A 57,671-nucleotide genomic window follows, 5' to 3' on the forward strand; every position below is an offset into this window, starting at 1 on the left:
CGTGCACCGCTCCGCCGAGGAAGCTCGCGAACTGCACCGGGACCGGGTCGTCGAGCCCGAGCTCCTCACGCGCCGCGGTCACCGCCTCGGCGCTCGCGTTGACACCCACGTAGGTCCGCACGGGATCGGAGTCGGCGACCTTGCCCAGGGTGAACACCAGCAGCGTGAGGAAGAACAGCACCACCACGAGCGAGCCGAGTCGCTTGGCGACGAACACCAGCATGGTCACACACCCGTCCGCCGGAGGACCACGCGCAGGGCGTCGCCGGCATAGTTGAACACGAACGCGACGAGGCCGATCGTGACGCTGGGGAGCACCGCGACCCACCAGGCGTTGAGGAAGTACTTCATGCCGTCCGACGCCATGCGCCCCAGCTCGGGGGCCGGCGCGGGCGTGCCGAGGCCGATGAACGAGAGCGCGGCGAGCGTCATGACGACGGCGCCGATGTCGAGGCTCGCGGTCACCACCACGGTCGGCATGACCGCCGGCACCACGTGGCGCCACAGGAGCCGCCAGCCGCGCACCCCCGACACCCGCGCGGCCTGCACGTGCGGGAGCGCCACCACGCGGCGCACCTCGCCGCGCACCAGGCGGGCGTAGAGCGGCCACCACACGACGATGATGCCGATCATGGCGGACCCGAGCGACTGCCCGATCGCGGCGGCGATCGCCATCGCGATGATCATCGCGGGGAACGCGAGGAACAGGTCGGTGAACCGCATGAGCGCCGAGTCGAGCCACCCGCCTCGGAAGCCTGCGACCACCCCGATGAACGTGCCGATCGCGGCGGACACGGCCGTGACGAGGACTGCCGCCAGCAGGCTGCGCTGCATGCCCGCGACCAGCCGGGTCGCCATGTCCATGCCGAGCACGTCGGTGCCGAGCACGTGGCCCGAGGACAGCGGCGGCAGGAGCTGGGAGCCCGAGGGGATGATCGGGCTGTACGGCATCAGCGTGGGCCCGATGATCGCGACGAGGACGATGGCCGCCATCGCGATGAGCGAGGTCCTCTCCCCCGGCCCGAGCGCGGACCATGCGCTGTCGCGGCGCGCTGTCGGCGCCGCCTCGACACGCTCGAGCGTGCGCCTACGCGAGAACGGCATCGACGAGCCTCCGTCCGTAATCGGTGGTGATGTCCTGGGCGAGCCGCTCGGCGGGCACGGTCTCGACGATCTCGCCACCGGTCATGACCAGCACCCGGTCGGCGATCAGCCGTGCCGCAGCGAGATCGTGCGTGACGAACATGATGGAGATGCCCAGCGAATGACGCAGCAGGTTGATGAGGTTGAGGACCGAGCACGCGACCGAGACGTCGAGCGCGCTCGTCGGCTCGTCGCAGAGGAGCACGGACGGAGGCACCACGACGGCGCGCGCGATCGCCACCCGCTGCTGCTGACCGCCCGACAGCTGGGTCGGGCGCGCGTCGAGCACCGAGTCGTCGAGCCCGACCAGCTCGAGCGTGCTCCGCGCCATGTCACGCATCTGCGCGCGCGACAGTCCGCGTCCGGTCCTCGTGTGCTCGATGCGTTCGCGCAGGAGCTCGTCGACGGTGCGCCAGGGGGTCAGGGAGGCGCCAGCGTCCTGGAACACCACCTGGGTACCCTCGCCCGCCACACCCTGCGCGTCGACCGTGCCCGTGTCCGCCGTCTCGATCCCTCCGGCGATGCGCAGCAGGGTCGACTTGCCGGAGCCCGACTCCCCCACGAGCGCGACCGCCTCGCGGTAGCCGATCTCGAACGAGACGTCCTTGAGCACGTGGTTGTCGACGCGGCGCCCACGCACGCGGGTCGAGTAGGTCTTGTTCACCTCGTTGACCGCGAGCGAGGCGCGCGTGACATGCTCGACGAGGTGCACGTCCTCGCGCCCGCTCGCGGCGCCGACCGATGCGGTGGGTCCGGTGAAGTCCTGCCACGTCAGGTCGCCCGCGGACCACGCCGCCGCGACGTCGAGCGCCGGGCGCTCGAGACCGCGCAGCACGTCCTCCATGGAGGCGACGACGGCGCCCTCCGGTGCGCCCACCGGCCGCGTGCGGTCGGTGTCGAGCGTGATCCGCGAGGCCATGAGGCGCCGCGTGTACGCGTCGCTCGGTCGCGCGATGACGTCCTCGGCCGGCCCGGACTCGACCACCGTGCCGTCCTTCATCACGGCGATGTCGTCGCACATGTGCCGCGCGACCCCGAGGTCGTGCGTCACGAACAGCACGGCGCACCCGGCGTCCTCGATGGACTCGCGCAGGACCCCGAGCACCTCCGCCTGCACCGAGACGTCGAGCGCCGTGGTGGGCTCGTCCGCGATCAGCAGGCGCGGTCCGGGCGCGAGCGCGAGCGCGATCATCACGCGCTGGCGCATGCCGCCCGACAGCTGGTGGGGATACTTCTTGAGTACCTCGCCCGCGCGTCGGATCTGCACGCGCTCGAGCGCGGCCACCGACGCCTCGGCGGATCCCGTGTACCGGTTGAGCATCCGTCCGATCGTCATGGTCGGGTCGAGCGAGCGCATGGGGTCCTGGAACACCGAGGTCACCTCGCGGCCCCGGACCTCGGACCACGCGGGGTCGGTGAGCGGAGCGAGCTCGCGACCGGCGATCGCGATGCGCCCCGTCGCCTCCGCGGTGCCGTCCGCGGGGATGATCCCCTGGACCGCGGCCCCGATCGTCGACTTCCCGGATCCCGACTCGCCGACGAGGCCGAGGCATCGTCCCGCGTCGATCGTCAGGCTGACGTCCGACACCGCGGCCACCACGCGTCCGCGGCCGCGGTACGTGACGGTGAGATCGGAGACCGTGAGCACGGTCGTATCGGCCATGGGGCCACTCCTTCACCAGGGGGGCGGGCCTCGTGGCGGCGGCAGGGGGGATGGCCGCCGCCACGAGGATCCCGCGGGGGGATGGGTCCTACTGACCCGGGGACAGCTGCGTGAAGTCGAAGGTGATGCCCAGCAGCGGGTAGCTCGCCGAGTCCGCACCCGTGATCGAGGCCTGGAACGCGGCCGAGACCTTGAGGTCGGCGACGGTGTAGTAGTCGCCGGAGCCCGCCACCAGGGAGGTCACGTCACCGTAGAGCTCGTGGTCGCCGGTCTCGACCGCCTGGTCCAGCGCGGCGTCGAGCCCGTCGATCTCCGGGTAGAACAGGTTGAGCCCGCCCTCGGAGGAGTACAGGAGACGTGCCCAGGTGTCCGGGTGGGCGGCGTCGGGGAAGATGCTCATGAGCGTGATGTCGGGAGCCTTCTCCGGGTCGAACACCGAGGACCAGTAGGCGCTCGACTCGAGACCGACCGACTCGGCCTTGATGCCCACCGTGTTGAGCTGGGCCGCGAGGTTGTCGGCGATGTCCTGACCACCCGGCACGTAGGACGGGTAGCTGATGGTGATCGACTGCCCCGCGAGGCCGCCCTCGGCGAGCGCCGCGAGGGCGTCGGCGTCGTACGTGATGCCGGTCTGGTTGAGCGAGGAGTCGACCATGGTCGACGGGAAGACCCCCGTCGACGTGGTGCCGAGGTCGCCGTAGACCGACTGGACGATGCCGTCCCAGTCGACGCCGCTGAGCAGCGCCTGGCGCGTCTCGGCATCGGCGAGGATCTCGTGGCCCGGGTTGAGGTACACGACGGGCGCCATCATCGACGGGTAGGTGTACGCGTGGAGGGCGTCGTTCGCGCTCAGGGCGTCGAACAGCGGCTTGTTCGCGGAGCCGATGTAGCCGTCGAGCTCGCCGCTCTCGAGCTGCAGCTGGATCGTGTTGGTCGAGTCGAGGATGTGGAACTCGATCGACTCGTAGCCGCCGGTGTCGCCCCAGTAGGACTCGTTCGCAGCGAGCTGGTAGCTCACACCCTCATCGAACTTCGCGTACTGGAACGGGCCGGTCCCAGCCGAGTTCGCGGCGAACCACTCCGCATCGTCCCCATGCGCCGTCAGCGCCTCGGGCGAGATCATCTTGAGACCGAAGGGCGAGGCGAGGTAGTCGAGGAACGCATCGTTCGGCGCGTCGAGGGTGAAGACCACCTCGGTGTCCGACGGCGTCTCGATCGAGGCGATCCCCCCGACCATGTAGCCCGGACCGGAGGCACCTTCCGCCACCATGCGGTCGACCGACGGCTGGACGGCGGCCGAGGTGAACGGGGTGCCGTCCGCGAAGGTCACGCCGTCGCGCAGCGTGAAGGTGTACGTGAGGCCGTCCTCGGACACGGTCCAGTCGGTCGCGAGCGACGGCACGATCTCCGCCTCCTCGGTGCCGGTGGCGTACTTGAGGAGGCCCTCGTAGGCGGCGAGGACCAGGTTCATCTCGGAGCCCGAGTAGGCGGAGCTCGGGTCGGGTGCGGAGATGTCCGAGGACAGGCCCATGTCGAGCGCGGTGTCGAGGTCGGCGGCGTCCGAGGAGCCGGCGGACTGCCCGGGAAGGGTCTCCTCGGCGCTCGAGCACGCGGTCAGGCCGAGCGCGAGAGCGGCGGCTCCGGCGAGGGCGAAGGTGGTGCGGCGGTTCACTGCTGGCTCCTTCGAAGAGAGTTCGGGGGGCCGTTCCGTGGAACGGTACCGCGAACCTATCGGTCAATAGTTACACGGGATCGCGGGCCGTGTTACGACTGCGTTTCGCCCGTCTGGGAACGCAGCCAGGCGAGCCAGTCGCCCGAGGCCGTGATGTCGATCGCGCCGTCGGTCGCGTGCGGCTCGCACAGGAATCCGTTGACGACGCGTCCGTCCTCGAGGGCGACGCTGCCGATGGCCATCGGAGAGGGGATCTCGTCCACGAAGGCACCGAATCCCGCGGCGGGGAGCCGCCACACCTCGCCGAGGATCGCACCGCCCGTCGAGGCGGTCCTGATGAGCCCTGGCTTGGGGGGAACCGTGCCCAAAGCGTACATCTGGTACTCGCTCACGGTGCGCGCACGCCCGAGCAGCCGGGCTCCTCGGTCCGAGAGCTGGTGGTGAAGAGGCTGCCCCTCGCGGTGCGCGCCGATCACGAACACGTCGAGCTCGTCCGGCTCGGCGCCGTCCCCACCGCGCGCGGCGACGTCCGTGCGCGACGGGCCCGCCTCGACCGCGGCGGAGATCCGGCGCGCGAGCGTGAGGAGGCGCGCGTCGCTGAACGCGTGGCCCGTGAGCATCGCGCCGAACGCGTCCGCGCCTGCGCGGCCGGCGGGCAACGCGACGGCGGCCATGTCGAGGAGGTTCGCGAAGTTGGTGAACCTGCCCATGCGCGAGTTCGCGCCGACCGGATCCGCCGCCACCTCGGCGAGGGTGGGATGCCACGTGGTGGTGGGCGTGAGCACCGCGGCGGCATCGGACAGCAGCTCGGACGCCGCGGCGCGGTACGCCTCGAGCGTGCGCTGGTCGGCGAAGAGCTCCGACGCCGAGCGTCCGCCGCCCGCGAGGATGATGCCCGCGACCGTGGGGTCGAGCGCCTCGCCGATCGCGTCGCGGTGCGCCTCGATGTGGGCGCCCACCGCCGAGTACCGCTCCGCCACGAAGGAGGACTCGTAGAGCATGCGCGCGGCGTCGAGCAGCGGGGCGATCGACCTCTCGACGACCTCGATGCCGGCCGCCGCGGCCGCCGCGACGACCCGGTCGAACGCATCGGACCATCCCGGAGCCAGGGCGCCCAGGTCCGCCTCCGTCGGCACGATGACGCGCATGCGCGCACGGGAGGCGAGCGCCGTGCCGACGCGTGCGCGGCGCGACAGCGGGTCCTCCCGATCGGGACCTTCCATGAGCGCGACCGCGGCGGCGGCGAGGTCCGGGTCGGCGGAGAACACCGTCACGCAGTCGAGCGAGGCGCATGCCGGCACCACGCCGGTGGTGGGCACCAGGCCGCGCGTGGGCTTGAGGCCCCACAGCCCGTGCAGCGCGGCGGGCACCCGGCCGGAGCCGGCGGTGTCGGTGCCGAGCGCGAGGTCCACGAGGCCGAGCGCGACCGCGACGGCGGAGCCCGAGCTCGATCCGCCGCTGATGCGCGTCGCGTCCGTGGCGTGGCGCACCGCACCGTGGGGCGAACGGGTCCCGACGAGCCCCGTCGCGAACTGGTCGAGGTTGGTCTTCCCGACCACGATCGCACCGGCCGCGCGCAGCCGCGCGACCGCGGGCGCATCTGCGGCCGGCGCGTAGGCGTAGGTCGGCGCGGCCGCGGTGGTCGGGCATCCTGCGACGTCGATGTTGTCCTTGACCGCCACCAGCCGGCCGGCGAGCGGGAGACGGGCGCCGGCCGCGACGGCCGCGTCGACCTCCGCCGCGGCGGCCCTGAGCTCCGCCGCGGGGACCAGGTGGATCCACGCCTCGGGCCGCTCCGTCGTCGCGATCGCCGCCGAGAAGCGCGCCACCGCATCGGCCGCGCTCACGCCGCCACCGCCGGGTCCGTCACGATCACGCGCAACGGGGTCGGGTTGAAGTCGTTGCACGGGTTGTTGACCTGAGGGCAGTTGGAGATGACGACGAGGACGTCACGCTCGGCGCGCAGCGCGACCCGCTTGCCCGGAGCCGACATGCCGTCCACGATGCCGAGGGTCCCGTCCGCCTCGACGGGCACGTTCATGAACCAGTTGATGTTCGACACGAGGTCGCGCGGGCCCAGGCCGTGCTTCGCGCCCTCGAGCAGGAAGTTCTCGCGGCACGCGTGGTGGAACAGCGTGTGGTGCCCGTAGCGGAGCGTGTTCGACTCCTTGGAGCAGGCCCCGCCGATGGTGTCCTGGCGCTCGACCTCATTCCCCACGACGGTCATGAGCGCGGCTCCCTCCTGGTCGCGCAGGACCGAGCCGTCCACCAGGTAGGCGTTGCGCTGCGCGGCGAGCGTCGCCTGCGCGCTGTAGCGGACGTCGTGGTCGGACGCGTCGTAGATGAGGCAGTCGCCCGACTGGTTGCCGCCGACGTCGACGAGCGTGAGCACGTGACCGGCGCGGATCGGCGCGGACCAGCCGGCTCGCGGAGCGATCTCCTGATCGAGGACGATCGCGCCCTGAACGTACGGCTCGGAACGGTCGAAGTACTCGGCCTCGTACGTGGCCCACGTGACGGTCATCGGATCCCCCTGGCGAGAAGGTGCTGCTGGGTGTTGAGGTAGGCGCGCGTGCGCTCGGGCGTGGCGGTCCACCACGGGTCGGAGGCGGACGATGCGGCGGCGGCCCAGGCATGGACGCGCACGGGGCCCGTCCGGTAGCCCTCGGCGGGGTCCAGCGGGTGCGCGGCGTTCGCCACGAGCACGGTGAGGGGCATCTCCGCGACCAGGTCGACGGTCGCGCCCGCGCCGCCGTCGCCGGTCCACTCGAGGGCGCCGTCCGGCGCGACCCTCACACCCTTGAAGAAGGACACGCTCGGCGGCACGTCACGCGGCGTCAGGCCCTCCTTGGCCGCGGCGAGGAGCAGCAGCTCGCGGCCCGCCGCGGTGGCGGTGTGCGCGGCGCCCGCGCCGTAGCGCTCGATGTTCCCGGCGATCGTGGTGACGCCGCAGAACGCGTCGTGGTGGCCGCCCGCAGCGTCGGCGACCACGGTCGCGAGCACGCGCCCGTCGCCCGACAGCAGCGGGTGGCCGGCACCCAGGTACGCCTGCCACGGGATCTTCTGGGTGTCCGCGACGTTGAGCCGCTCCCCCGGGTTGAGGGCGCTGAGCACCACCACGTGGGCGCACGCGTCTCCGGTGACGTCCTCGAGACGGATCCGCGTGCCCCGCGCCACCGTCATGTGCGTGTAGCCCGGTCCGGCGACGGTCTCCGCCCACACGAGCGTGGACGGATCGACGTCGGCGGGCGTGTACGGCGACGAGGCCGGCGGCAGGTACGGCATGGCCTCGACGGCGGTGTCGGCGCGGCTCCGCGCGTCGTCGCGCGCCTGGGTGAGCGTCGCGGTGCTCGAGCGGCGCCCCGCTCCACGGTCATCGGTCACGGCTCCACCTTTCGGTCGATAGGTACAGGGCTAGTGTAGGGACCCTTTGTTTCCGCTCGATTTCGTGTGCGAGGCACCCCTGTCGCGCGTGTCCGCAGGCGCTACTGTGGGGGCGATCCGCCATGACGAACACCGACACCGCCTCGACCCCCACCGACGCCCCGCGTCGCTCGCGCCCGCACGGCAAGGAGCCCGTGGGACGCGAGCGCATCCTCGACGCGGCGGCCCGGCTCTTCGTCGAGCAGGGGTACGCGGCGACCACCACGCGTCAGATCTCGGCCGCGGTCGACATCAAGCAGCCGTCGCTGTACTACCACTTCCCCAACAAGGCGGCGATGCTCAAGGAGCTGCTGATCGAGACGGCCCGTCCGTCGATCGACAAGGCCCGCGAGCTGCTCGCCGACACCTCCACGGACCCGCTCGAGCAGCTGCTGGCGCTCGTCCGCTTCGACGTGCACCTGCTCGCGTCCGGGCCGTCGAACATCGGCGCGCTCTACCTGCTGCCCGAGACCAACGAGCCGATGTTCGGCACGTTCCAGGCGCTGCGCCAGGAGCTGGTCGGCGCGTACGGCGCGCTGCTGCGGCGGTCGATCGCCGCGGGCCAGGCCGACGTCGATGACCCGGCGGCGACGGCCGCGCTGCTGTTCTCGCTGGTCGAGGGCGTGATCCTCCGGCGCGCCGACGATCCGCGGCTGGACGCCGAGACCGTCGCGGACGGCATCGAGCAGGCGACGCTGCGCATCCTCGCGGCACGCCGCTGACCCACCCGGCCGCGCGCAGGCGTCACTCGACCCGCACGCGCTCCCCGCGCATCGCTGCGGCCCACGCCCAGAACTCGGGATCGTGGCCCGGCCACACCTCGATGCCGGACGCGTCGAGGTCTGCGAGCCGGTCGATCGCCCGCTGAGCGCGGGCATCGCCGTCCTCCTCGGGCGTCCACCCGCACGGCGTCCGGGTGGTGACGTTCGCCCGCAGGTCGGCCGCGTCGCACGCGAGCACCACGGAGCGGCTCGGAAGGTCGACACGGAACGATTGATGGCCGGGCGTGTGGCCGCCGGTGTCGAGCGCGGTGAGACCGGGTGCGAGCGGCGTGTCGCCGTCGAGGACGCGCACCGAGGCCTCCGCGTCGAGCAGGTCCGACGCGATGACGAACTCGGGGCGTGACGCGCCGTCGCGCACCCACTCCCACTCGCGGCGCTGCACCAGCACGGGCACGTGGGGCGGCAGGCTCGGCGCGAGTCCTGTGTGGTCCACGTGCGCGTGGCTGATCGCGCAGCCGGCCATCGTGTCCCACCCGAGGCCCGCGCGCCCGAGGGCGTCCCGAAGCGGGTCGCCGGGCGGGACGATCGGCGTGTAGCCCTCATAGTTGTAGTGCGCGGCACGCGCGGCCTCGTCGCGCACGTGCGCGAGGTTGAAGCCGGCGTCGAGCAGCACCCAGCCGTCGGCGTACTCGACCGCCGCGGCCGTCACCGGCTCGAGGAGGTAGCGATCGCGCCGGCCGCCGCGAATCGACACGGCCTCGCTGATGGGCTCGTAGCCGACCACGAAGCCGTGCAACGCGAGGGGGCGCCCCGAGACCGCCAGCAAGCCGTCGAGCTCCGCGACCACGTCAGGCCTCCGTCCGAAGCGACACGATCGCGTCGCCCGGTGCAACCGTGGCGCCCGCGGGTGCGAGCACCGCCTCGACGGTCCCGGCTTGCGCCGCGAGGACCTTGGTCTCCATCTTCATCGCCTCCACGACAGCGACGGTATGGCCGGCCTCGACCCGCTGCCCCTCCGACACGAGCACCTTCCACACGTTGGCCGCGAACGGCGCCTCGACGCCCACGCAGCCCTCCGCGAGCGTCGGCGGCGGCGCGGGAACGGCGGGCTCGACGTCCCGGTCGAACTCCCCCGCCGCAGTCCAGCGGTCGCGCTCCTCCGCGAACGCCCGGCGCTGCGCGGTCCGGAAGCGGGAGATCGACTCGGCGTTCGCGTCGAGGAACCGCGCGTGGTCTGCGAGCGAGAGCTCGCCCTCGGTGATCTCGGGGCGCCAGAGGCCCGCGGCGAAGTCGGCGCGAAGGCGGAGCAGCTCGTCCGCGTCGACGGGGTACCACGTGATGCGGTCGAAGAACTCGAGCAGCCACGGGCGCGAGCCGTCGCTCGCGCGGTCGGCGCCCGCGAAGGACGCCCACCTGTCCCACACCTGCGTGGTGCGGCCCACGAACTGGTAGCCGCCGGGCCCCTCCATGCCGTAGATGCACAGATAGGCACCGCCGATGCCGACGGAGTTCTCCGCGGTCCACGTGCGGGCGGGGTTGTACTTGGTGGTGACCAGCCGGTGACGCGGGTCGAGCGGCGTGGCGACGGGGGCGCCCAGGTACACGTCGCCCAGGCCCAGCACCAGGTACTCGGCCTCGAAGAGCGTGCGGTAGACATCGTCGACGCTGTCCAGGCCGTTGACCCGCCTGATGAACTCGATGTTCCACGGGTTCCATGGGGCGTCGTCGCGGACGCCCGCCTCGTAGCGGGCGATCGCCTCGCGCGTCGCCGGGTCGTCCCACGACATCGGCAGGCGCACGTGACGGCTCGGGACCACCAGATCCTCGGCGTCCGCGACGTCCGCCGCGAGCGCGAGGAGCCGCTCGAGCGCCCCGATGTTGGCATGCGCGGGGTCCTCGAACGTGACCTGGAGCGACCGGATGCCGGGGGTGAGGTCCCGCAGGCCCGGCAGCGCCGCGTCGCGCACGCGCTGCTGCAGCACGTGGACGCGCGCGCGGAGCGTGAGGTCGAGCTCCTGAGGACCGAGCTCGATCAGCAGGCTGTCGTCGCTCTGGCGGCGCACCACCACGCCGTCGCGGTCGGCGAGCACGCCCCGCGGGCAGCCCGGCTGTTCGGGGATCGCGGGCTCGAGCCGCACGAACCGCACCTGATCGCCGGCCGCGAGCTGGCCGAGCTTCCACCGCTCCCCCTTCGCGACGGTGACGGGCGTGACGAACCCGCCGAGGCTGGGCCCGTCGGGGCCGAGCAGCACCGGGGTGTCACCGGTGAAGTCCATGCCGCCCACCGAGTAGGGCGTGTCATGGATGTTCGACGGATGCAGACCCGCCTCGCCACCGTCGGCGCGCGCCCAGGAGGGCTTGGGGCCCACCAGCCGCACGCCGGTGCGATCGGAGTTGAAGTGCACCGTGTAGGCGGCGGACAGGATGGTGTCGACGTCCCCTGGTGTGAAGAAGTCCGGGGCGCTGTGCGGCCCGTCGAGCACCCCGATCTCCCACGAGGCGCCTATGGCGGGACGCTCGAGCTCCGCGTCGACCGGGAGCGCCCCCCCGACGGACCCGGGCCCGAGCGGAAGCTCGTCGCCGGCGTGCAGCGCGCGTCCGGCGTGGCCGCCGAACCGTCCCAGCGTGAACGTCGCCCGCGATCCCAGGTACTCGGGGACGTCGAAGCCGCCGCTCACCAGGACGTAGGCGCGTAGGCCCGCCTCGACGCGGCCCACCGTCAGCACGGAGCCCGCGGGGACGTCGATCGCCTCCCACTGCGGCACGGCGCGGCCGTCGACCGTGACCGGCACCGGCGCGCCCGTGACGCACACGCGCACGTCGCCGGCCATGCACAACGACGGCCCCGTCACGGTGCACTCGAGGCCGGCGGCGCCGGGGGCGTTGCCCACGATGCGGTTGCCGAGCGTGAAGCTGCGGTCATCCATGGGTCCCGACGGCGGCACCCCGATGTGCCACAGCCCCGTCCGGCCGGGCCCCGCCTGCACGGTGGTGAGGAAGCCCGCGTCCTCGACGCGGATGCCGGCCGCGGGGGCCGTGATCTCGCCGCCCAGGCTCGCGGTGGTGTGCGCGCCGTCCGCCACGACCGGGTCGCCCGCGATCCGGCGCAGCAGCGCGAGGTTGGTGTGCACGCCGTCGATGCGGGTCGCCGCCAGCGCGTCCGCCTGACGTGCCCACGCCTCGGCGCGGTCCGTGCCCGCGGTGATGACCTTGGCCAGCATGGGGTCGAAGCGCATGCCCACCTCGGTGCCGGAGCGTACCCAGGTGTCGACGCGCGCGCCCCCGGGCAGCTCGATGCGGGTCACCGTGCCGGGGCTCGGGCGGAAGTCCGCGACGGGATCCTCAGCGTAGACGCGGCTCTCGACCGCGGCGCCTGAGACCGGCACCTGGCCCGTCGCGGCGTACGGAGCGAGGAAGCTCGCGTCCCCGGAGGCGAGGCGGATCATCCACTCCACCAGGTCCACGCCGGTGACGGCCTCGGTCACGGGGTGCTCGACCTGAAGCCGCGTGTTGATCTCGAGGAAGGACGCCTCGCCCGTCTCCGCGTCCAGCACGAACTCGACGGTGCCGGCGCTGCGGTAGCCCACGCTCGCCCCGAGCTCGCGCGCCGTCGCGTGGAGCCGCTCGCGGACGTCGGGCGCGAGACCGAACGCGGGGGCCTCCTCGACCACCTTCTGGTTGCGGCGCTGCAGCGTGCAGTCGCGGTCGCCCAGCGTCACCACGGCGCCGTCGCCGTCGCCGAAGATCTGGACCTCGACGTGCCGCGCCCGCTCGATGTACCGCTCCGCGAACACCCCTCCGCCGACCACGGCGGCGATGCGGGCGACGCCCTCGTACGCGTCGGCGACCTCATCGAGGGTCCGCACGACGGCCATGCCCTTGCCGCCGCCGCCCGCGGCGGCCTTCACGATCACCGGCAGACCGATCTCCGCGACCCGCGCCGTCGCGTCCTGCGCGTCGCGCAGCTCCGGCGTCGCCGCGGAGGTCGGCACGCTCGCGGCGATCGCCCGCTCGCGGGCCGCCTGCTTGTCGCCGAACAGCGCGATCTGCTCCGGGCGAGGCCCGATGAAGACCAGCCCCGCGGCCTCCACCGCGGCCGCGAAGCCGGGGTTCTCGGAGAGGTAGCCGTAGCCGGGGTGAATGCCCCAGACGCCGTGCGCGATGGCGACGTCGATGAGCTGCTCCGCATCGAGGTAGGGGTCCAGGTCCCCGCGCCGCTCGAGCCGCGCCACTCGGTCGGCCTGCTCGATGTGGAGGCTGCCGCGGTCGTCGTCGGTGTACACGCCGAGAGTCGTGCCACCCCACGCCGTGACCGAACGGAAGATGCGGCACGCGATCTCGGCGCGGTTCGCCACCATGACCGATCGCGGGGTCGTCTGTGTCGTCATGCGGGGACTCTATCGGACGATAGGTAAACGCCGTGTTACAGCTCGAGGCGCGCGATGTTTCACCGCCCGCGGGACCCCCGCCCGGGCGCGGCGGGACGATGCGGCAGCCGGCGCATCGTCCCGCAGGACGCGGGCGTCGACGGGAGCCCGGGAACGGCACAGGGCCCCGACACCGGTGGGTGTCGGGGCCCTGGGGAGGGACTCGCAGGGGGTTGCCCTGGAGCCGGATCGGGTCAGGCCTTCTTGGCCGCCTTCTTGGCGGGGGCCTTGGTGGCGGGGACGGCCTCGGCCTTGCGGTTGGCCTTCACGTCGTCCCAGGTGATGCCGTAGTACGCGGCCTCCATCATCACCTTCATGTCCTCGAGGATCGGAAGGCGCGGGTTGGCAGGCGCGCACTGGTCGGCGTACGCGTTCATCGCGAGCGTGTCGAGCGAGGCCATGAAGTCGGCCTCGTCGACGCCCACCTGGCTGAACGAGCGCTCGATGCCCACCTTGTCGCGCAGCGCCTCCACCGCGGCGGCGTAGGACTCCACGCCCTCCTCGGGGGTCGAGGCCGGGAGGCCCAGGTGCTTCGCGATGGTCTGGTAGCGCTCGGGAGCCACGTAGGACTCGGCCTTCGGCCACGAGGCCGGCTTGGTCGGGACCTTGCCGTTGTAGCGGATGACGTGGGGCAGGTAGATCGCGTTGGTGCGGCCGTGGGCGACGTGGAACGTCGAGCCGGTCACGTGCGACATGGCGTGCACCAGGCCCAGGAAGGCGTTGGCGAAGGCCATGCCGGCGATGGTCGCCGCGTTGTGCATCTTCTCGCGGGCCTTGACGGCGCCACCGCCCACCGTGACGGACTCCTCGATGTACTCGAAGACCATCGTGATGGCCTGCAGCGCGAGGCCGTCGGTGTAGTCGTTCGCGTAGACGGAGACGAACGCCTCGGTCGCGTGGGTCAGGGCGTCGAAGCCCGAGTCCGCGGCGACGCGCGAGGGGAGGTTCGCGGTGAGGACCGGGTCCACGATCGCGACGGTCGGCGTGAGCGCGTAGTCCGCGAGCGGGTACTTGCGGCCGTTCTCCGGGTCGGAGATCACCGCGAACGGCGTCACCTCGGAGCCGGTGCCCGACGTGGTCGGGATGCAGACCAGCTTCGCGATCTCGCCCAGCTTCGGGAACTGGAAGGCGCGCTTGCGGACGTCGAAGAACTTCTCCTTGAGGTCCGCGAAGTCGACCTCGGGGTGCTCGTACAGCAGCCACATGACCTTCGCGGCGTCCATCGGCGAGCCGCCGCCGACGGCGATGATGGTGTCGGGCTTGAAGGCGCGGAGGGTCTCGGCGCCCTTGCGGACGGTCGCGACGCTCGGCTCGGGCTCGACGTTGTCGATGATCTGGACCGACACGTTGTTGCTGCGGCGGTTGAGGACGTCGAGGACCTTGTCGACGATGCCGATGCGGGTCATGGTCGCGTCGGTGACGATGGTGACGCGCTCGACGCCGTTCATGTCGTGCAGGTACTGGATCGCGTTGGGCTCGAAGTAGGTCTTGGCCGGCACCTTGAACCACTGCATGTTGTTGTTCCTCCGGCCGATGCGCTTCACGTTGATGAGGTTGACCGCGGTGACGTTGTTCGAGACCGAGTTGTGGCCGTACGAGCCGCATCCGAGCGTCAGCGACGGCATGAACGCGTTGTAGATGTCGCCGATGCCGCCGTGGCTCGAGGGCGAGTTCACGATGACGCGGATGGCCTTGACGCGCTTGCCGAAGTCCTTGATCAGCTCGTCGTCGGTCGCGTGGATCGCGGCCGAGTGGCCCAGGCCGTGGAACTCGACCATGCGCTCGGCGTAGTCGAGGCCCTGCTCGGTGGAGTCGGCCTTGAGGACGGCGAGGACCGGGCACAGCTTCTCGCGGGTGAGCGGCTCGCTCTCGCCGACGGTCGAGACCTCGGCCAGGATGATCGAGGTCTCCTCCGGGACGGAGAAGCCCGCCTGCTCGGCGATCCACTGCGGCGACTTGCCCACCACGTTCGGGTTGAGCTTCGCACCGGCGCAGTTCTCACCGGACGCGGTGACGCCGAAGATGAACTCCTCGAGCTTCGCCTTCTCCGCCGGGGTGACCTTGTAGGCGTGGAGGCGGTCGAACAGCGACAGCGCCTTGTCGTAGATCTCGGCGTCGAGGATGACGGCCTGCTCCGAGGCGCACACCATGCCGTTGTCGAACGCCTTCGAGATCACCAGGTCGTTGATCGAGCGCTCGAGCACGGCCGACTTGTGCACGTAGGCGGGGACGTTGCCCGCGCCGACGCCGAGGGCCGGCTTGCCGCAGCTGTACGCCGCCTTGACCATGGCGTTGCCGCCGGTCGCGAGGATGAGCGCGACGCCGTCGTGGTTCATGAGGAGGTCGGTCGCCTCGAGCGACGGGGTCTCGACCCACTGGATGCAGTTCTCGGGGGCGCCGGCCGCGATGGCCGCGTCGCGCACGATCTTGGCGGCGGCGACGGAGGACTGCTGAGCGCTCGGGTGGAACGCGAAGATGATCGGGTTGCGGGTCTTCAGCGCGATGAGCGACTTGAAGATCGCGGTCGAGGTGGGGTTGGTGACCGGGGTCACGCCGGCGACGACGCCGACGGGCTCCGCGATCTCGGTGATGCCCTTGATCGGGTCCTCGTTGATGATGCCGACGGTCTTCATGGGGCCCATCGAGTGCGTGACGTGCTCGCACGCGAAGATGTTCTTGACGGCCTTGTCCTCGAACACGCCGCGGCCGGTCTCCTGGACCGCGAGGACGGCGAGTTCGCCGTGCTGGTTGAGGGCGGCCACCGAGGCCTTCTTGACGAGCAGGTTGACGTCGTCCTGCGTGAAGACGCTGTAGGCGTCGAGCGCCTCCTGCGCATTCGCGACGAGCGTGTCGATGGCGGTCGCGACGTCGGTGGTCGCGCTCTCCGGTGCGGTGGTAGTCATCTTCGTCTGGCTCCTAGTGCCGGGTGCCGGCCCCCTCCGGGCCTCGATCCCCATGTCCTTCACGGTAGGGGCGCGGCGCGCGGATCTCGCGGGGCAGAGGTCCCGGGGACCATAGGCCCACTACCAGGGATTTTATACCCCATGGGGTATATTGATCAGGGGTGTTCGACACTTGTCGCGGGCACGATGCGGGCCTTGCACGGGCCCCGGAAGCCGGGTTGCGCGGGGTTGACACCGCGCCGCCCGGGGCGCCGGGTCAGCCGACCACGACGTCGCCCGCCCATGCGCCGATGCCGCCCTCGAGGCCCACGGTGCGCTCGACCCCGGCGGCCGCCATCCGGTCGACCGCGGCGCGCGACCGGCTGCCCGAGCGGCAGTACACCGCATAGTCCCCCGCGGGGTCGAGCTCGGCGATCGCGGCATCGAAGCCTGCGTCGGAGACGTCGATGTTGACGGCGTCGGGGAGATGGCCCTCCGCATACTCCGCCGGCGTGCGGACGTCGATCACCACCACCCCGTCGACCGCGACCGCGTCGGCGAATCGCGTCGAGGAGACGTGCGAGCCGTCGAAGGCGACGGGGCCGCTCTCGGCGGGCGAGCAGGCGGCGAGGGTCGAGGCGAGGATGAGGGCGAGGGCGGCGAGGGCGCCACGGCGGATGCTGACCATGCCGCACAGCATACCCCAGGGGGTATAGGCCACGACGCCCGTCGCGACAACGGCATCGGATCCTGCGGACCTGCGCGGCCGATCGCGTCAGCGGCAGACGACACTGCGATCGGGCCGCCAAGCGCATCGCACGCAGCCCTCGCGTCACCCGGCTCGCCCTCCGGTTCGGCCTCTGGCTCGTCAGCAGCCGATCACACCAGGCGCTGCCACTGTGCGGAAACCCGTCCCGAATCCGCAGCAGCCGCGGCCATCGCACCCACGCCGCAGGCGCCCCGCCCGCGCCCGCGCACAGACACGACAGCGCCCGGCGCGCACCCCCAGGAGAGCAGGGGCGCGCGCCGGGCGCGGGGCGCGTCAGGCGACGCGGATGAGCTTCTTGTTGACGAACTCGTCAGCCGCCAGGAGACCCATCTCGCGCGAGGTGCCGGACCGCTTCACGCCGCCGAAGGGCAGCTCGGGGCTGTCGGCGAGCACGCAGTTGACGTAGACCATGCCGGCCTCGATCGCGTCGGCGACGCGCTCCGCCTGCTCGGGATCGGTGGTGAACACGTACGAGCCGAGCCCGTACGCCGTGTCGTTCGCGAGCGCGACGGCCTCCTCCTCGGACGCCACCTTGTAGACCGCCGCCGCGGGGCCGAACAGCTCCTCGCGGTACACGTCCATGTCCTTCGTGACGCCGGTCAGCACGGTCGGCTCGAAGAACGCACCGTCGCGCTTGCCGCCCGCGACCAACGTCGCACCCTGGGCCACCGCCGTGGAGACCTGCGCATCGAGACGTTCCGCCGCGGCGAGCGAGGACAGCGGGCCGATCACCGACTCCTCCGCGAACGGGTCGCCCGCGGTGCACGCGACCATCGCGTCGGTGAACTTCGCCAGGAACTCGTCGTACAGCCCGTCGATCACGATGAAGCGCTTGGGCGCGTTGCAGGACTGCCCGGAGTTGTCCATGCGCGCCTCGACGGCGCCGGCGACCACGGAGTCGAGGTCGTCGGTCGACAGCACGATGAACGGGTCGGAGCCGCCCAGCTCCAGCGCGACCTTCTTGAGGTGCTGCCCGGCGAGCGCCGCGACCGCGGAGCCCGCACGCTCGGAGCCCGTCACGGAGACCCCCGCGATGCGCCGGTCGGCGATCATCGTCGCGGCCTGGTCGTTCGACGCGTAGACGTTGACGTAGACGCCCTCGGGGAAGCCCGCGTCGGCGTACATCTGCGCGATCGCCGCGGCCGACTCGGGGCACTGCGGCGCGTGCTTGAGCACGATCGCGTTGCCCACCACGATGTTCGGCGCCGCGAAGCGTGCCACCTGGTAGTAGGGGAAGTTCCACGGCATGATCCCGAGCAGCGCACCGAGCGGGCTGCGACGGATCACGGCCGTGCCCTCGCCGAGGATCTCGAGCGGGGTGTCGCCCGTGATCCTCTCGGCGTTGTCCGCGTAGTACTCGGTGATGTCCGCGGCGAAGTCCACCTCGCCGAGCGCGTGCGACAGCGGCTTGCCCATCTCGCGCACGATGATCGCGGCGAGCTCCTCGCGGCGCTCGCGGTGCAGCTCGGCCACGCGGCGCACCAGCGCGGCGCGCTCCTCGACCGTGGACGAGCGCAGCCACCCCCGGTAGGCCCCGTCGGCCGCCGCGAGGGCGGTCTCGACGTCCCCGTCGGACATCGTCGGGTAGTCGGCCAGGCGCTCGCCGGTGGCCGGGTTCACTACTGCGTAGCCGGACATGTGTCTCCTTGCGTTGCGGTTGAGGGGTGGACGATGCGGCGGGCGGGTCAGCCCGCCGGGATCAGGGTGTACTTGGTCGACAGGTACTCGTGGATGCCCTCGAACCCGCCCTCGCGGCCGATGCCGGACTGCTTGACGCCTCCGAACGGCGCGGCGGCGTTCGAGACCACGCCGGCGTTGAGGCCCATCATCCCGGTGTCGAGCCTGTCGATGAGGCGGTGGCCGCGGGCCAGGTCCTGCGTGAAGGCGTACGAGACCAGGCCGTACTCGGTCGCGTTCGCGAGGGCGATGGCCTCCTCCTCGGTCTCGAACGTGGCGATCGCGAGGACGGGGCCGAAGATCTCGGTGCTGAGGATCTCGGATCCGGGCTGCACGCCCGTGAGCACGGTCGGCTGCACGAACGAGCCCGGCCCGTCGATCGCCGCGCCGCCCGTCGCCACCGAGGCGCCCTTGGCCACCGCATCGTCCACGAGCGCGAGCGAGGTCGCCACCGCGCGGTCGTCGATGAGCGGGCCGATGGACACGCCGTCCTCGGTGCCGCGGCCCACCTTCATCTCCGCGACGCGGGCGGTGACGCGGCGCGCGAACTCGTCGGCGACCGACGCGTGCACGATGAACCGGTTGGCCGCCGTGCACGCCTGGCCGATGTTGCGGAACTTCGCCATGAGCGCGCCCTCGACGGCCTTGTCGAGGTCCGCGTCCTCGAACACCAGGAACGGCGCGTTGCCGCCCAGCTCCATCGACACGCGCAGCACGCCGTCGGCGGCCTGCTTGATGAGCGCGCGGCCCACCTCGGTCGATCCGGTGAAGGACAGCTTGCGCAGGCGCGGGTCCGCGAGCAGCGGCTCGGACACCGCACCCGAGCGCGACGTGGTGATGACGTTGACCACGCCGGCGGGCACCCCCGCCTCCTCGAGCACCGAGGCCAGCAGCAGCGTGGTGAGCGGCGTGAGCGCGGCGGGCTTGACCACCACGGTGCAGCCGGCGGCGAGCGCCGGGGCGATCTTGCGCGTCGCCATCGCGAGCGGGAAGTTCCACGGCGTGATGAGGTAGCACGGCCCGACGGGGCGCTGCGAGACGATCATGTTCCCGGTGCCCTCGGGGTTCGAGCCGTAGCGGCCGGTGATGCGGACGGCCTCCTCGGAGAACCAGCGCAGGAACTCGTTGCCGTACGCGACCTCGCCGCGGGCCTCCGCGAGCGGCTTGCCCATCTCGAGCGTCATGAGCACCGCGAAGTCCTCGGCACGCGCGCGCACCAGCTCGAACGCCTTGCGCAGGATCTCGCCGCGCACGCGCGGCGCCGTCGCGGCCCACGCGTCCTGCGCGGCGACGGCCGCGTCCAGGGCGCGCCGCGCATCGTCCGGCGTCGCGTCGGCGATGCTGGCGAGCACGGCTCCCGTCGAGGGGTCGGTGACGTCGAGGGTGCCGCCGGACGATGCGCCGGTCCACTCCCCCGCGATGTACAGGCCCGTGGGGACGGCGTCGAGGAGCACGCGCTCCGCTGCGGCGGTCACGCCGCGACCTCGGCCGCGAGCGCGGCGGCGACCACGTCGAGGCCCTCGGACAGGAGCGCGTCGTCGATGGTGAGGGGCGGGAGGAAGCGCAGCACGTTGCCGTAGGTGCCGCACGTGAGCACGATGACGCCGTCCGCGATGCAGCGCCTGGCGACCGCGCCGGCGAGCGCGCCGGCGGGGGCCTGGGTCGCCGGGTCGACCAGCTCGATCGCGATCATCGCGCCCCGACCGCGGATGTCGCCGATGCGCGGGTCGGCCGCCTGCATCGTCTCGAGGCGCGCGGTCATGAGCGCCTCGATCTCGCGGGCGCGGTCGGACAGGTCCTCGGTCTCGAACACCTCGATGCTCGCGAGCGCCGCGGCGCACGCGATGGGGTTGCCGCCGTACGTGCCGCCCAGCCCGCCGGCGTGCGCGGCGTCCATGATCTCGGCGCGGCCCGTCACCGCGGCGAGCGGGAGGCCGCCGGCGATGCCCTTGGCGGTGGTGACGAGATCGGGGACCAGGCCGAAGTGCTCGGAGGCGAACATCGCGCCGGTGCGCGCGAACCCGGACTGGACCTCGTCCGCGATGAGGACCACGCCGTTGGCGGTGCACCACGCGGAGATCGCCGGCAGGAAGCCCTCCGCAGGGACGATGAAGCCGCCCTCCCCCTGGATCGGCTCGATGATGACCGCAGCGAGGTTCTCGGCGCCCACCTGCTTCTCGATCACCGAGATCGCCTTGGCCGCCGCCTCGGGCCCGGCGAGGCCGTCGCGGTACGGGTAGGACATGGGCGCGCGGTAGACCTCGGCCGCGAAGGGACCGAAGCCGCTCTTGTAGGGCATCGACTTCGCGGTGAGCGCCATGGTGAGGTTGGTGCGGCCGTGGTACGCGTGGTCGAAGGCGACCACCGCCTGGCGGCCGGTGGCCTTGCGGGCGATCTTCACGGCGTTCTCGACCGCCTCGGCGCCCGAGTTGAACAGCGCTGACTTCTTCGCGAAGCCGCCGGGCGTGAGGCGGTTGAGCGCCTCGGCCACGGCCACGTAGCCCTCGTAGGGCGACACCATGAAGCACGTGTGGGTGAACTGCGCGGCCTGGCGCTGGACGGCCTCGACCACCTTGGGGTGGGCGTTGCCCACCGACGTGACCGCGATGCCGGAGCCGAGGTCGATGAGCGAGTTGCCGTCCGCGTCGACCACGACGCCGCCGCCGGCCGCGACGGCCGCGATCGGGGCGGTGTGGCCCACGCCCGCGGCGACGGCGGCCGCCTTGCGGGCGAGCAGCTCCTGCGAACGGGGGCCGGGGATCGCGGTGACGAGGCGGCGCTCCTGGGCGAGCATCGGTCCGCCCAGCGCGGGGGCGGCGTCGGTGTCGAGGGTGGTCATGGCTGCGACGCTAGGCGCGCGGCCTCGCCGCGCGCACTCGCCACGATGTACAACTGCTTGCCCTGCAGTGTCCACGCTGGCAGGCTCGCGTCATGGCAACACCGACCATCCGCGCGCTGCTGGCCCGTCCCGAGCTGCATCTGCGGCTCGCTACGCCCGAGGAGGAGGTCGCTCCCGGCGCGCTCGATGCGACGGTGCGCTGGGTGCACAGCTCCGACCTCGCGGATCCCACCCCCTTCCTCGCCGGCGGGATGGTCCTGCTCACCACCGGGACGCAGTTCCACGATGTCGGGGACGATGCCCGCCCGTACGCCTCCTACGTCCGCCGCCTCGCCCGGTCGGGCATCCTCGGGCTCGGCTTCGGCACCGAGGTGGTGCGCGACGGCATCCCCGATGCGCTGGTCGAGGCGTGCCTCGAGGCGCGGCTGCCGCTGTGGGAGGTGCCGTACGACACCCCCTTCATCGCGCTCGCGCGCGCCAACGCGGAGTCGCTCGCGGCGGTCGCGTACGAACGCCGCTCGTGGGCGCTCGAGGCCCAACGCGCCGTCGCGGTCGCGGCCCTCAAGCCGGATGGGCTGCGCTCCATGCTCGCGGAGCTGTCCCGGCGGCTCGGCGCGTGGGTGGGCCTGGTCGACGCGGACGCGCTGGTGCACGAGCACCCCGGCGGCGGCGTCGATGCGACCACCGTGGCGACGCTGCGCCAGCACGCCGGGACGATGCTGGTGCGCGGCGTGCAGGCGACCTCCGGGGCGACGATCGGCTCGCGCGAGTTCCACCTCCAGACGCTCGGCCAACGCGGGCGCCTGCGCGCCGTCCTCGCGATCGGCGCGGCCGAGCTCGACGAGCAGCACCGCGCCGTGGTCACCACCGTGGTCGCGATGGCGGCGCTCGCCCTCGAGCAGCGCCAGGACCTCGATCAGGCGCGAGAGACGCTCGCCGCGGGCGTGCTCGCGGCGCTCACGCGCGGGGACGTCGCGCTCGCCTCTGACGTCGCGCGGGCCTCGGGTGCCCCCCTCCCGGACGCGCCGGTGGTGCTCGCGGTCGCCGACGAGCGCCTCGCCGCGGCGGGCGGCGCCGGCCGGTGGCTCGACGCCCGCGGGGTGCCGCTGCTGCACACGCGCGAGGGCGGGGACCTGGTGATCCTCCTGGCCGAGGAGGACGCCGCGCTGCTCGACGAGCTGGTGCTGCGCCACGGCGGCACGGTCGGCGTGTCGACTCCGGTCGGGCTCGGCGCGGTGACCGAGGCGCTGTCCCAGGCGCGCGCCGCGCGGGAGCGCCGCCTCGCGCCCGTGACGCGCTTCGCCGACCTGCCCGGAGCGGGCGTGCTGACGCTGCTCGACGGTCCCGAGGCGCGCATCGTCGCCCGGGCCGCGCTCGCGCCGCTCGCGGAGCACGACGCCGAGCAGGGCACGGACCTGGTCGCGACGGTCGCCGCGTGGTTCGCGGCGGACTGCGCGCACGACGCGGCGGCGCGCGCGCTGGGCGTGCACCGGCACACCGTCCGGGCGAGGCTCGCGACCGCGCAGGAGCTGCTGGGGCAGGACCTCGCGACCGTCGCCGGCCGGGCGCAGCTGTGGGCGGCGCTGCGCGCAGCGGGCCTGCTCGGCTGAGCGCGCTGCGCCCGCAGGCGCGCTGCGAGGTGCTCAGTGCTCGAATGCGAGCGCAACGGGCACTGAGCACCTCACAGCGCGAATGGCGGCTCAGGCGATGAGGGCGTCGACCTCGCTGAGAGCCGCGTCGATCACCGCGAGGCCGCGCCGGAGCTCGTCCTCGGTGATGATCAGCGGCGGCGCGATGTGCGTGCGGTTGAAGTGCACGAACGGCCACAGCCCCGAGTCCTTGCACGCCTTCGCGAACACGCCCATGGGGGCGGCGTCCGCGCCGGCGGCGTTGAACGGCACCAGGGGCTCGCGGGTCTCCTTGTCGCGGACCAGCTCGATCGCCCAGAACAGGCCGGTGCCGCGGATCTCGCCCACGCACGGGTGGCTCTCGAGCCAGCCGCGAAGCGTGGGCTCGATCACCCGGGAGCCCAGGTCCTTGACGCGCTCGAGGATGCCGTCACGGCGGAACACCTCGAACGTCGCGACGCCGGGGGCGCATGCGAGCGGGTGCCCCGAGTAGGTGAGCCCGCCGGGGAACACGCGCTCGTCGAACGCCGCGGCGATGTCCTTCGAGATCACCACGCCGCCCAGCGGGACGTAACCCGAGTTCACGCCCTTGGCGAAGGTGACGAGGTCCGGCTCGACGCCGTGCGCCTGGTACGCGAACCACTCGCCGGTGCGCCCGAAGCCGACCATCACCTCGTCCGCGATGTAGACGATGCCGTACTTGTCGCACAGCGCGCGCACGCCGGCGAGGTAGCCCGGCGGCGGCACCAGCACACCGTTGGTGCCCACGATGGTCTCGATGAGGATCGCGCCGATGGTCGACGCCCCCTCGAGGACGATGGTCTGCTCGAGGTGCTCGAGCGCGCGGGCGGTCTCCTGAGCCTCGGACTCCGCGTGGAAGGCGGAGCGGTAGAGGTACGGCCCGAAGAAGTGGACCACGGAGCCGTCGGCGGGCTCGTTGGGCCAGCGGCGCGGGTCGCCCGTGAGCGAGATCGCCGTCGTCGTGTTGCCGTGGTAGCTGCGGTACATCGCGAGCACCTTGCGCTTGCCCGTGACGAGGCGCGCCATGCGCACCGCGTTCTCGTTCGCGTCGGCGCCGCCGTTGGTGAAGAACACGCTCTGGAAGCGCTCCCCCGCCACCTCGGTGATGAGGCGCGCGAGCTCGCCGCGCACATCGTTCGCGAAGGACGGCTGGATGGTCGCGAGACCCCGCGCCTGCCTCTCGATGGCCGCGATGAGGTCGGGGTGCTGGTGGCCCAGGTTGAGGTTCACCAGCTGCGAGCCGAAGTCGAGGAAGCGGTTGCCCGCGTAGTCCCAGAACTCCGACCCCTCGCCGCCCGCGACGGGCAGCGGGTCGATGAGCGCCTGCGCGCTCCACGAATGGAAGACGTGCTGGCGGTCATCGGCCCGAACGCGGGCCTCGGCGCCGGTCATGGCGTCCTGCTCGATGGTCATCTCTCCCCCTCAGTGGTTGGACGGGAATCCGAGGTCGATCTGCGACTCGCTGGGCTCGGGCCAGCGCGTGGTGACCACCTTGGAGCGCGTGTAGAAGTGGACGGACTCGGGCCCGTAGATGTGCGAGTCGCCGAACAGCGACTGCTTCCAGCCGCCGAACGAGTACGCGCCGATCGGCACCGGCAGCGGCACGTTGACGCCCACCATGCCCACCTCGATGTCGACCTCGAACGAGCGGGCGGTGCCGCCGTCGCGCGTGAAGATCGCGGTGCCGTTCGCGAAGGAGTTCGCGTTGACCAGCGCCACGGCCTCGTCGTAGGACGATGCGCGGGTCACCGCGAGCACGGGGCCGAAGATCTCGTCGTCGTAGACCTTCATGCCGGGCTTGACGTGGTCCACGAGCGACGTGCCGACGAAGAACCCGTCGCCCTCGAACTCCTGCGCGGTGCCGTCGACCACGACGGTCGCACCCTCGGCCGCGGCGCCGGTCACGTACGAGGCGACGCGGTCGCGGTGCTCGCGCGTGATGAGCGGACCCATCTCCGAGGCGGGGTCGGTGCCGTCGCCGATGGTGAGGCCCGCCATACGCTCGGCCACCTTCGCAACCAGCGCATCGGCCGTCTCCTCGCCCACGGGGACCAGGACCGAGATCGCCATGCAGCGCTCGCCGGCCGAGCCGTACGCCGCGGAGACCGCGGCGTCCGCCGCCGCGTCGAGGTCCGCGTCCGGCATGACGATCATGTGGTTCTTCGCGCCGCCGAGCGCCTGCACGCGCTTGCCCTGCGCCGTGCCGCGCTCGTAGATCGCGCGGGCCACCGGGGTCGATCCGACGAAGCTCACGGCCTTGACCTCGGGCGAGTCGAGCAGCGTGTCGACGGCGACCTTGTCGCCGTGGACCACGTTGAGGACGCCCGCGGGCAGGCCCGCCTCCTCGAACAGGCGCGCGAGGAAGATCGACGCCGAGGGGTCCTTCTCGCTCGGCTTGAGCACGACGGTGTTGCCGCACGCGATCGCCGAGGCCGCCATCCACAAGGGCACCATCACGGGGAAGTTGAACGGGGTGATCGCGGCGACCACGCCCACGGGCTGCTTGACCGAGTGGACGTCGACGCCACGCGCGACCTGCTGCGAGTGCTCGCCCTTGAGGTGGTGGACCAGACCGGCCGCGAACTCGACGTTCTCGATGCCACGGCTGATCTCGCCCTTGGCGTCGGCGAGCACCTTGCCGTGCTCGCGCGTGATGATCGCCGCGAGCTCGTCCTGGCGCTCGATGAGCAGGTGGCGCAGGCGGAAGAACACGTCGGCCCGCTTGATGAGGCCGCTCGCGCGCCACGCGGGGAGGGCAGCCTTCGCCGCGGCGATCGCGTCCTCAACCTCGGCGAAGGTCGCGAAGGCGACCTGGGCGACCACCTCGCCCGTCGCGGGGTTCCACACGTCCCCCGTGCGCTCCCCGGCTCCCGCCTCGGCTCCCGCGATGTGATGACGGATCAGGCTCACAGCTCTCCCTTCGCATGCGCGCCGGACACTCTGCCGGGCGCGCCGATGTGCGCTAGGTGGCTAGATTCACACATACGATGGGCCGATGGACGTCTCCGACCGTCGCGAATTGTCCGGGTCCCCTACACATCGTCCGGGGCGGGCGGCGCTCGCCGCGCTGCCCTCCGTCACCGAGCTCCTCGAGGACCCCGCGTTCCGCGCGGGCAGGCCCGAGGTGCTGGTCGGGGGCGCGCTGCTCGACGCGCCCGTGCGATGGATCCACACGTCGGAGCGCGCCGACATCGCGCGCATGCTCGAGGGGCGCGAGCTGCTGCTGTCGATGGGCACGGCGTGGCCCGATGACGATGCAGGGCTGACCGAGCTGGTCGCGAGCCTCGCCGAGGCTGGCGTGTCCGCCCTGGTCCTCGAGCTGGGCACGCGGTACACGACGCCGCCGGCGGCCGTGGTCGAGGCCGCGCGCCAGCACGGGCTCGCGCTCGTGATCCTCCACCGCGAGGTGAGGTTCGTGACCCTCACCGAGGCGGGGCACAGCCGCATCATCGCGGGCCAGATGTCGGCGCTGCGGGCGCGAGACGAGGTCCGCGAGGTGTTCACCTCGCTCGCGCTGCGCGGCGCACCCGCCGATCACGTGGTGCGGGAGCTCGCACGCGCGCTCGGCGCCCCGGTGGTGCTCGAGAGCCTCGCGCACGAGGCGCTCATCGCCGAGGTCCCCGTCGGCGCCGAGGCCGCCGTGCTGGGCGACTGGGAGCGGCGCTCGCGCGCGGCGCACCGCGACGGCGGCGGCTGGCTCGTGGTGCCGGTCGACGCGCGAGGCAAGCGCTGGGGCTTCCTGGTCGCGCTTCCGGGGCCCGACCATGCCGCGGGACGGCGGAACGTGCTGCTTCAGGGCGCGGTCGCGCTCGCGCTCGGGAGGCTCGCCGACGGCGGACGCGACGAGTGGGCGACGCTGGCGCGCCGCCACGTGCTCGACCCCCTGCTCGCGGGCCGGTTCGCGACCCCCGAGGCCATGGCCGCGCGGCTCGAGGCCGCCGGCGTCCCCGTGGTCGATCGCCTGCTCTACGGCCTCGCGCTGCGCGGCGGCGATCCCACCGCCGCGGAGATCGAGTCGTGGGCGCTCGGCGCCGGCGCGCGGGCACGCGCGCTCCCGGTCCCCGCGCGGGGCGGGGCGGCGGTGACCGTCGTGCTGCTGTCGCGACCCGCGCATCGTCCGCTCGACGATGCGGCGGTAGCCTCGCTGCAGCGCACCCTGCGCGACGGCGCGCGCATCGGCATCACGGTGGGACGCGAGGCGGCCGACGTGGACGCCGCGACGCTGTCGCTGCACGAGTCGCTCGACAACGTGCGCGAGCCCGCGGCCGGCGAGGTGCTGTGGGTCGAGCGCCGCCCGCTGTCACGCCTGCTCAGCAGCCTGCGCGACGATCACCGGCTGCTGGACCATGGCGAGAGGATGCTCGCGCCGATCGTCGAGCACGATCAGCGCACGGCGGGCGACCTCCAGCGGGTGCTGCGCGCCGCGCTCGCCCACCCGGGCAACCGGACCGCGGCGGCGCGGGCGGCGCACCTCTCGCGGTCGGTCTTCTACCAGCGCCTCGAGCTCATCTCGACGCTGCTCGACGTCGACCTCGAGGACGGCGAGACGCAGACCGCGCTGCACATCGCGCTGCTGTCGCGGCACGCCTGAGGCGCAGGCCGGGCGTCGCCGGGCTCAGCCCGCGACGTAGACCTTGCGCAACGTCTCCGTGACCGTCCACCGGGTGCGCATGCCCGCCGTGAGCCACACCATCGAGCCGGGGCCGATCTCGGCCGGCGGCAGCGCCGGGTCGAGGTACTCGATGGTCGCGCGACCTGCGAGCACCACGAACACCTCGTCGGCCTCGGTGTCGGTCGCGACGCCCGGCGTCATCTCCCACACCCCGACCTCGATCTCGCCGATCTCGGCGAGGGCGGCCGCGCCGGCGACGGGCGCGCCCGACTCGACGGCATGAGCCTCGACGGGCTCGGTCTCGATGGCCAGGGTGCGCAGGTCGACGGGGACGCCGGGTTCGAGGGTCATGCGTCGAACCCTAGCCCGAGCAGGTCGGCCTCCCGCCCGCGCGGCGCGCGCCGGCGGTGCGCCACCGCGCGCCAGCATCGCGGCGCGTTCGAGGCGATCGCGAGGGCACCGAAGGCGAGATAGCTGGGCACCACCACGGTGCCGGTCCAGCCGAGGCCCACCACGACGTAGATGACCCCCTCGAGCGCGCTCACCGCGGTCGCCGCGACGGAGATGCCGGCGACGTCGACGGCCCGCATGCCGGACCACAGCGCCGGGAGCGAGTACGCGGCCGTGACCGCCACGAGCGACATGCCGACCGCGAGACGCAGCGCGCCCGCCGCCTCGCCCACGATCCCGATGAGCGCGAGGCCCGCGACCGTGCCCCCCGCGGCGCGGAGCATCGTCGCGCGGAACGCGGGCGCGAGGCGCGCCGCCTCGGCGCACAACCGCGCGTGGAAGAAGGCCCACACGGCGGTCGCGACCATCACGCCCCACGCCTGGGCGAGGAGCGCCACCGCGAACCATGCGGGGATCGAGCCGAGCAGCACGCCGAGCGAGACGGCCGAGAGACCCGCGACGCTGCGCGAGCCGCGGACCCGCAGCCATGCCGGGACGGAGCGTGCGAGCTCGACGGCGACCAGGACCGCGCCCGACGCGACGGCCCAGCCGAGGTCAGCGGCGGGCACGGGCGGACGGCGGGTTCACGAGTCGAAGCCTAGGCCCAGCGCGTCGAGGCCCCGCAGCAGCAGGTTCCGCCGCCCCTCGCGATGGTCGGCGCGGTCCAGGCTCCAGCGGGTCGCGTTGATGCCGAGGCTCGCGACTGGCTCGGGCGGGAACGGCAGGGGCCGTTCGCGCACCATCGCGAGACGCGTCCGCTCCGTCTCCTCGCCCGCGAGCAGGTCGAGCATGACGTTCGCCCCGAAGCGCGTGGCCCCGACACCCAGGCCCGTGAAGCCCAGCGAGTAGGCGACGTCGCCGCCGCGGGCCGTGCCCCAGAACGCGCAGAAGCGCGTGCTCGTGTCGATCGCGCCGGCCCAGCGATGGGTCGCACGGATCCCGTCGAGCTGCGGGAAGGTGGTGAGCAGGTGGCTCGCGAGCCTCTCGTAGGACGCGGGGCGGTCCTGGTAGCGGGCACGCACGCGGCCGCCCGCGTGATAGATCGCGTCGTAGCCGCCGAACAGCAGGCGGTCGTCCGCGGTGAGCCGGTAGTAGTGGAACTGGTTGGCCATGTCCGCGACGCCCTGGCGGCCCTCCCAGCCGATCTCGGCCAGCCGGTCCGCGGGCAGCGGCTCGGTCATGAGCGCGTAGTCGTAGACCGGCACGGTCATGAGCCGGTTGCGCCTCAGCAGCGACGGGAACACGTTGGTCGCGAGCGCGACCTTGCCCGCACGGACCACGCCGTCGCGCGTCCGGACCACCGGTCCGTCCTCGAGCGCCACCACCGGGGACTGCTCGACGATCTCCACCCCCAGCTCCTCGGCGACGCGCGCCAGCTCGCGCGCGAGCTTGCCGGGGTGGACCATCGCGGTGTCGTCGGGGCTGAGCTGCCCGCCCAGGTAGGTCGGCGAGTTCACGAGCGCGCGCGTCGCCTCCGCGTCGAGGACGCCGTCGCCCTCGAGCCACGCGAGCTGGTGCGGCTCGATCGCGACCGCGAGCGCGCCGGTGCGCTGCCAATCGACGTCCATGCCGTAGCGGGCCACCGTGTCCTGGATCTCGTCGAGGTTCTGCATCCCGAGCCGGTCGAGCTCGTCGACCTCGTCGGGCCACCGCGCCTCGCCGTTCTCGCGACCGTGCGTGAGGCTCGCCTCGCAGAAGCCGCCGTTGCGTCCCGACGCCGCCCAGCCCACGCGTCGCCCCTCGAGCACCATCACGCTTCGCCCGGGGTCGCGCTCCTTCGCCAGGATCGCGGTCCACAGCCCGCTGTAGCCGCCGCCCACGACGACGAGGTCGGCACGGTGGCTGCCCGCGAGCGCGGGGCGCGCGGGCCCGGGCGCATCGTCCGTCCAGAAGGGGTCGAGGCGCGAGCCCTCGAGCATGGTGGCGATGGACGATGCGGCAGCCGGCTGGCGCTCGAAGACCGTGGTGGCCACGGGTATCACTCCTGACTGGGAAGGGCTTGTGCCGCATCGAACCGCACGCGGGACGCGGCGCGCAAGCCGCTTCGGACACGGCGGCGGGCGGCGCCCGGGCGGGCGACGCATCGTCCGGCGTCATGGACCGGAAACATCGCATGGGCTACCGTCGGAGATGCACTCCCCGGGTGTGCGACCCCAGCGCCAGGCCGGCGGGCGGTCGCGAACCTCACCTCATGAAGATGCCCGTCGCCAGGCCGGTCGGGTGGAGGAGTCATGCCTGTCACGCTCGACCGCGCCCGTATCGCGCAGCTCATCGAGGAGCAGACCGCGCTGCTGAACGCGAGCACCACCAAGTCCAAGGCGATGTACGCCCACGCGTCGGAGCACCTCTCCGGCGGCGTCGCATCCAGCTACCAGGGCCGCGACCCGTGGCCCATCTACATCGAGTCCGGTGCGGGCGACCGCATCACCGACGTCGACGGCAACGAGTACTACGACTTCCACAACGGCTTCGGCTCGATGGTCCAGGGTCACGCGCACCCCGCGATCGGCGAGGCGCTCGCCAAGCGCTACCCGCTGGGCACGCACTTCGCCGCCGCGACCGAGGACGTCATCGACGTCGCGGACGAGCTCGCGCGTCGCTGGGGCCTGCCGAAGTGGCGCTTCACCAACTCGGGCTCCGAGTCGACCATGGACGCGATCCGCATCGCGCGCGCCTACACGGGCCGCGACACCGTCATGAAGATCTTCGGCTCGTACCACGGCCACCACGACACGGTCATGGTGTCGATCGGCGTGGAGTACGCGAAGATCGGCGACCGCGAGGACTACGCGTCGCTCGCGTACGGCGCCGGCATCCCGCAGGCGACCGTCGACATGACCGTCGCGGTGCCCTTCAACGACGCGGGCGCCATGGAGCGCCGCATCGAGCGCCTCGCCGCCGAGGGCCGCCTCCCCGCGTGCGTGATCATGGAGGCCGCCATGATGAACCTCGGCGTGGTGCTGCCCGAGCCGGGCTACCTCGAGGCCGTCCGCGAGATCACGTCCAAGCACGGCATCGTGCTCATCTTCGACGAGGTCAAGACGGGCCTCGCGATCGCCCCGGGCGGCGCGACCGAGAAGTTCGGCGTCACGCCGGACCTGGTGACGCTCGCCAAGGTGCTCGGCGGCGGCCTGCCCTCGGGCGCGATCGGCGGCTCCGAGGAGGTCATGTCGGTGGTCGAGAGCGGCAAGGTCTACCAGGTGGGCACGTACAACGGGAACCCGCTGTCGATGGCCGCCGCGAAGGCGTCGCTGCTCGAGGTCCTCACGCCGGCCGCGTACGAGCGTCTGGCCGAGCTCAACGACCGCATCGTCGCCGGCTGCCAGGGGGTCATCGAGAAGTACGACCTCCCCGGCTACGCGGTGGGCATCGGCTCGAAGGGCTGCGTGACGTTCTCGACCGAGAAGATCACCGACTACGAGGGCTTCAAGAACGCCCAGGACGCCGAGCTGTGCGACCTCGCATGGCTGTGGAACATGAACCACGGCATCTTCATGACGCCGGGCCGCGAGGAGGAGTGGACGCTCTCGGTGGTCCACTCGGACGCGTCGGTGGACGCCTACGTCGCGGCGTTCGACGCGCTCGCGGCGGCGCTCACCGCGTAACCGCTGTCGGGGAGGCCGGGGCCCTGCGGGGTTCCGGCCTTCTGCGTGCCCGCGTCGGCCACGCGGCCCCGCGTCGGATGGGGAACCTGGCGGACACGTGTCGATCCCGCGTTCCGGAACAGGTCAATCTGGTCGGATCGTGTCAGCAGCCACGGCTTCGACGGTGATGCAGCACCCCACCCACCATGGACCGGCCGAGCGACACGATTCGCCCAGATTCGCTCCGCGTGCGCACCTGAATCGACACACGCCACCCAGGTTGACGGGGAAGAGGCGACACGCACGCGTGATGGGTCAGGCTCCCACCCCGGTCACATCACGGTGATGCCGCGCGCCGCGAACTGGCCGCGCACGCGCTCGAGCAGCTCCGGCGTAGGCGTCGGGGTGTCCTCGAGCAGGTACGGCTCCCCCGTCGCGGCCCACTTGTCGCGGCCCAGCTGGTGGAACGGGAGCACCTCGACCCGCGCCACCCCGTCGAGGGTCGCGACGAAGTCCGCGACGGCGTCGACGTTCTCGACCGCGTCGGTGAGCCCCGGCACCAGCACGAAGCGGATCCACATGGTCCGGCCCTGGTCGGACAGGCGGCGCGCGAAGTCGAGCGTCGGCTGCAGCGGGCGGCCCGTGACGCGCGTGTACGTCTCGGCGAGGCCGGACTTGATGTCGAGGAGGACGAGGTCGATGGCCTGCAGGTCCGCGTCGGAGAGGCGGGCGCCCAGCAGGCCCGCGGTGTCGAGCGCGGTGTGGATGCCCATCTCCTGGCACCGCCGGAAGACCTCCATGACGAACTTCGCCTGGAGCAGCGGCTCGCCGCCGGAGACGGTGATGCCTCCGCCCGAGACCTTGAGCACCTTCTCGTAGCGCTCGACCTTCTGCATCACCTCGTCGACCGTGTGGCGCTTGCCGTCGCGCATGCGCCACGTGTCGGGGTTCTGGCAGAACTGGCAGCGCATGCCACAGCCGGCCATGAACAGCGCCATACGGGTGCCGGGGCCGTCGGCGCCGGTGACCAAGTCCCACGAGTGGACCGAGCCGGTGGTGTGATCGACGATCCGCTCGGCGGCGGCCATCTCCTCGTCCGCGACCTCCATCGGAGGCGAGGCGAGCAGAGGGACGGGGATGGTGTTGTCAGGCATGGCGGGGACCTCCTGAAGCGACGATAGGGCCGCGGCGTCCCGCTCGGTGCGGTGAGCGGGGCGCCGCGGGTGTCCAGTCTGTGGAGAGGCGGAGCCTACAGCCCGGCGTGGAACGTGCGGGAGAGCACGTCGAGCTGCTGCTCGCGGGTCAGACGGACGAAGTTCACCGCGTAGCCGGAGACCCGGATGGTGAGCTGCGGGTAGTTCTCGGGGTGCTCCATGGCGTCCTCGAGGACCTCACGGTTGAGCACGTTGACGTTGACGTGGAAGCCCTGCGACACGTTGTACGCGTCGAGGATGCCCACCAGGTTCTTCACCTGGTCGTCGCGGGTGCGGCCCAGCCCCGAGGGGACGATGGACGTGGTCAGCGAGATGCCGTCCTGCGCGTCGGCGTAGGGCAGCTTGGCGACGGAGAGGGCCGAGGCCATCACGCCGTGCACGTCGCGGCCGTTCATCGGGTTCGCGCCCGGGGCGAAGGGCTCACCCGTGCGGCGGCCGTCCGGGGTGTTGCCCGTGTGCTTGCCGTAGACCACGTTCGACGTGATGGTGAGGACCGACTGCGTGTGCTGCGAGTTGCGGTACGTCGGCTGCTGGCGGATCTTCTCCATGAAGCGGCCCACCAGGTCCACCGCGATGTCGTCGGCGCGGTCGTCGTCGTTGCCGTAGGTCGGGTACTCGCCCTCGACCTCGTAGTCGACCGCGAGGCCGGACTCGTCACGGACGGGACGGACCTTGCCGTACTTGATCGCGGCGAGCGAGTCGGTCGCGACCGAGAGCCCGGCGATGCCGCACGCCATGGTGCGCAGGATCGTACGGTCGTGCAGCGCCATCTCGATGCGCTCGTACGCGTACTTGTCGTGCATGTAGTGGATGCAGTTGAGCGCGTCCACGTAGGTCTCGGCGAGCCAGTCGAGGAGCTTGTCGTAGGCCTCCATCACCTGGTCGAAGTCGAGGACCTCGTCCAGCAGCGGGGCCGAGACGGGCGCGACCTGCTTGCCCGAGATCTCGTCGCGGCCGCCGTTGATCGCGTACAGCAGCGACTTGGCGAGGTTCACGCGCGCACCGAAGAACTGCATCTGCTTGCCGACGGCCATCGCGGACACGCAGCACGCGATCGCGGTGTCGTCGCCGTAGCAGGGGCGGATGAGCTCGTCCGACTCGTACTGGATGGCCGAGGTGTCGATCGAGACCTTCGCGCAGAAGTCCTTGAAGCCCTGCGGGAGGCGGTCCGACCAGAACACGGTGAGGTTCGGCTCGGGCGCCGGGCCGAGGTTGTAGAGCGTCTGCAGGTAGCGGAACGACGTGCGGGTCACGAGCGGGCGCCCGTCCTCACCCATGCCGCCGATGGTCTCGGTGACCCAGGTCGGGTCGCCCGAGAACAGGGCGTCGTACTCCGGGGTGCGGAGGAAGCGCACGATGCGCAGCTTGATGACGAAGTCGTCGATGATCTCCTGGGCCTGGCTCTCGGTGAGGACGCCGGCCTCGAGGTCGCGCTGGACGAACACGTCGATGAAGGTCGAGGTGCGGCCGAGCGACATCGCGGCGCCGTTCTGCTCCTTCACCGCGGCGAGGTACGCGAAGTACAGCCACTGGACGGCCTCGCGGGCGTTCTGGGCGGGGCCCGAGATGTCGAAGCCGTACTTGGCGGCCATCTCCTTGAGCTCCTTGAGCGCCTTGATCTGCTCGGAGTTCTCCTCGCGGTCGCGGATGATGTCCTCGGTCGAGCGCTCCATGTCGAGCTCGATGCGCTCGAGCTTCTTGCCCTGGATCAGCGCGTCGACGCCGTAGAGGGCGACGCGGCGGTAGTCGCCGATGATGCGGCCGCGGCCGTACGCGTCCGGCAGGCCGGTGACGATGTGCGAGGAACGGGCCGCGCGGACGTTCGGGGGGTACGCGTCGAAGACGCCGTCGTTGTGGGTCTTGCGGTACTTGGAGAAGATCTCCTCGAGCTCCGGCTTCACCGGGTAGCCGTAGGTCTCGAGCTCCTTGACCACCATGCGCCAGCCGCCGAACGGCATGATCGCGCGCTTGAGCGGCGCATCGGTCTGCAGGCCCACGATGATCTCGTTGTCCTGGTCGATGTAGCCCGCGTCGTGCGCGGTGATCGAGGCCGGGGTCTCCCAGTCGACGTCGTAGACGCCCTTCTCGCGCTCCTCGGGGAACATCGCCGAGAGCTTGTCCCACACACCGGTGGTGCGCTCGGTCGGGCCGGCGAGGAATGAGTCGTCACCGTCGTAGGGGGTGTAGTTCAGCTGGATGAAGTCGCGGACGTCGATGCCATCGCACCAGGCGCCGGAGGTGAAGCCACGCCACGCGTGGGCGCGGGGGTCGCCCGCGTCGTCCTGGATCGTGTCGTTGTTGACGGCTTCAGTGGTCATGGCGGGGTACTCCCTCTCCCTGAGGTGAACGCCCTTGTGGGGCCTGTGGATGGGCTCCGCTGCCGTCTCCCGGCGGCCTGCGGACCATGTGTTTCACGGTATGCCTCTCGAGTCACCCCTGCATGGGACCAAGTGCCTGACGTGCAAGGAACACGGCCGGAACTGCGACGAGGCGCCGTCGACCGCGCGTCGACCGGCCATCGACCGAGCTGCGCGAGCCTCGAGACGAGAACGGGAACGCACGATGCCGACGAGGGGGATCACACGCATGGACGCCAAGGAGCTCACGGAGCGCAGGATGATCGCCGCGACCACGACGACGGTGTCCGGGGTGCTGATCGACGGACGGCCAGGAAGCAGCGGCTGGATCATCATCGCGCCATGCGTGTGCGTGCAGGACACGCCGGAGAACCCATGCCCCTGCAACTGGGGCACGACCATCTGGATCCGCGAGGACGCCGTGATCTCTCGTGACCGGAGCGGGCGGAGGTCCCCGACCTCGGGTGACGAGATCGTCGACCTCAAGGTCGACAGGTCGGCCCAGGTGGTGGTCGAGTCGACCAGGACGGTGCCGGTCGCCGACGCGGTCGTCTACAACGTTCCGTCGTTCTGGGGTCCGCTCCCGCCCGGCTCGGGCGCGGGATGGGCGGGCCTCGCGTTCGCTGCCGGCTACTCGGTCGGCACGATAGTCGACGACGCGACGGGCTTGAGCGACAAGATCGCGGATGCTCTCTGGGACCTCTTCGGCAAGGACTGACGCGGCCCGCCGAGCATCGCGCGGGCGCCTCGCCTATGGCTCGCCGACCGCCCGCGCGGAGGCATAGGCGGAGAGATCCACCCGCCCAGGCAGCCACTCCGCGCCGAACAGCACCGGCGCCCGCATCGCGAGCGTCACCTCCGCGGTGGTGCCGTCGGATGACGATGCGGCGACCAGCACCGCGCCGTCGAGGCCCTGGCGACGGGCCGAGGCGGCGAGCTGGTCCCGTGCCGCGGCCTCGAGCTCCGAGCCGGAGAGGCGCACCGCGCCGGTGCGGTAGTACCCGTCCATGTCGATCGCGTCCGCGGCGGCGAGCGCGACCTCGTCGGCGGCATGCGCGAGCCGCGAGCGCTCGAGCTGGAGGTGGGTCACCGCGGCGACGGTGAGCAGCGCGGCCACCAGGACCGCGAGCAGGCCGATCGTGAGGACGGTCGCGGAGCCCTCGTCGTCGCGCCTCACGGTGTGTACCCGTCGACGGGGCTCGACGCGAGGGCCTCGACGGTGACGTGCGCCGGGACCGCTGCCCGCACGAACGCGGGCACGCCCGGCAGCGGGACGCGCACGGCGACGCGCGCGGTGACCACGGTGTCGGGTGCGAGGCACACGCCGTCGCACCGCAGCTCCACCGTGGGAGGGTCGGCGAGCCCGAAGTCCTCGGCGACCAGCGCGGCCGCGATCGAGCCGTCCTGCTGCGCGCGGGCGAGCGCCGCGGCATCGTCCGTTCCCCCGTCGACCGCGGCGAGTCCCGCCACGACGGCGGCGCGTGCCGCCGCGGTCGCCGCCGCCTCGGCGGCGTACGCCCCCGCCTGCACCCGGGTCACGGCGACCACGAGCGCGAGCAGCGGCACGAGCAGCACCAGCGTGACCGCGACGAACTCGACCGTCGCGGATCCCGCGTCGGCGCCCGCGCCTCCGTCACGCCGCATCGGTGCCCTCCAGAAGCGCGCGACCGCTCGCGCTGACGTCGCCGCCGCGCCACAGCGACAGCGCCGGTGCGCGCCCCGTGAGCGTGACGCGCACGGTCGCGCGGCCTCCCGCGGACTCGTGCGCGACGGCGACCGCGACCTCGGTGCCCAGCGAGGCCGAGGCGCATGCGAGCGCCCGCTCGCCCCCCGCATCGTCCCCCTGCCGCACGACGGCCGCGACGCGCGCGCCCTCCGCGGCGCACGCCGCGAGCGTGCTGCGGACGTGCGCGGCGAGCACCAGCTGCAGGACCGCGAGCGCGACCGCCACGACCAGCGCCGCGACGAGCACGAACTCGACGACGGCGCCGCCCGCGTCAGCCGCTCGTGACGGACTCAAGAGCCGACGTGAACAGGTCGCCCAGCGCCGGGCCCGCGAGCGCCCAGATCGTGGCGACCAGCCCTGCGGTCATGAGCGTCACCAGCACCCAGCCGGGCACGTCGCCGCGATCGTCGCGCAGCGCCTCCTTGATCGTCCTCATCGATCCCCCTTCCTCCGTCTATCCCCCGACCCGCAACGCCACGAGCCCCGGGTACAACGCGAACACCACGGTCACCGGCAGGATCAGCAGCACCACCGGGACGAGCATGGCGATCTCGCGGCGGCCGCCCTCCGCCAGCAGCGCCTGGCGCTCGCGATCGCGCACGTCCGCGGCCTGCGCGTGGAGCACCTCCGCGAGCGGCGTGCCGCGTTCGAGCGCGGTCACGATCGCGTCGCAGAACGAGACCAGGACGGGCTCTCCGACGCGCGATGCCACGGCGTCGAGCGCGTGGGCGACGGTGCGCCCGGCGCGCACCTCGGCGAGCGCGGCCTCCAGCTCCGCGGCGAGCGGCCCCGAGGACATCGCGACCACGCGGGCCAGCGCCGAGGGCACGGCCTCCCCCGCCACGACCGCGAGCGCGAGCATCTCCGCGGCGGCGGGCAGCTCGACGCGGATGCGCGCCGCGCGGGATCGCCCGCGCCGGGCCAGCAGCATGTCGGGCGCGAGCGCGCCGGCGACAGCGAGGCAGGCCGCGACCACGAGAACGGGCACCGGTCCCGCCGCGCGGGCGGCCGCGAGCGCGAGCCCGAGCCCCACGCCGGCCGCGAGGCCCGCCGCGGCACCGCCCGCGACGCGCGCACGATGCCCGGCCGGGGTCACCGTCGACCCGGCGCGGGCCAGGCGCCGTTCGAGATCCGCGGTCGGCGCGCCCCAGCGCTCGACGAGGCGCAGCGCGTCGGACCACAGCGGTGCGGCGAACCTCGCCACCGCCGCGCCGGACCGAGGACGGGCACGGCCGCCCGCGAGCCGTGGCGCGATGCGGCGCTCGAGCGAGAAGCGGCGCGACCCCGTCCAGGAGCCGATCAGCGCCATCCCGACGGCGAGCGCGACAGCGATCGCGGCGGTCATCGGAGCACCCTCGCCTCGACGGGCAAGCGCCCGAACACCCGCATGAGGCGGTACGCCCCGGCGCACGCCGCCGCTCCCCCGAGCAGCACCGCGACCCCGGCGGGCGAGTCGAAGGCCGCGAGCCCGCCGGGCCGCGTCGCGAGCATCGCGAGCAGCAACCAGGGCGCCGCGACCGCGAGCCGCGCGGCGCTCACCGTCCAGCCCTGGCGCGCCTCGAGCTCGCCCCGCGTGCGCGCATCGTCCCGCAGGAACTGCGCGAGGGACCGCAGCACCGCGCCGACCTCCGTGCCGCCGACGTCCCGGGCGAGGCGCACCGCCTCGACGATGCGGTCGGCGACGGGGTCCGCGAGCTGCGCCTTGAGCGCGTCGAGCGACGGCCCGAAGGCGCCCGAGGCCCGGTACTCCTCCGCGAAGCCCGCGAAGGCGGGGCGCAACGGCTCGGGGCCGCGCTCGCCGAGCGCGGCGACGGCCTCGGGGAGCGCGAGGCCCGCGCGGATGCCGGAGAGGAGCGTGTCCACCGCCTCGGGCCACGCCCGGCGCAATCGTGCGCGTCGGGCCCGTGCGCGTGCCGCGACGGCCGCGTGCGGGGCGTAGGCGCCGCCTGCCCCGACGATGACGGCGACCGCGACCGAGCCCGTGGCCGACCACGCGACGACGAGGCCGGCGATGCCCACCCCGGCCGTGGCGGCGCCGAATGCGCCGGCCGTCACGCCGACGAGGCCCGCCTGCACGAGGCGGTCCTCGAGCGCCTCGCGGCGCGCGCGCGGTCGCCGCCGCTGCGGCGCGGGCACCTCCCAGCACGCGAGCCAGACGAGCAGGAGCCCGAGTCCGCCGACGAGTCCGAGCAGCGCGTCCACGTCAGGCCGCCAGGACCTCGTGCAGCGGCAGGCCCACGCCCGCGAACCGCTCGGCATGGGGCGGGAAGCCCCCGCCGCGGACCAGCGCGCCGTCGCGCATCGCGAAGATCTCCGCGGTTTCGATGACCCCCGCCTCGACGCGTCCCGAGACGCCGAGGACCTCGCGCACGCGGCGGGTGCCGTCCGCGTCGAGGCCCACGTGGACCACCAGGTCGATAGCGGAGGCCACGGCGGGCACCACGAAGCGATCGGAGACGTTGTCGCCCGCGAGCAGCGGCAGCGTGCACATCTTCGCGAGCGCGTCGCGCGCCGAGTTCGCGTGGACGGTCGACAGCCCCGGCAGACCGGCGTTGAGGGCGATCAGCAGATCGAGCGCCTCGGCCTCGCGCACCTCGCCGACCACGATGCGGTCGGGACGCATGCGCAGCGCCTCCTTCACCAGGCGACGCAGCGAGATCTCACCGGTGCCCTCGAGGGAGGCCTGGCGGCACTGCAGCGCGACCACGTCGCGCAGCGGCAGGGCAAGCTCGAACACCTCCTCGCACGTGATCACGCGCTCGCGCGGCGGGATCGCCCCTGCGAGCGCGCCGAGCGTGGTGGTCTTCCCCGCCTGCGTGCCTCCCGACACGAGCACCGTGAGCCCGGCGCGCACGGCGGCGGCGAGGAATCGCGCGGCGGCGGGCGTGAGGGTGCGCAGCGCGACCAGGTCCTCCACGTCGGAGGCCCGCGCGATGTACTTCCTGATGTTGACGGCCCAGTGCCGGCGCGTCACGTCCGGGATCGCGACGTGGAGGCGCTCGCCGCCGGGCAGCGCGGCGTCGACGAACGGCGAACTGAGGTCCAGCCGTCGCCCCGCCAGCGCGAGCATCCGTTCGACCAGCGCGCGCACCTCCTCCGCGGACAGCAGGATGCTGGTGAGCTCGCTGGTCCCGCCGCGCGCGACGTAGACCTCGTGAGGCGAGTTGACCCACACCTCCTCCACCGTCGGATCGTCGAGCAGGGGCTGGAGCGGGCCGAGCCCCGCGACCGCATCCGTGACCGTGCGCGCCAGCCCGGCGCGGTCCGGCACCGGCGGGGCGCCGCCCAGCAGCGCGCGCTCGTCCCACGCGTCGATCGCCTGCGCGACGAACGCCTCGACGGCGCGCGGCTCGCGCACCGGGTCCACCCCCGTCGCCCGGATCCGGGCGCGCACCTCGTCCTCGATCCGCGCCTGCGCCTCGCCCCCCATGGCGGCGACGCTACATCGAACCGGACAAAAGGGACAAGGGCTTGTGGAGAGGAAAACCGCTGGCAGGTGCCTCTCCGGTGGCCGTGTCGGCCCCCGCGCCTAGGCTGGAGGCATGTGCGGACGCTACGCGAACTTCCTCACCGAGCAGGAGCTGATCGACGCCTTCGAGATCGCGGTGGTGGCGGACGATGCGCGGCTCGCCCCGCGCTACAACATCGGGCCGATGCAGGACACGAGCATCGTCGTCGCGCGCAAGGAGGCGGGGCGCTCCCTCGAGCTCGCACGCTGGGGCCTGGTGCCGTCGTGGGCGAAGGAGCCGGCCATCGGCTCGCGCATGTTCAACGCGCGCTCGGAGACCATCGCGGAGAAGCCGTCATTCCGCTCGGCCTTCGCGAAGCGGCGCTGCCTGATCCCGGCGAGCGGCTACTACGAGTGGAAGGCGGGCGCGGACGGCAAGACCCCGTACTTCATCGACACGGCGGACGGGTCCCCGCTGGCCCTCGCCGGACTGTTCGAGTTCTGGCGCGACAAGGCGCTGGGCGACGAGGCGCCCTGGCTCGCGACCTGCTCCGTGGTGACCACCGCCGCGCGCGAGGCGATGCAGGAGATCCACGACCGCCAGCCGGTGATGCTGCTCCCCGAGGAGGCCGACGCGTGGCTGGACGCGGCATCGTCGCCCGACGATCTGTTCGCGGCGATGGGCGCGCCCGCGCCCGAGCTGGCGTGGCACGCGGTGGGCGCGGCCGTGGGCAACGTGCGGAACCAGGGGCCGGAGCTGGTCGAGCCCATCGGGGACGCCTCCTAGACTGGGGCGACGGCTGCGGGTGAGGAGAGCCCGCGCGAGGGAGCGCAGTGATCAGGATCGGAATCGTCGAGGACGACGCGACCTACCGCGACACCCTCATGAACCACCTCGCGCGCTTCGCCGAGGAGCAGCAGCTCGAGTTCGACATCCGCACGTACGCCGACGGACGCGAGGCGGTCGAGAGCTACCGTCCGCAGTTCGACATCCTGTTCCTCGACGTCGAGATGCCGCACATGGACGGCTTCGAGGCCGCGCACCGCATCCGCGAGATCGACACCGACGTGCTCATCATCTTCGTCACCAACATGGGCCAGTACGCGATCCGCGGCTACGAGGTGGACGCCCTCACGTACCTGCTCAAGCCCGTCCCCTACTTCGCGTTCACGCAGGAGCTCACGCGATCGCTCGCGCGCCTGCGCAAGCGCGAGACCCGTTCGGTGACGCTCACCATCAACAACTCCGTGGTGCGGCTCGACCCCTCCGAGATCGTCTACGTCGAGTCGGTCAAGCACCGCATCACGGTCCACGGGCTCGACCGCAGCTACACCTTCTCCGGCACGCTCAAGGCCCTCGAGGAGGAGCTGGGCGACCTGGGCTTCTTCCGCTCGAACAACTGCTACCTGGTCAACCTGCGCCACGTGAAGCGCGTCGACCAGAGCGTGAGCGTCATGGTGGGCGGCGCGGAGCTCCAGGTGAGCCGCCCCCGCAAGAAGTCCTTCATGGACGCGCTCGCCGCGTACGTCGACGGGCAGCGCTCGTGATCGAGGACGCGCTCCAGGACATCCCTCGCGTCCTCACCGCCGTCGCGGAGTGGGGCGCGTGCGTGATCTACATCAGCCTGGTGCCGCGGCGCCTGTCGAAGGTGCCGCTCGCCCTCGCGCTCGCCGCGGGCCTGGGCGTCCTCATCGGCGTGCAGGAGCTCGCGGGCACGCTCCCGCTGGGGCTATGGTCGCTCGGCATGGTGCTCGCGGCGGGCACGATGTACGGGCTCATCTGGCTGTGCGCCGACACCGACGCGAAGGGCGCCGGCGACCTGGTCGCGCGCGCCTTCGTGCTCGGCGAGCTGGTCGCCTCCCTCGAATGGCAGCTCGACCAGCACTTCTTCGGCGAGCACGAGTGGAACGCGCGCCGCATCGCGCTCATCGTCATCATCTACGGCGGCTGTGCCGTGGCCGCATGGTTCGCGGAGCGGCGCAACTTCCCTCCCGGCGTCGTCATCCGCATCGACGGCCGCATCCTCGCGTCGACGCTGTCGATCGCGCTCGTGACGTTCCTCATGTCCAACCTCAGCTTCGTGAGCGAGGACACGCCGTTCAGCGGGCGCGACGGACGCGAGATCTTCTACATCCGCACGCTCGTGGACTTCGCCGGGTTCATCGCGCTGTACGCGATGCGCAGCCAGCGCCTGCAGCTCTTCCGCGCGGTCGAGGTGCAGTCGATGAACTCGCTGCTGCGCCACCAGCACCAGCAGTACCTGCGCTCGCGCCACGAGCGCGAGGCGGTCAACGCCCGGTATCACGACATGAAGCACTACATCACGGCCATCCGCAACGAGTCCGACGCCGCGGTGCGCTCCGGCATGGTCGACCAGCTCGAACGCTCGATCCGCGGCTACACGTCCGCCTCGGTCGACACGGGCAACGCCGTGGTCGACACCATGCTCGCCAGCAAGACCGAGCAGGCCGAGCTCGACGGCATCACCGTGACCAGCGTGGTCGACGGCGCGGTGGTCGACTTCATGGAGGTCATGGACATCGTCACGGTGTTCGGCAACGCTCTCGACAACGCGATCGAGGCGACCGCGCCCGTCACCGACCGCGAGCGCCGGCTCATCCGGGTGGCGGTGTACCGCCAGGGCCACTTCGCGCTGCTGCGCTTCGAGAACTGGTTCGGCGGCCAGCTGACCCTGGTCGAGGGCCTGCCGGCGACGACCAAGGACGATGCCCACCATCACGGCTACGGGCTCAAGAACATCCGCCAGGTGGCGGAGCGCTACGACGGCAGCCTGACCGTGAGCGTCGAGGACGGCTGGTTCGTGCTCCGCATGCTCGTGCCGATCCCGAGCTGAGGCCCCTACACCGCCGCCGCGAGGGTGTTGTCGACCATCGCGAGCGCCGAGGCGATGGCCATGTGCATGTCGAGGTACTGGTACGTCCCGAGGCGTCCGCCGAAGTGGACGCCGCGCTCCGCGGCGGCGAGCGCGCGGTACGCGGCGAGCCGCTCGCGGTCCGCCGCGGTGTTGATCGGATAGTAGGGCTCGTCGCCGGCGTCGGCGAAGCGCGAGTGCTCACGCGCGATGATCGTGCGGTCGGTGCGGTACGCGCGCTCCGGATGGAAGTGGCGGAACTCGATGACGCGCGTGTGCGGGACGTCCTCGTCGGCGTAGTTCATCACCGGGCAGCCCTGGAAGTCGCCCGTGGGCAGCACCTCCCAGTCGAAGTCGATGGTGCGCCACCCCAGCGGGCCCTCGACGTCGCCGAAGTAGCGGTCGACGGGACCGGTGTACAGGACCGGGACGCGGCCCGCGGTGGACGCCTTCGAGACCTCCGCCGCGGGATCGAGGAAGTCAACGCCGAGCCGCACGTCGATCCGCGGATGGTCGATCATGCGCTCGAACCACGCGGTGTAGCCGCCGACGGGCAGGCCCTCGAAGCGGTCGTTGAAGTAGCGGTTGTCGTACGTGTAACGCACCGGCAGCCGCGTGAGGATCGACGCGGGCAGCTCGCGCGGATCCGTCTGCCACTGCTTCGCCGTGTAATGCCGGATGAAGGCCTCGTACAGCGGCCGTCCGATGAGCCTCACACCCTGCTCGTCGAGGTTCTCCGGCTCGCGCTCCCCCAGCTCCGCCGCCTGCTCGCGGATGAGGGCGCGCGCCTCGTCCGGCGAGTAGGCCGCGCGGAAGAACTGGTTGACGGTGCCCAGGTTGATGGGCATCGGGAACACCTCGCCGCGGTGCGTGGTGTACACGCGATGCACGTACGGCGTGAAGGCCGTGAACCGGTTGACGTACCCCCACACGCGCTCGTTGGACGTGTGGAACAGGTGCGCCCCGTACCGGTGGACCTCGATCCCCGTGTCGGGATCCGCGCACGAGTACGCGTTGCCGCCGATGTGGTCGCGACGGTCGACCACGAGCACGCGCGCGCCCCGCTCGGCCATGCGCTCCGCGACCGTGAGCCCGAACAGGCCGGCGCCCACGACGACGAGATCGGTCATACGAGGATGGTAGGCGAGCGCGTCAGTTGAAGCCCACGCGCCACTGCGCGGCACGGTACGCCGCGAGCGTCACGCGACGTCCGCCGCGCCCGGGCAGGTGCATGATCTGACCGAGCGCGCCGCGGCGCAGGCGACGATGCAGGAGCTCGTCCTCCTCGCGGATGCCGCGCCACAGCGCCTCCTTGGTGAGCAGCGCGTCGCGGGTCCCCGAGCGCAGCAGGAGGGTGGAGGACACCGCGCACACGATCTCGAGGTAGTGCGTCATGTAGCGGTACGCCGGGTGCCCGGGCGACACCTCGCGCGCGACGTGCTCCATCATCATCGTGTTGACCCGGAGCTGCTGGTCGAGCCGCGAGATCATCACCTGCTCCGCGACCGACTGGCCCTCGCGACCGATGTAGTACCGATAGAGGTCGACGTCGAGGTAGTACAGGCGCTGCACGTACGGCAGCGGCATGTACGCGACGATGTTGTCGACGTAGAACGTGTGCTCGGGGAGCTCGAGACCCATGTCCCGCAGCAGCTGCGTGCGGTACACCAGCGAGTGCATGAGCAGGTACTGCGTCTTGCGCATCCTGCCCACCTGGTCCCAGCCGAACACGCGCCCCTGCGGAAGGACGCGCCGGTAGCGCACCGCGCTGGTGCGAGCCCGGCCCTCCTTCTCGTACACGAAGTTCGAGACCACCATGTCGACGCCGTCCTCGGCCTCGAGGCGGCCGAGCGTCGCGAGCAGCTCGACGAGCGCATCGGCGTCCACCCAGTCGTCCGAGTCGACCACCTTGAAGTACCGGCCGCGGGCCTCCGCGAGACCCACGTTGATGGTCGACCCGTGACCGCCGTTGGGCTTGTGGATCGCCCGCACGCGGCCCGGGTACCGGGCCTCGTACATGTCGGCGATCGCGCCGGTGGCGTCGCGCGAGCCGTCGTTGACGATGAGGATCTCGACGTCGGCGCCGCCGACGAGCAGCGAGTCGACGCAGCGCTCCATGTAGTCGGCCGAGTTGTAGCTCGGGACGACCGCGGTGAGGAGGGGCATGAGGGAGAACTCTACTTCCCGGCGTCAGCCGTTGAGCGCACGGGTCTCGTCGGAGGTGCCGCCCTCGGTCTCGACCGGGCCGGCCTCCACCTCCTCGGGGACCTGCTTGAAGATGACCTTGAAGATCGGGAAGAAGATCCAGAACGCGATCGCGCTGTTGATGATCATCGTGATGACGTCGGCGATGGTCTGACCCGTCGCGCCCATGTCCCACGTGTCCATGAACAGGGTGTAGATGGGCGCCTTGTAGAAGCCCTGCGCGGCCGCCGCGCCGATGGTGATGAGGATGTAGGCGATCACGTACCAGAACGCCGCCTTGGCGACCGAGTTGTTGGCCTTGAAGGTGATGTTGCGCTGCAGGAAGAAGTTGATGACCTGCGCGATGCCGATGGTGATCTGCACCGCGAGGAAGTACGCGAGGCCGCCGCCGCCGTCGGGCAGCTCGCCGGCCGGGTAGTCGAAGATGTAGTACTGCGAACCGTCGACGTTCGAGCCGACCGGCCAGACCTGGAACGAGGTGTCCACCAGGGACGTCTGGTTGAAGATCGCCTTGAACAGCGGCATCAGCGCGAGCTGGAGCGCGGTGACGCCGTTGCTCAGGAGGAAGAACACAAGGAACTGGGCCGTGTTCGGGCGACGCTCCTCGAAGCTACGCCACATGCGGATCAGGGGCTTGAACATCGGTGCTCTCTCTCGGGGGTCGATCAGGCGCTCGTGCGAGCGGCGTCGGTGGACGGGGACTGCGGTGCGCCGGCGTCGCCCGGGGAGGCGAGCTCGGCGGCGAGCCGCCTGCTGGTACGCGCGTTGCGGAAGAAGCCGGAGACGATGCCGCCCAGCCCGGCGAGGTGACGCCCGTTGACCATGACGACGATCGAGTCGACCATCTCCATGGACACGGATCCGTTGGTCATCTTCGCGATGGCGCGGAACGGCATGTTGTACAGGAAGTACAGGTTGAGGTCGGGCTTGCCCTTGCGCTGCGAGCGCTCGATCAGCGACCGCAGCACGCGCGCCGCCAGGCGCGCCAGCGGGCTGCGGGCCTGGTGCATCGCGAGCAGGGGCGAGTTCGCCTCGAGCGCGCGGCGGCCGTCCTCGAGGGTCGGCAGGCGGCGGCCGAGCAGCGCGGCGAAATCCGCGTCCGACACGTCGGTCACCGCACCGGTGGCGTAGGGCGACGCGGCGTCCGTGACCACGGGCTCGCGGCCCGCGACCTCGAGGCGTGCGGAGGCGCGGATGTCCTCCACCGAGGCGCCGATGCCGATCTGGTACTCGCCCGCCTCCACGGTCCACGAGGCGTTCTCCACGCTGAAGTGACGGAACGTGTACTCGTCGAACGGGATCGTGACGGTGACCGACTCGCCCGGCGCGAGGAGCGCCTTGTGGAAGCCCTTGAGCTCGCGCACGGGACGGTGCACGCCCGCGGACACGCGCCCGACGTAGAGCTGCGCGACCTCGGCGCCCGCGACCGCGCCGGTGTTCGTCACCGTGAAGGTGGCGCCCGCATCGTCCACGGTCACGTCGCCGTACTCGAAGGTGGTGTAGCTGAGCCCGTAGCCGAACGGGAAGAGCACCGGGACCTCGGCGGTCGAGTAGTACCGGTAGCCGACGTAGAGGCCCTCGCGGTACTCCGCGCTCTCCTCCTCGCCCGGGTAGTACGCGTGCGTCGGGTTGTCGGCGAGGCGCAGCGGGTAGGTCTCCGCGAGTCGGCCCGACGGGTTGACCTCGCCGGTGAGCACGTTGACGGTCGCCTCGGCGCCCGCCTGTCCGCCCAGGTAGCCGTGGAGGATGGCGCGGGCGTCGTCGATCCAGGGCATCTCGACCGCGGAGCCGGCCGCGAGCACCACGACGATGCGGTCGGTCGACTGGCGCAGCCGGTTGAGCAGCTCCACCTGGTTGAGCGGCAGCTCCATGTGCGTGCGGTCGTTGCCCTCGGACTCGCTCGTCTCGTCCAGCCCCAGGTACAGCAGGACCACGTCGGCGTCGCGGGCGGCCTCGACCGCCTCCGCGGCGAGCGCCTCGTCGGCGCCGCCCGTGCGGCGGAAGCCCTGCGCGTAGCGGACCACGTCGAGCGACGATCCCTCGAGCGCCTCGAGCGCGGTCGACAGCTGCGTGGGGTTGACCAGCGACGAGCCGGCGCCCTGGTAGCGCGGCGTGCGGGCGAAGTCGCCGATCACCGCGACGCGCGTGCCGGCGGCGAGCGGCAGCAGCGCCTCGTCGTTCTTGAGGAGCACGTGGCTCGCCTCGGCCACACGGCGCGCGAGCTCGTGGTGGGCCTGAGCGTCGACCTCGCGGGCGAGCGCCGGGTCGATGCGGTCCACGAGCGTGCGCATCTCCGCGACGCGCACATCGATCTCCGCCTCGGTCAGCGTGCCGGCCTCGACGGCCGCGAGCAGCTGGCGCGCCGAGTCGAGCCCGGGCGACGGCATCTCGAGCGTGCCGCCGGCCTTGACCGCCGCGATCGCGTCGTTCGAGCCGCCCCAGTCGGAGACCACGGCACCGTCGAAGCCCCACTCGTCGCGCAGCACGTCCTGCAGCAGGTGCGCGTTCTCGTGGGCGTACTCGCCGTTGATCTTGTTGTAGGCGGACATGATCGACCGCGGCTGCGCCTCGCGCACCACGATCTCGAAGGCCGTGAGGTAGATCTCACGCAGCGTGCGCTCGTCCACGACGGAGTCGCTCGCCATGCGGCGGTGCTCCTGGCTGTTCGCGGCGAAGTGCTTGGGGCACGCCGAGGCGCCCTGCGACTGGATGCCTCGCACGTAGCCCGCCGCGAGCTTGCCCGACAGGAACGGGTCCTCGGAGAAGTACTCGAAGTTGCGGCCGCACAGCGGCGAGCGCTTGATGTTGAGGCCGGGGCCGAGCACCACGTCGACGTCGAGGCTCGCGGCCTCCGCGCCGAGCGCCTCGCCGACCTTCTCCGCGAGGGACACGTCCCACGCGTTCGCGACCGTCGCCGCCGTCGGGAAGCACGTCGCCGGCGCCGATCCGTTTAGCCCCAAGTGGTCGCCCGAGCCCAGCTGCTTGCGGATGCCGTGCGGGCCGTCGGACAGGTTGAGCGCGCGGATGCCGGCGCGCTCGACGGCCCGGGTCTCCCACACGCTCGCGCCGCTGAGCAGCGCAGCCTTCTCGAGGAGGGTGAGCTCGGTGGTCATGGTGACGCTTCCTTTCTTCACGCCCCGCTCCGGCGAGCGGGGCGTGGAGGCCCGCGCGATGCGGGTGGACGATGCGGCCGGGACCTCGTCGCGGGCGGCGGGCACGGCGGTGGGCCGGCTCGTCTCGCCTGCGTGGGTGCCTCGGCTGGTCATCGCAACTCCGTTGTTCTCGTCGACGTCCCGCGCGGATCGCGAGTCGTTGCCGTGAGTCAATTAAGCCCGCTCCGCCAGTGCCCCACGGGCCTGGATGCACAACCTGCCCGATGCGCCGCACGTTCTGTCCGCAGGCGCGCCGCGCGCGTGTCGCACCTCCCGGCGCCAGGTGCGCCGCGGCCGCGTGACGGACCGGATTAGGAGGGACGACGACGAAAGCCCCGCCGCGCCTTGACGGCGCGACGGGGCGTGTCCGCGGCGGCGTCGGGACCGCTGAGGGAGCGGTCCCGACGCCGGTGACGGGTGGGTCAGGCGGCGGGCGTCGCGCGGTGGCGTCGCACGCGGCGGACCACCATGAAGACGCCACCGAGGACCAGCAGGCCCACGACCACGGTCGAGACGATCTGGATGTAGACCCAGGTCGGCGGCGTGTAGTCCACCGTCGCACCCGGCGCCAGGCCGTCCATCGCATTCGAGTTCGCGACCGTGAACAGGATGTTGTGGGTCGCGTTGCGGATGTCCGTGACGGCCTTGGCGGAGGACGTGTCGCCGAAGGACTTCGACGGCTGGAACGTCAGCGTGAGGTCCGTGCCCGCGCTGATGCCCTGGTTGGGGTTCATGTACGGGTACAGGTTGAAGTCCGTGATCGCGAAGCCCTCGAAGCCCCACTCGTCGCGCAGCACGTTCGTCATGAGCGCCTCGGAGCCGCCGGTCCAGGTGGCGCCGATGCGGTTGAACGAGCTCATGATGCCGCCCAGGCCGATCGTGGTCTCCTCGATCGTGCCCTGGTCGTCCGCGATGTACGTGACGTCCATCGTGACGCCCTTGACGGCCATCTCGAAGGGCTTGAGGTAGATCTCACGGATGGTCTGCTCGGTCGCCCAGGTCGCCGGGCCGTTGTCGACGCGGTTGGTCTCCTGGTCGTTGAGCGCGAAGTGCTTGAGCGTGACGTACACGCCCTTGCTCGCGACGCCGTTGGCCACCGAGGTCGCCATCGCGCCCGAGAGGAACGGGTCCTCCGAGTAGTACTCGAAGTTGCGGCCCGCGAACGGCGAGCGGTGCAGGTTCACCGCGGGCGCGTACCAGCCGTTGATGCCCTTCTGGAGCGCCTCGTTGCCGAGCATCTCGCCCATGGCGGCGCCGAGCTCGACGTCCCAGGTCTGGGCGATGAGGAACTCCGACGGGTACGCGGTGCCGTTGATCGACGAGTTGATGAACGACGAGAAACCGGCGGGGCCGTCGGGCTCGAGCGTCGTGGGCTTGCCGATCGAGCCGATCGCGGCGGTCTGGTACGCGCCGTTGAGCAGCATGTCGGTCATCTCGCCGACGGTCAGCGAGTCGAGGAGCTCGTCCCACTGAGGGTCGTCCTTCGCCAGGCCGCGCATGTCGATGAGCGACAGGTCGGAGCGCTCGCCGGTCGTGGGCATGTCGCCCTCGAAGGCGTCCGCGGCGGCGGCGTAGTCCCACGCCTCGAAGCCTTCGACGGTCGCGTCGGAGGCGACCATCTGCTCGGCGCTCGGCGCGGTCGGGAAGGTGCCGGCGAAGTCCGCGCGGGACATCATCTGGACGGTGCCGTCGGCGCCGTCGGCGGTGAAGTTCGCCGAGACGTCGTCGAACTGGTTGGTGACCTCGGACGCGTCGGACGCGCGGTGGTCCTCACCGGAGTAGACGATGTCGGAGTCGACCGTGTAGGTGAAGGGCTCGGTGCCCTCCGCCACGGTGTGGGAGTCCGTGCGGACCGACAAGGCGTAGTCGCCGGCCTCGAGCACGTAGGCCGCGGCGTCCTGGTAGTCGTAGGACGCCATGTCCTCGACCGCGAGCTCGATGGTGACGGACTCGGACGCGCCGGGCTCGATCACGCCGGTCTTGTCGAAGCCGCCGAGGACCACCTCGGACTTCTCGATGCCGCCCGGGGTGTACGGCGCGGTGTAGTAGAGCTCGACCACGTCGCGGCCGGCCACGTCACCGGTGTTGGTGACCTCGACGGTGACCGCGATGGTGCCGTCGACGTCACCCGCCTCGGTGCCCGTGATCTCCCATGCGAAGTCGGTGTAGCTCAGGCCGTAGCCGAAGGGGTACACCACGGCCTCGTCGTAGTCGATGAAGCCCTCGGCCGCCGCGGTCTCGTAGTACCGGTAGCCGACGTAGATGCCCTCGGCGTAGTTGACGAACGGCGCGTTGGTGGTGACGGCGGCGTTCGAGGTCGCGGACTCGGTCGCGGAGACCGGGTACGACGCCTCGATGTTGTCGTAGAAGTAGCTGCCGAAGTTCTGGAACGTCGGGTCGGCGGTGAAGTCCGCGGCCCACGTGTCGACCGTGCGGCCCGACGGGTTGACGTCGCCCGAGAGGATGCCGCCGAGCGCGTCGAAGCCGGTGGCGCCGGGCGAGCCCGCGAGGATGATGGCGTCGACGCCGTCGTCCTGCTGGAGGTCGCCGAGCTCCATGGTGGTCGAGGCGTTGACCACCACGACCACGGTCTCGAAGCTCTCCTCCGCGAGGGCGATCATGTCCTTCTCGTCCTGGTTGAGCTCGAGCTGGTGCTGGCCCTCGACCGCGTTCTCGTCCCACCCGGTCATGTCGGTGGTGAGGTCGCCGCCCTCGCCGCCCGGGCGGGCGATGAAGACCACGGCCGCGTCGTCGTAGTCGGAGAACGTCGCGACCTGCGACTCGTACTGGTCGACCGGCAGCTCGCCGATGTCGTACGTCGAGATGTCGGGGCGGTCCATCTCGATGTAGCCGCGCTTGGTGTCCGCGGTGTACGCCTCGATGGTCTGGTACATCGCGTCGTTGATGGAGAAGCCGGCGTTCTCGAGGCCCACGCGAGGCGTGATGGCCGAGTTGGTGTCCACCGAGCCCGAGCCGGAACCACCGAAGACGGGGTCGGCAGCCGCGCGGCCCAGCATCGTCACGGCGGAGCCGGAGCCGAGCGGCAGCGCGTCGTCCTGGTTCTTCGCGAGGACCATGCCGCCCGCCGCGATCTCCTCGACCAGCGCATGCGCCGCGGCGTCGACCTCGTCGATGTCCGCGTAGTCCGCGTCGTAGTACGAGGTGTCCCAGCTGGCGGACTCGGCCGAGTTGGTGAACTCGTACGTGCCGTTGCCGAACTGCGAGGCGACCCAGCCGCCCGCGATGATCAGGGCCATGTTCGCGACGATGGTCAGCGCGACCACGAACGACAGAACAGGGATCCAGATCGACAGGTATGCCTTGTTGGACATCCGCTTCTTGGGAGCGGCGTCCTTCCTCGGGCGTGCGTTCACTACAGGGTCTCCTTCACAGCTGTACAGGGTGCGGCGGCGTCCCGACGGGACGGACCTGCCGCGGCGGCGACAGGGGGACGACGCGTGCGCATCGTCCCCCCGTCGCTCCCGGTGCGTGGAGCAGGCGTGCGCCTACTCGGTCACCTCGGTGATGGTGCCGTCCTGGTCGATCTGCCAGGTCTGGCCGGTGGCGGCCGAGTCGGCCTCGATCACGAAGTTGCCGCCGTCGATGGTCACGGTGCCGGTGACGCGCGAGGCGGCGTCGGTGGCGACGAAGGGCATGACCATGAGGCCGTACTTGATGGTGGGCGCGGAGACGTCGCTGGCCAGCATGACCTGGGCCCAGTCGTCGTCCGCGAGCGCGTCGAGGACCGCCTGGCGGGCGGTCTCGAGGTCGGTGGCGACGTCGACCGTGGTCTGCTCCTCGGCGGCGACATCGGCGGAGGCGCCCGCGTCGCTGCTGTCGCTCGAGCACCCGGCGAGCCCGAAGGCTCCGGTCGCGGCGAGGAGGATCGCGAGGCCGGTGGCCTGAAGCTTCTTGTTCATTCTTTCTGCTCCTTACTGGTGTCGAGCCGCGGAGCCTTCCCGCGGTCGGGGTCGCCCACCGTACCTCGCTTCGAGCCTGAGCCCGGCGGGACGTGTGGTGGGCGGGATGTGGCCGGCGGCGCTGCCGCCGGCCACATCCCTGGTACTGCGTGCCTACTTAGGAGATGACTCCGGAGTAGTTGAGGCCGAAGCCGTAGTCGTACGCGTTGCCGTCGGCGTCCGTGTACGGGGTCATGTCCTTGGCGACGTCCTCGAACTGCGCCTCGACGGTGTCCATGTCCGCGGGGAACTGGATCGGGAGACGGCCCGAGGGCTCGAACGCGCCGGTGACGATGTCGTAGAGAGCCTGGTCGGAGGTGCCGAAGCTGACCAGGATCGCGTCCGACTTGCCCTCGAACTCGGCCGGGATGGTCGGGTTCACGGCCTTGAGCGCGGTCACGACGGGGATGTCCTTGCCGCTGTCCTTGACGGCCTTGGCGGCCCGCTCGAAGGCGTCGAGGTCGGCCGCGTTGGTGATGTACGCGGTGTTGCCGAAGTACGAGCGGTTCTCCACGGTGCCGTCCTCGAGGATGTCACCCGAGATCGAGACCTTGCGGACGTTGTCACCGTCGGCCACGTACTCGCCGTACTGCAGCGTGATGGGCGTCCAGGTCTTGGTGCCGTCCTCGTTGGTGGTCATGCCCGCGTTGGTGAACGTGCCGCCCGAGTTCGGGGAGTCCATGCCCACGAGCACCAGGTCGACGTCGCTCAGGTCGGGAGCCGTGTAGCTCTTGACCGTGGTGCCGTCCTCCTCGTACTCGACCTCGTCGGTGACGACGGTGCCGAAGTACTGCGCGGCGACGTCGAGGTCCATGGTCGGACCCTCGGTGTAGGCGGCGGGGCCGAACAGGCCGCCGATGCCGATGTCGTACGACTGCGGGATGTAGACGGTCTTGTCGGACCAGTCCGTGCCGTCGCCGATCACGCCGGAGTTCTTCAGCATGACGATCGACGCGAGCTGCGCGTTGTAGCCGGCCTCGACCTTGTCATCCGAGGCGAGGACCGCCGCGGACTCCTCGGGGTCGAGGAAGGCCGACTCGTACAGGCCCGTCTGGAAGGACATGTTGAGGATGCGGGCGCCCGAGAGCTGGAAGCGGGTGTCCGCGTCCATGTCGAGCTCGCCCGCCTCGAACTTCTCCTGCCAGAGCTCGGCGCCCTCGAGGATGTAGGTCGCGTCGTTCACGCCGCCGAACATGTCGGTGCCGTTGGCGAGCACCTGCACGTAGCGCTCGGCGGGGGTCAGGTCCTCGGCGCCCCACGCGGTGCCGATGAAGGCGCCCTCGTCGGTGATGCCGGTCATGACGCCCCAGTCGGTGACGACGACGCCCTCGTAGGACAGGTCGCCGCGGAGGATCTCCATGCGGCCCGAGTCGTACGCGGTGCCCATGCGCTCGGCGCCGGTGAGCGGCTCGCCGTCCGCGTCGAGAGCGATCGAGTAGGCGGTCATGACCGCGGCCGAGTCGAGCGCCGCCGAGAACACCGAGACGTGCTCGTCGAGGTTGTCGCCCGGGTACACGCCGTACTTGCCGGACTCGGTGTGCGCCTCGCGGCCACCCTCGCCCGGACCGTCGCCCGCGAAGTGCTTGATCATGCCGTTGACGGACTCAGTGCCCCACTCGTCGGTGCCCTCGGAGCCCTGGAAGCCGTCGATGTACGCGGCAGTGAGCTCGGCGGCCTGGGCCGAGTCCTCACCGAACGTGCCGCCGACGCGGCTCCAGCGGGGCTCGGTCGCGAGGTCGACCTGCGGCGACAGCGCGGTCGAGATGCCGAGCGCGCGGTACTCCGCCGAGGCCATCTCGCCGAACTGCTGAGTGAACGACGCGTTGAAGGTCGCCGCGAGGCCCAGGTTCGACGGCCAGCGCGAGATGTCCGCGCCGTCCGCGTTGTAGCCGCCGGAGCCGGCGGTCGAGCGCGGGTCGGACGCGAAGTTCACGGGCACGAAGATGCCGGAGTCGGCCGCGAGGGTCTCGACGAAGGCCTGCATCTCGTTGACCCACGGCACGGTGGTGGCCGCGTCCGAGCCGGCGGCGTTGAGCACCGCGCGGAGGTTCGAGCCCTCGAGGTACTCCTTCTGCGCGTCGGTCAGGCCGTCGGCAGGCGAGCGCTCGTGCGAGCTGAAGAGCATCAGACCGGCGATCTGCTCGATCGTCATCTGCGACGCGAGGTCGGCAGCGCGGTCGGTCGAGTCGACGCGCCAGTCCTCCCACGTGTCGAGCGTGCCGTTGCCGTTCATGTCCTTGAACGCGTAGGTCGCGCCGTCGATCTCCTCGTCGATGAGGGTGACGCCGCTGTCGACGCCGTAGGTGAGGTCGGGGCCGTCACCCGGGTTGTCCACCTTGACGAACGTGGTGGTGCCGTCGGTGACCTCGCTGGTGGTGTACGAACCGGTCGCCGCCTCGGCGGACGGGCTCGCATCGTCGGACGTGCTGCCCGTGCAACCCGCCAGCGTGATCGCGATCCCCAGGCCCGCGAATGCCGCGACGCCCTTGATCTGCGTAGGCCTCATGCGTGTCCCCTTCGTCATCATTGACTGCATCGGTATCTCCTCGTCGACCGGCGGCGCCGGTCCAGTTGCCGCGCGATGCGCGGTCGTGGCTCGCACCCAGGACGGCCACAGCGACCGCCGGTGTGCTGAACGGCAGTCAATCAGCGTGCCCCGGCCCGGCAGCACCGGCCTGCACAACCTGTCGATCAGCGCGCACAACCTGTGACACAGGCGGCCGGCCGTGACCGTTCCGTTATCACCGCGTGACCGCGCCGAGACGTCGTCGGCGCCGCCGCCGCGAGGCCTGCGCACCCCCGGACATGCCTGGCACACCGCGCCATCGGCGCGAAGCGGGTGCCACGCAGGAGCGCGTCAGCCGCGCCGCACGCGCACGTCGCCGGCGTGGACGATGCGGTCCTCGCCGCCGGCGGTGCGCACCACGAGCGCGCCAGCAGGCGACAGCGCCACGGCCCGGCCGGCCACGGGCACGCCACCCGGCACGTCGACGGCGACGTCCCATCCGAGGGTCGCCGTGACGCGCTCGACCTCGGCGCGCAGGTCGGCGCCGGCGTCCCACAGCGCCACCGCGCCGCGCAGCTCCGCCGCCAGCGCACGCATGAGCGCGACGCGGTCCAACCCCGTCGCGCCCAGCGACGCGAGCGACGCGGCGTGGGGCACGGGGAGCTCGGCCGGCGCCTGGGACACGTTGATCCCGATGCCGGCCACGATCGCATCGTCCGCCGTGGTCTCGCACAGGATCCCCACGGCCTTGCGCCAGCGTCCCCAGCCGGCGATCTCGCGCGCGCCGGACTCGACCACCACGTCGTTGGGCCACTTGAGCCACGCGCCGACGCCGAGCGTGCGCAGCGCACGCACCGTCGCGAGCCCCACGACCAGCGGCGCCCAGCCGTAGTCCACGCGCGCGACGTGCGCGGGCCTCAGCACGAACGACGCCGTGAGCGCCGCCCCCTGCGGCGTCACCCACGCGCGGCCCGCGCGCCCGCGTCCGGCCGTCTGATGGTCGGCGACCAGCGCGGACAGGTGGGGCCACTCCCCCGGCTCGCGCGCGGCGGCCTCGAGCAGGCGCGAGTTGGTCGAGGGCGACGAGGGCACGACGACGAGGCGGGACAGCGTGCCCGGCACCAGCGACGCGAGCGCCGCCTCGGTCAGGGGACGGCGCGACGCGGCTGCCGCATCGGCCCCGGGTGTGCTCACCGGGCTAGGCTAGCGGCCAGTCCTACCCCCCAAGGAGAACAGTGGCACCGATGAGGCCCGCGAAGACGACCGCGTCCGCGCTCGAGGACCTGCGCAAGAAGGTCGACGCCGCCGTCACCGCCCCCGAGGCGACGGCGCAGGAGAAGCAGCACGCGCGCGGCAAGAAGACGGCGCGCGAGCGCGTCGAGCAGCTGCTCGACGAGGGCTCCTTCACCGAGCTCGACCGCCTCTCCCGCCACCGCAGCCGCAACTTCGGGCTCGACCGGAACCGTCCGTTCGGCGACGGCGTGGTGACGGGCTACGGCACCATCGACGGCCGCCAGGTGGCGGTGTACTCGCAGGACTTCACGGTGTTCGGCGGCTCGCTCGGCGAGGTGCACGGCCAGAAGATCGCGAAGATCCAGGACTTCGCGCTGCGCACCGGCGTGCCGCTCATCGGCATCTCGGACGGCGGCGGCGCGCGCATCCAGGAGGGCGTCGCGGCGCTCACGCAGTTCGCGGAGATCTTCCGCCGCAACGTCGCCGCGTCGGGAGTGATCCCGCAGATCTCGATCATCCTCGGCCCGTCCGCGGGCGGCGCGGTGTACTCCCCCGCGCTGACGGACTTCATCGTGATGGCGGACGGCACGTCGCAGATGTTCATCACGGGCCCGGACGTCATCAAGTCCGTGACGGGCGAGAACGTCACGTTCGAGGAGCTGGGCGGCGGCCAGGCGCACAACGTGAGGTCCGGCGTCGCGCACTATCTCGCGCAGGACGAGGACGACGCGATCGAGTACGTCCAGCATCTGCTCCAGTACCTGCCGCAGAACAACCTCACCGACCCGCCGACGTGGGACGGGGAGGCCGACCTCGAGCCGAACGAGACGGACCTCGCGCTCGACACCCTGGTGCCCGACAGCGACAACCAGCCGTACGACATGACGGCGCTCATCGAGGCCGTGGTCGACGACGGCGCGTTCCTCGAGGTCCAGCCGCTGTTCGCGCCGAACGTCGTGGTGGGCTTCGGCCACGTCGAGGGCCACTCCGTCGGCATCGTCGCGAATCAGCCGATGCAGATGGCGGGCACGCTCGACATCAACGCGTCCGAGAAGGCCGCCCGCTTCGTGCGCACATGCGACGCCTTCAACATCCCCATCGTCACGCTCGTGGACGTGCCCGGCTTCCTCCCGGGCGTGAACCAGGAGCACCAGGGCATCATCCGACGCGGCGCGAAGCTCATCTACGCCTACGCGGAGGCCACCGTGCCGCTCATCACGGTCATCACGCGCAAGGCCTACGGCGGTGCGTACATCGTGATGGCGTCGAAGCAGCTCGGCGCGGACGTCAACCTCGCGTGGCCCACCGCCCAGATCGCCGTCATGGGCGCGGGTGGCGCCGTCAACATCCTCCACCGCCGCACCCTCGCGGACGTCGCGGCGACGGGCGGCGACGTCGAGGCCGAGCGCCAGGCGCTGGTCGAGGACTACGAGGACCGCATCGTCAACCCTTACGACGCCGCCGACCGCGGCTACGTCGACGCGGT

General features: G+C 71.8%; 45 protein-coding genes (2 of these 45 only partly in view). 9 read left to right on the forward strand and 36 right to left on the reverse strand.

The features are described 5' to 3' along the window. The 7 genes from AOM09_RS09205 to AOM09_RS09235 all read right to left on the reverse strand — a co-directional run. On the reverse strand, positions 1 to 223 hold the beginning of the coding sequence (locus tag AOM09_RS09205; RefSeq protein WP_062387195.1) for an ABC transporter permease. Its footprint begins 776 nt before the window's first position; the window shows 223 of its 999 coding nt (coding positions 1-223); its start codon is at positions 221 to 223; its stop codon lies beyond the left edge, outside the window. A gap of 2 nt (positions 224 to 225) precedes the next feature. Continuing rightward, on the reverse strand, positions 226 to 1,104 hold the full coding sequence (locus AOM09_RS09210) for an ABC transporter permease (protein WP_062387198.1): 879 nt from the start codon (positions 1,102 to 1,104) through the stop codon (positions 226 to 228). After that, complete coding sequence (locus tag AOM09_RS09215; RefSeq protein WP_062387200.1) at positions 1,088 to 2,806, reverse strand: ATP-binding cassette domain-containing protein; 1,719 nt, start codon at positions 2,804 to 2,806, stop codon at positions 1,088 to 1,090. Before AOM09_RS09215 ends, AOM09_RS09210 begins: the two co-directional genes overlap by 17 nt. Before the next feature lie 88 nt (positions 2,807 to 2,894). Beyond that, positions 2,895 to 4,478, reverse strand: a complete 1,584-nt coding sequence (locus tag AOM09_RS09220; protein ID WP_062387203.1) for an ABC transporter substrate-binding protein — start codon at positions 4,476 to 4,478, stop codon at positions 2,895 to 2,897. A 92-nt stretch (positions 4,479 to 4,570) separates the two neighbouring features. Then, the gene (atzF, locus tag AOM09_RS09225) at positions 4,571 to 6,325 is read right to left on the reverse strand and encodes an allophanate hydrolase (protein ID WP_082098997.1); all 1,755 of its coding nucleotides are present in this window, start codon (positions 6,323 to 6,325) and stop codon (positions 4,571 to 4,573) included. Continuing rightward, positions 6,322 to 7,002, reverse strand: coding sequence for an urea amidolyase associated protein UAAP2 (locus tag AOM09_RS09230; RefSeq protein WP_062387206.1), 681 nt, complete (start codon positions 7,000 to 7,002; stop codon positions 6,322 to 6,324). The genes atzF and AOM09_RS09230 overlap by 4 nt, the downstream gene beginning before the upstream one ends. Then, complete coding sequence (locus tag AOM09_RS09235; RefSeq protein ID WP_062387209.1) at positions 6,999 to 7,862, reverse strand: urea amidolyase associated protein UAAP1; 864 nt, start codon at positions 7,860 to 7,862, stop codon at positions 6,999 to 7,001. The genes AOM09_RS09230 and AOM09_RS09235 overlap by 4 nt, the downstream gene beginning before the upstream one ends. A 122-nt stretch (positions 7,863 to 7,984) precedes the next feature. Here AOM09_RS09235 and AOM09_RS09240 point away from each other — a divergent pair, with 122 nt between their 5' ends. Beyond that, positions 7,985 to 8,623 (forward strand): TetR/AcrR family transcriptional regulator, encoded by a 639-nt coding sequence (locus AOM09_RS09240; RefSeq protein ID WP_062387213.1) that lies wholly within the window; start codon positions 7,985 to 7,987, stop codon positions 8,621 to 8,623. A gap of 22 nt (positions 8,624 to 8,645) precedes the next feature. On the opposite strand, the gene AOM09_RS09245 is transcribed toward AOM09_RS09240, so the two are convergent. The 7 genes from AOM09_RS09245 to gabT form a co-directional block, all read right to left on the reverse strand. Further along, entirely contained in the window at positions 8,646 to 9,470 is an 825-nt protein-coding gene (locus tag AOM09_RS09245; protein WP_062387216.1) for an MBL fold metallo-hydrolase, read from the reverse strand. Between the two features lies 1 nt (position 9,471). Continuing rightward, entirely contained in the window at positions 9,472 to 13,011 is a 3,540-nt protein-coding gene (locus AOM09_RS09250; RefSeq protein ID WP_062387220.1) for a 5-oxoprolinase/urea amidolyase family protein, read from the reverse strand. 233 nt (positions 13,012 to 13,244) lie between these two features. Continuing rightward, positions 13,245 to 15,953, reverse strand: coding sequence for a bifunctional acetaldehyde-CoA/alcohol dehydrogenase (adhE, locus tag AOM09_RS09255; RefSeq protein ID WP_062387223.1), 2,709 nt, complete (start codon positions 15,951 to 15,953; stop codon positions 13,245 to 13,247). Between the two features lie 256 nt (positions 15,954 to 16,209). Then, positions 16,210 to 16,620 (reverse strand): rhodanese-like domain-containing protein, encoded by a 411-nt coding sequence (locus tag AOM09_RS09260; RefSeq protein WP_082099011.1) that lies wholly within the window; start codon positions 16,618 to 16,620, stop codon positions 16,210 to 16,212. A gap of 354 nt (positions 16,621 to 16,974) precedes the next feature. Continuing rightward, positions 16,975 to 18,339 (reverse strand): NAD-dependent succinate-semialdehyde dehydrogenase, encoded by a 1,365-nt coding sequence (locus AOM09_RS09265; RefSeq protein WP_062387227.1) that lies wholly within the window; start codon positions 18,337 to 18,339, stop codon positions 16,975 to 16,977. A 47-nt stretch (positions 18,340 to 18,386) separates the two neighbouring features. After that, positions 18,387 to 19,853 (reverse strand): NAD-dependent succinate-semialdehyde dehydrogenase, encoded by a 1,467-nt coding sequence (locus AOM09_RS09270; protein WP_062387231.1) that lies wholly within the window; start codon positions 19,851 to 19,853, stop codon positions 18,387 to 18,389. Beyond that, positions 19,850 to 21,217: a 4-aminobutyrate--2-oxoglutarate transaminase gene (gene gabT / locus AOM09_RS09275; RefSeq protein ID WP_062387234.1), complete on the reverse strand. Its 1,368-nt coding sequence runs from the start codon at positions 21,215 to 21,217 to the stop codon at positions 19,850 to 19,852. The genes AOM09_RS09270 and gabT overlap by 4 nt, the downstream gene beginning before the upstream one ends. 92 nt (positions 21,218 to 21,309) lie before the next feature. On the opposite strand from gabT, the gene AOM09_RS09280 reads away from it, so the two are divergent. Further along, the gene (locus AOM09_RS09280) at positions 21,310 to 22,827 is read left to right on the forward strand and encodes a PucR family transcriptional regulator (RefSeq protein ID WP_062387237.1); all 1,518 of its coding nucleotides are present in this window, start codon (positions 21,310 to 21,312) and stop codon (positions 22,825 to 22,827) included. A 90-nt stretch (positions 22,828 to 22,917) separates the two neighbouring features. On the opposite strand, the gene AOM09_RS09285 is transcribed toward AOM09_RS09280, so the two are convergent. Both AOM09_RS09285 and AOM09_RS09290 read right to left on the reverse strand, forming a co-directional pair. Beyond that, positions 22,918 to 24,279: an aspartate aminotransferase family protein gene (locus AOM09_RS09285; protein WP_062387240.1), complete on the reverse strand. Its 1,362-nt coding sequence runs from the start codon at positions 24,277 to 24,279 to the stop codon at positions 22,918 to 22,920. A gap of 9 nt (positions 24,280 to 24,288) precedes the next feature. Beyond that, positions 24,289 to 25,776 (reverse strand): CoA-acylating methylmalonate-semialdehyde dehydrogenase, encoded by a 1,488-nt coding sequence (locus tag AOM09_RS09290; RefSeq protein WP_062387243.1) that lies wholly within the window; start codon positions 25,774 to 25,776, stop codon positions 24,289 to 24,291. An 85-nt stretch (positions 25,777 to 25,861) separates the two neighbouring features. Here AOM09_RS09290 and AOM09_RS09295 point away from each other — a divergent pair, with 85 nt between their 5' ends. After that, complete coding sequence (locus tag AOM09_RS09295) at positions 25,862 to 27,457, forward strand: PucR family transcriptional regulator (RefSeq protein ID WP_062387246.1); 1,596 nt, start codon at positions 25,862 to 25,864, stop codon at positions 27,455 to 27,457. A gap of 24 nt (positions 27,458 to 27,481) precedes the next feature. On the opposite strand, the gene AOM09_RS09300 is transcribed toward AOM09_RS09295, so the two are convergent. The 3 genes from AOM09_RS09300 to AOM09_RS09310 are packed head-to-tail and all read right to left on the reverse strand — an operon-like array spanning position 27,482 to position 29,901. Beyond that, positions 27,482 to 27,829: a cupin domain-containing protein gene (locus tag AOM09_RS09300; RefSeq protein ID WP_062387248.1), complete on the reverse strand. Its 348-nt coding sequence runs from the start codon at positions 27,827 to 27,829 to the stop codon at positions 27,482 to 27,484. Then, positions 27,826 to 28,497 carry a hypothetical protein gene (locus tag AOM09_RS09305; protein ID WP_062387251.1) on the reverse strand — a complete coding sequence of 224 codons (672 nt, stop codon included), beginning with the start codon at positions 28,495 to 28,497 and terminating at the stop codon, positions 27,826 to 27,828. Before AOM09_RS09305 ends, AOM09_RS09300 begins: the two co-directional genes overlap by 4 nt. A gap of 15 nt (positions 28,498 to 28,512) precedes the next feature. After that, complete coding sequence (locus AOM09_RS09310; protein WP_062387254.1) at positions 28,513 to 29,901, reverse strand: NAD(P)/FAD-dependent oxidoreductase; 1,389 nt, start codon at positions 29,899 to 29,901, stop codon at positions 28,513 to 28,515. 258 nt (positions 29,902 to 30,159) lie between these two features. On the opposite strand from AOM09_RS09310, the gene AOM09_RS09315 reads away from it, so the two are divergent. Continuing rightward, positions 30,160 to 31,533, forward strand: a complete 1,374-nt coding sequence (locus tag AOM09_RS09315) for an aspartate aminotransferase family protein (protein ID WP_062387257.1) — start codon at positions 30,160 to 30,162, stop codon at positions 31,531 to 31,533. A 311-nt stretch (positions 31,534 to 31,844) separates the two neighbouring features. Here AOM09_RS09315 and pflA read toward each other — a convergent pair whose 3' ends face one another. Beyond that, complete coding sequence (pflA, locus tag AOM09_RS09320; protein ID WP_062387260.1) at positions 31,845 to 32,666, reverse strand: pyruvate formate-lyase-activating protein; 822 nt, start codon at positions 32,664 to 32,666, stop codon at positions 31,845 to 31,847. 95 nt (positions 32,667 to 32,761) lie between these two features. After that, the gene (gene pflB / locus AOM09_RS09325; protein WP_062387263.1) at positions 32,762 to 35,044 is read right to left on the reverse strand and encodes a formate C-acetyltransferase; all 2,283 of its coding nucleotides are present in this window, start codon (positions 35,042 to 35,044) and stop codon (positions 32,762 to 32,764) included. A gap of 268 nt (positions 35,045 to 35,312) precedes the next feature. Between pflB and AOM09_RS09330 the strand changes: the two genes are divergently transcribed. Beyond that, a complete protein-coding gene (locus tag AOM09_RS09330; RefSeq protein WP_062387265.1) occupies positions 35,313 to 35,801 on the forward strand; it encodes a hypothetical protein in 489 nt (162 codons plus the stop codon). Between the two features lie 33 nt (positions 35,802 to 35,834). Here AOM09_RS09330 and AOM09_RS09335 read toward each other — a convergent pair whose 3' ends face one another. Genes AOM09_RS09335 through AOM09_RS09360 form a run of 7 tightly spaced genes read right to left on the reverse strand, consistent with a single transcriptional unit; the run spans position 35,835 to position 40,239 of the window. Further along, positions 35,835 to 36,260: a pilus assembly protein TadG-related protein gene (locus tag AOM09_RS09335; protein ID WP_062387268.1), complete on the reverse strand. Its 426-nt coding sequence runs from the start codon at positions 36,258 to 36,260 to the stop codon at positions 35,835 to 35,837. Further along, entirely contained in the window at positions 36,257 to 36,727 is a 471-nt protein-coding gene (locus tag AOM09_RS15370; protein ID WP_062387271.1) for a hypothetical protein, read from the reverse strand. The genes AOM09_RS09335 and AOM09_RS15370 overlap by 4 nt, the downstream gene beginning before the upstream one ends. Beyond that, positions 36,717 to 37,103, reverse strand: a complete 387-nt coding sequence (locus AOM09_RS09345; RefSeq protein WP_082098999.1) for a TadE/TadG family type IV pilus assembly protein — start codon at positions 37,101 to 37,103, stop codon at positions 36,717 to 36,719. Before AOM09_RS09345 ends, AOM09_RS15370 begins: the two co-directional genes overlap by 11 nt. Continuing rightward, a complete protein-coding gene (locus AOM09_RS15375; protein WP_169747639.1) occupies positions 37,081 to 37,245 on the reverse strand; it encodes a hypothetical protein in 165 nt (54 codons plus the stop codon). The genes AOM09_RS09345 and AOM09_RS15375 overlap by 23 nt, the downstream gene beginning before the upstream one ends. A gap of 18 nt (positions 37,246 to 37,263) precedes the next feature. Then, entirely contained in the window at positions 37,264 to 38,154 is an 891-nt protein-coding gene (locus tag AOM09_RS09350; RefSeq protein ID WP_062387278.1) for a type II secretion system F family protein, read from the reverse strand. Beyond that, entirely contained in the window at positions 38,151 to 39,011 is an 861-nt protein-coding gene (locus AOM09_RS09355; RefSeq protein ID WP_062387282.1) for a type II secretion system F family protein, read from the reverse strand. Before AOM09_RS09355 ends, AOM09_RS09350 begins: the two co-directional genes overlap by 4 nt. Position 39,012: 1 nt before the next feature. After that, entirely contained in the window at positions 39,013 to 40,239 is a 1,227-nt protein-coding gene (locus tag AOM09_RS09360; protein WP_062387286.1) for a TadA family conjugal transfer-associated ATPase, read from the reverse strand. 112 nt (positions 40,240 to 40,351) lie between these two features. Between AOM09_RS09360 and AOM09_RS09365 the strand changes: the two genes are divergently transcribed. The 3 genes from AOM09_RS09365 to AOM09_RS09375 are packed head-to-tail and all read left to right on the forward strand — an operon-like array spanning position 40,352 to position 43,112. Beyond that, positions 40,352 to 41,044, forward strand: coding sequence for an SOS response-associated peptidase (locus AOM09_RS09365; protein ID WP_062387289.1), 693 nt, complete (start codon positions 40,352 to 40,354; stop codon positions 41,042 to 41,044). 47 nt (positions 41,045 to 41,091) lie between these two features. Continuing rightward, on the forward strand, positions 41,092 to 41,805 hold the full coding sequence (locus AOM09_RS09370) for a LytR/AlgR family response regulator transcription factor (protein ID WP_082099000.1): 714 nt from the start codon (positions 41,092 to 41,094) through the stop codon (positions 41,803 to 41,805). Continuing rightward, positions 41,802 to 43,112 (forward strand): sensor histidine kinase, encoded by a 1,311-nt coding sequence (locus AOM09_RS09375; protein WP_062387292.1) that lies wholly within the window; start codon positions 41,802 to 41,804, stop codon positions 43,110 to 43,112. Before AOM09_RS09370 ends, AOM09_RS09375 begins: the two co-directional genes overlap by 4 nt. A gap of 5 nt (positions 43,113 to 43,117) precedes the next feature. Here AOM09_RS09375 and glf read toward each other — a convergent pair whose 3' ends face one another. The 8 genes from glf to AOM09_RS09420 form a co-directional block, all read right to left on the reverse strand. Next, positions 43,118 to 44,260: a UDP-galactopyranose mutase gene (gene glf, locus AOM09_RS09380; RefSeq protein WP_062387295.1), complete on the reverse strand. Its 1,143-nt coding sequence runs from the start codon at positions 44,258 to 44,260 to the stop codon at positions 43,118 to 43,120. Positions 44,261 to 44,282: 22 nt separating this feature from the next. Further along, positions 44,283 to 45,296: a glycosyltransferase family 2 protein gene (locus AOM09_RS09385; RefSeq protein WP_062387298.1), complete on the reverse strand. Its 1,014-nt coding sequence runs from the start codon at positions 45,294 to 45,296 to the stop codon at positions 44,283 to 44,285. A gap of 24 nt (positions 45,297 to 45,320) precedes the next feature. After that, complete coding sequence (locus AOM09_RS09390; RefSeq protein WP_062387300.1) at positions 45,321 to 45,977, reverse strand: hypothetical protein; 657 nt, start codon at positions 45,975 to 45,977, stop codon at positions 45,321 to 45,323. A gap of 23 nt (positions 45,978 to 46,000) precedes the next feature. After that, entirely contained in the window at positions 46,001 to 48,601 is a 2,601-nt protein-coding gene (locus tag AOM09_RS09395; protein ID WP_228375106.1) for a glycoside hydrolase family 3 C-terminal domain-containing protein, read from the reverse strand. A gap of 308 nt (positions 48,602 to 48,909) precedes the next feature. Beyond that, positions 48,910 to 51,861 (reverse strand): glycoside hydrolase family 3 C-terminal domain-containing protein, encoded by a 2,952-nt coding sequence (locus tag AOM09_RS09405; RefSeq protein ID WP_228375107.1) that lies wholly within the window; start codon positions 51,859 to 51,861, stop codon positions 48,910 to 48,912. Positions 51,862 to 51,993: 132 nt separating this feature from the next. Then, on the reverse strand, positions 51,994 to 52,407 hold the full coding sequence (locus AOM09_RS09410) for a hypothetical protein (protein WP_062387309.1): 414 nt from the start codon (positions 52,405 to 52,407) through the stop codon (positions 51,994 to 51,996). Between the two features lie 157 nt (positions 52,408 to 52,564). Beyond that, a complete protein-coding gene (locus AOM09_RS09415) occupies positions 52,565 to 54,952 on the reverse strand; it encodes a glycoside hydrolase family 3 protein (protein WP_228375108.1) in 2,388 nt (795 codons plus the stop codon). 351 nt (positions 54,953 to 55,303) lie between these two features. Next, positions 55,304 to 56,146, reverse strand: a complete 843-nt coding sequence (locus AOM09_RS09420) for a biotin--[acetyl-CoA-carboxylase] ligase (protein ID WP_082099001.1) — start codon at positions 56,144 to 56,146, stop codon at positions 55,304 to 55,306. A 50-nt stretch (positions 56,147 to 56,196) separates the two neighbouring features. Between AOM09_RS09420 and AOM09_RS09425 the strand changes: the two genes are divergently transcribed. Beyond that, positions 56,197 to 57,671, forward strand: the 5' portion of a protein-coding gene (locus AOM09_RS09425) for an acyl-CoA carboxylase subunit beta (RefSeq protein ID WP_062387315.1). The gene runs 106 nt beyond the window's last position; 1,475 of the gene's 1,581 nt are visible here — the first part of the coding sequence; its start codon is at positions 56,197 to 56,199; its stop codon lies beyond the right edge, outside the window.

The sequence above is a fragment of the Demequina iriomotensis genome, assembly GCF_000971395.1.
Classification (GTDB): domain Bacteria; phylum Actinomycetota; class Actinomycetes; order Actinomycetales; family Demequinaceae; genus Demequina; species Demequina iriomotensis.

Coding starts and splice junctions, on each gene's coding strand:
- AOM09_RS09210 (WP_062387198.1), bottom strand. CDS start 1,104: ATGCCGTTCTCGCGTAGGCGCACGCTCGAGCGTGTCGAGGCGGCGCCG.
- AOM09_RS09215 (WP_062387200.1), bottom strand. CDS start 2,806: ATGGCCGATACGACCGTGCTCACGGTCTCCGATCTCACCGTCACGTAC.
- AOM09_RS09230 (WP_062387206.1), bottom strand. CDS start 7,002: ATGACCGTCACGTGGGCCACGTACGAGGCCGAGTACTTCGACCGTTCC.
- AOM09_RS09240 (WP_062387213.1), top strand. CDS start 7,985: ATGACGAACACCGACACCGCCTCGACCCCCACCGACGCCCCGCGTCGC.
- AOM09_RS09250 (WP_062387220.1), bottom strand. CDS start 13,011: ATGACGACACAGACGACCCCGCGATCGGTCATGGTGGCGAACCGCGCC.
- adhE (WP_062387223.1), bottom strand. CDS start 15,953: ATGACTACCACCGCACCGGAGAGCGCGACCACCGACGTCGCGACCGCC.
- AOM09_RS09260 (WP_082099011.1), bottom strand. CDS start 16,620: ATGGTCAGCATCCGCCGTGGCGCCCTCGCCGCCCTCGCCCTCATCCTC.
- AOM09_RS09265 (WP_062387227.1), bottom strand. CDS start 18,339: ATGTCCGGCTACGCAGTAGTGAACCCGGCCACCGGCGAGCGCCTGGCC.
- gabT (WP_062387234.1), bottom strand. CDS start 21,217: ATGACCACCCTCGACACCGACGCCGCCCCCGCGCTGGGCGGACCGATG.
- AOM09_RS09280 (WP_062387237.1), top strand. CDS start 21,310: ATGGCAACACCGACCATCCGCGCGCTGCTGGCCCGTCCCGAGCTGCAT.
- AOM09_RS09285 (WP_062387240.1), bottom strand. CDS start 24,279: ATGACCATCGAGCAGGACGCCATGACCGGCGCCGAGGCCCGCGTTCGG.
- AOM09_RS09295 (WP_062387246.1), top strand. CDS start 25,862: ATGGACGTCTCCGACCGTCGCGAATTGTCCGGGTCCCCTACACATCGT.
- AOM09_RS09300 (WP_062387248.1), bottom strand. CDS start 27,829: ATGACCCTCGAACCCGGCGTCCCCGTCGACCTGCGCACCCTGGCCATC.
- AOM09_RS09315 (WP_062387257.1), top strand. CDS start 30,160: ATGCCTGTCACGCTCGACCGCGCCCGTATCGCGCAGCTCATCGAGGAG.
- pflA (WP_062387260.1), bottom strand. CDS start 32,666: ATGCCTGACAACACCATCCCCGTCCCTCTGCTCGCCTCGCCTCCGATG.
- pflB (WP_062387263.1), bottom strand. CDS start 35,044: ATGACCACTGAAGCCGTCAACAACGACACGATCCAGGACGACGCGGGC.
- AOM09_RS09330 (WP_062387265.1), top strand. CDS start 35,313: ATGGACGCCAAGGAGCTCACGGAGCGCAGGATGATCGCCGCGACCACG.
- AOM09_RS15370 (WP_062387271.1), bottom strand. CDS start 36,727: ATGCGGCGTGACGGAGGCGCGGGCGCCGACGCGGGATCCGCGACGGTC.
- AOM09_RS15375 (WP_169747639.1), bottom strand. CDS start 37,245: ATGAGGACGATCAAGGAGGCGCTGCGCGACGATCGCGGCGACGTGCCC.
- AOM09_RS09350 (WP_062387278.1), bottom strand. CDS start 38,154: ATGACCGCCGCGATCGCTGTCGCGCTCGCCGTCGGGATGGCGCTGATC.
- AOM09_RS09360 (WP_062387286.1), bottom strand. CDS start 40,239: ATGGGGGGCGAGGCGCAGGCGCGGATCGAGGACGAGGTGCGCGCCCGG.
- AOM09_RS09365 (WP_062387289.1), top strand. CDS start 40,352: ATGTGCGGACGCTACGCGAACTTCCTCACCGAGCAGGAGCTGATCGAC.
- glf (WP_062387295.1), bottom strand. CDS start 44,260: ATGACCGATCTCGTCGTCGTGGGCGCCGGCCTGTTCGGGCTCACGGTC.
- AOM09_RS09385 (WP_062387298.1), bottom strand. CDS start 45,296: ATGCCCCTCCTCACCGCGGTCGTCCCGAGCTACAACTCGGCCGACTAC.
- AOM09_RS09390 (WP_062387300.1), bottom strand. CDS start 45,977: ATGTTCAAGCCCCTGATCCGCATGTGGCGTAGCTTCGAGGAGCGTCGC.
- AOM09_RS09395 (WP_228375106.1), bottom strand. CDS start 48,601: ATGACCAGCCGAGGCACCCACGCAGGCGAGACGAGCCGGCCCACCGCC.
- AOM09_RS09410 (WP_062387309.1), bottom strand. CDS start 52,407: ATGAACAAGAAGCTTCAGGCCACCGGCCTCGCGATCCTCCTCGCCGCG.
- AOM09_RS09415 (WP_228375108.1), bottom strand. CDS start 54,952: ATGAGGCCTACGCAGATCAAGGGCGTCGCGGCATTCGCGGGCCTGGGG.